The following is a 57,011-nucleotide window of genomic DNA, read 5'->3' as shown; positions in this document are numbered from 1 at the left end:
AAAACGATTGACAGCGTTTGTGTTAATCGGAATCATCTACGGTCTTTAAATTAATTGACAAACCAATAAGAATGGCATCGGCTCACGCAATACCGTCCTTAGACGAAGAATTTGAATTTACTGCGGACTCCAAACGTCGGTTAATGATCGGTATTGGAGCCGGAGTCGCGTTAGTAGCAATTGGCGCATACCTGTTGGCATCGGGTGTTGGTTCACATGAAACCCATGTGGCCGTACATGATGCTGGCGCTGGCGCTCATGAAGGCGGTGGTCACCACGCATACAAATGGACTAACCGTTTGTGGGCTAACGTGTGGCTCAACGCTGTTTATTTCGCAGGTGCCTCCGTTATTGGTATGTTCTTCATATCCTATAACTACTTAGCACAGGCTGGTTGGTCATCTGCTTTCAAGCGTATTCCCGAGGCTCTTCCGGCATTTTTGCCGTTTACAGGGATTGCCATTTTAGCCGTATTCTTTATTGCCGGACATGATTTGTTCCATTGGCTGAATCCGGCACTGTTTGACCCCTCAAGCGCTGAATTCGATCCAATTATCAATGGTAAGAAAGGCTTTTTGAACATGCCTTTTTACCTGACACGTATCGTTCTCTATTTTGCTTTGTGGTACATGATGTGGCGTGTTATTCGTAACTATTCCTTACAGGAAGACCTCGAAGGTGGTACGGAGTATTATGACAAGAGCATCAAACTTGGTACGGCGTTTCTTTTAGTGTTTGGTGTTACTTCATCAACATCGGCTTGGGACTTTGTGATGTCAATCGATACACACTGGTTCAGTACTATGTTTGGCTGGTATACACTGGCTAGCTGGCACGTTACAGGCCTAGCTATTATTACGCTAGCCGTCGTAAGCTTGAAAGAGAAAGGCTATCTGAAAATCGTGAATGACAGCCACTTACATGACCTGGGTAAATTCATGTTTGCCTTCAGTATCTTTTGGACGTACGTGTGGTTTGCGCAGTTTATGCTTATTTACTATGCTAACCTTCCAGAGGAAACTATTTACTATCGCGAACGCTTTAGTGGTTATGGGGGCATTTACAAAGCTCCGTTTTTCATAAACTTGTTCTTGAATTTTGTGTGTCCATTCTTGATCTTAATGACAAGGGATGCAAAGCGGACTTACATTATTCTGAAGCTGGCAGCTTGGTGTATCATTATCGGTCACTACTTTGATTTCTACGTTAATATTATGCCGGGAACAGTAGGTGAACACGGCGGTTTTGGTCCGATTGAATTCGGTATGATTCTTATTTTCGCGTGTGGTTTTATCTGGAGTGTTTCTTCTCAGTTAACGAAAGCTAACCTGATTCCAAAGAATCACCCTATGCTCGTAGAGACGTTACACCACGATATTTAATTTATAACCTGTAAAAAAATGGTCTATATAGTCGCATTATTAGCAGTAGTCTTTTTAGGGTTGGCCGCAATGGTCGTTTCCAAAATGGCTGCTGTTGTTAAGAACGCAGGTGGCCCTAAAGAAGAAGGGCAGATTGGTTTAAGCAACAAGATCAACGGTGCATTGTTTGTTGTCTTTTTTGTTGTTGGTCTGATAGGTGCTGTTTGGTCGTTCATGTATGCCCGACAATTCTTCTTACCTGAAGCATCGTCTCCTCATGGTCGGCGTACTGATAACCTGTTCTGGATTTCAATGGCAATGATCACTGCTGCGTTTGTTTTAACAAATGCTCTGTTGTTTATCTTCGCCTGGATGTATCAACACAAAGAAGGATACAAAGCCGCTTACTACCCGGAAAACCATAAGCTGGAGTTGATCTGGACAATTGTTCCTGCTGTCATCATGGCAGTAATGGTATTCACTGGTTGGAGAGCCTGGCGGGATATAATGGCGGAAGCACCAGCCAATGCGCAGGTGTTCGAAATTGTAGGAAAGCAGTTCAACTGGATTGCCCGCTATCCGGGTGTCGACAATAATAAGCTTGGTAGCTTCAACTACAAGTTGATCGACAATAACAACGAAACTGGAATCGACTATACAGACGAAGCTTCTTTCGATGATTTTGTATCAACTTCGGAGTTGCACATCCCTGCCAACAAGCCAGTTTTGCTGAAAATCCGGGCTCGTGACGTATTGCATAGCGTATTTATTCCTCACCTACGTGTGAAAATGGACGCTGTTCCAGGTATGCCAACCCGCTTCTGGTTCATTGCGGATAAAACAACGGATGAAATGCGTAATATCACTGGTAATCCTGATTTTACGTATGAAATTGCTTGTACAGAAGTATGTGGACAAGGGCACTTTTCGATGCGTATTCGCCTTGTTGTAGAAGATGAAGCAACGTGGGAAGCCTGGTGTAAGCAGCAAAAACCATTGCTGACCTCAACCCCTGAACTAGCAACTCGCATACCGGCAAGTTTAAAAGCAAAAGCAGCCAAATATTTGCCTGCTGATGCAACCGCTGCCCCAGCTGATAGTTCTACTGCGTCTGTACCACAACAAGGTGGAGTTTCTGTAGCTACAACTACACTCCGTTAATTTCTAACCTACAACAAACCAAATACGATGGCGACTGTATCAGCTAACCCGGCAATTGTGGCACATGCAACAGAGCATGACCATCACGAGCCGCAAAGTTTTTGGCGCAAGTATATTTTCTCCGAAGACCACAAGACGATTGCAAAGCAATACCTGATTTCTGGTATTCTATGGTCAATCATTGGTATTAGTTTATCCGTTATGTTCAGACTTCAGCTGGGATTCCCAAACCTGAAGTTAGGATTTCTACGCCCTGTATTGGGTAGCTGGATTAACGAAACGGATAAGTTGGATCCCGATTTTTACCTGGCCTTGGTTACCATGCATGGTACTATCATGGTATTTTTCGTTTTGACGGCTGGCTTGAGCGGAACGTTCTCAAACTTTCTGATTCCACTACAAGTAGGTGCCCGGGATATGGCATCTGGCTTTTTGAACATGCTATCATACTGGTTCTTCTTCATTGCCAGTGTTGTCATGTTCTCTTCGATGTTTATTGAAACAGGTCCAGCGGCTGGTGGCTGGGTTATATACCCACCATTGAGCGCGTTGCCGCAAGCGCATAAAGGATCTGAATTAGGTATGACATTGTGGTTGATAAGCATGGCGTTATTTATCGTCTCGCAATTGCTGGGTGGTATTAACTACATTACTACGGTAATCAACCTGCGAACACGGGGCATGTCGTTTAGCAAACTACCGCTGACCATCTGGGCATTCCTGCTGACGGCCATTCTGGGTCTGATTTCTTTCCCTGTATTGCTGTCGGCTGCTCTGTTGCTTATCTTCGACCGTAGCTTTGGTACCAGCTTCTATCTGTCAGAGATTTACATCAAAGGTGAAGCACTGCCGAACGTTGGTGGTAGCCCAATTTTGTTCCAGCACTTATTCTGGTTTCTGGGCCACCCTGAGGTATACATCGTTATCCTGCCAGCGCTGGGTATGACCTCAGAAATTATTGCAACGAACGCTCGTAAGCCGATTTTTGGCTATCGTGCCATGATTGCCTCTATGATGGGTATTGCCTTCCTGGCGTTTATTGTATGGGCTCACCACATGTTCGTGACAGGTATGAATCCATTCTTGGGCTCTATCTTCATGTTCCTGACGTTGATCATTGCGGTACCCTCAGCTGTGAAAGCGTTTAACTACATTACAACCTTATGGCGTGGTAACATTCGCTTTACACCAGCGATGTTGTTCTCGATTGGTCTGGTATCTTTCTTTATTTCGGGTGGTATTACTGGTCTGATTTTGGGTAACTCTGCACTGGATATCCAACTGCACGATACCTACTTCGTAGTAGCTCACTTCCACCTTGTAATGGGTGCTGCTTCTGCCTTCGGTCTATTAGCTGGAGTTTATCACTGGTTCCCCAAAATGTTTGGTCGGATGCTGGATGAGAAACTGGGCTATGTACACTTCTGGTTGACCTTTATTGGTATCTATCTTGTATTCTTCCCAATGCACTATGTAGGTATTGCTGGTTTCCCACGTCGTTACTATGCGTTCACAAGCTATGATTTCACGAAGAATATCTTCGCTGACATGAATGCGTTCATTAGCCTTGCGGCCATCTTTACATTCGCGGCTCAGTGGGTATTTATCTATAATTTTGTTAATAGCTTAATTAGAGGTAAAAGAGCAACGCAGAACCCATGGAAGTCGAACACGCTCGAATGGACTACGCCTATTATTCCAGGCCATGGTAACTGGGTAGGGGAAATACCAGCAGTTTACCGCTGGCCGTATGACTATAGCAAACCAGGTGCAAAGGATGACTTCATCCCACAAAACGTACCTTACTCTCAAACGCCCGAATCAAATCTTCCGCATGAGAACGAATTGATTAGTTTGGAAAGTGAGATCGAGGCACAAAACCTGAATGACCAGTTCAAACAGCCTCATTAATAAAAAAGAACAGCGCTTCCAGAGTCTGGCTTTTCTAACGGTAATTGTTATCTATCTGCTTATTCTTGCAGGTGGTATCGTTAGAGGCACAGGCTCTGGAATGGGCTGTCCTGATTGGCCAAAATGCTTTGGTCAATGGATTCCCCCAACGGAGATTTCGCAACTTCCTGCTAATTATCAGGAAATCTACGGAGCGAAACTCAAAGGAGAGATTGAGTTTAATGCCGTGAAAACATGGATTGAGTATATCAATCGCTTGTTAGGCGTTCTCTCTGGCTTTCTTGTGTTTGCTACCCTTATTACTTCTTTCACTTATTTACGGAAAGATAAAGCAATCGTTGTCGGAAGCCTTGTAGCTTTTCTGATGATTGGTGTCAATGGCTGGTTAGGCTCGCGTGTAGTGGCTACTGAATTAGCTCAATACATGATCACGCTACACCTTTTATTGGCAATTGTTGTTGTCTTCGCTCTACTCTTTGTGCTAATTCGCGCGAATGTAAGTAAACTCCAGCAACAGCGTAATGCAAGAAATACGGAAGGAGTGAAGGTGTTACTCATTGTCGTGATGATACTAACGTTAGGGCAAATCATATTGGGTGCCCAGGTTAGAGACGCACTCGATTCTGTTGTGAAGCAACTAGGATACGCACAACGGTCTGAGTGGGTTGAAGAACTGGATTGGCGTTTTTATATACATCGCTCCTTTTCATTAGTGCTATTCGGCTTACACGTACTTGTCTTGTATCGACTCAAAAAACAGAGTACATCGATAATCATCCGCAGATTGACCAACTATCTGATTGCGCTGGTTGTTGCAGAGATAGGCACGGGCATAATTATGGCTTATCTGGGCGTGCCGGCTGCAGCTCAACCAGTTCACCTCCTATTAGCCATCTTGATCGTAGGGTTGCAGTTTTCTGTTAGCATCCTGCTAACACCCAAACTTCTAACAGCAGGAGACAGGCACCAAATGTCTCAACTAGTACAAGCTTAGTATGGAAAAAATACTGGCAATAGCCACTCTTAACGGGAAAGCAAAAGCGTATATTGAGTTAATCAAATTAAAGCTTACATTGGCGGTCGTTTTTTCGGGCGTCTTTGGATATTGCCTGGCATCAGATAATGTAATTTGGTGGAAGATTGTAGTGTTAACAATTGCCTCTATTTGCATTACCGGAGCCGCAAACATTATCAACCAGATCATAGAGAAAGAGTCTGACAAGGTAATGAAACGCACTGCTGTGCGCCCATTACCAACTGAGCGTCTATCTGTGAATGAAGCGGCTGTTTTTGCCTTTTTATTGTTTAGTGTAGGATGTTATCTGTTCGTCGAAGTATTTAATATCAGAGCAGCTGCACTGGCCGTACTGTCACTTTTACTGTACGGGTTTGTCTATACTCCACTTAAGCAGAAAGGACAGATCGCAGTGTTTGTTGGCGCACTACCAGGAGCATTTCCTCCGATGATCGGTTGGGTAGCGGCTACAAATCATTTTGGCTGGGCCCCTGGAATCTTATTCGCCATTCAATTCTTCTGGCAATTTCCGCACTTCTGGGCTATTGGCTGGCTGGCTTTTGATGAATACAAAAAAGCAGGTATTCAGATGATGCCAGGTGACGGTAAAACAGCTGAAACAGCTTACAAGATAATGATTTACACGCTGTTTCTCGTACCGGTAGGCTGGTTGCCTTATATGCTCGGCGTGACAGGTATCAGTTCAGCGCTAATAGCCACGGTTGGCGGAATCTTGTTCCTGGCACAAACGTTCCACTTAATGAGAACCTGTACTGACAAAGCAGCTTTGCAAATGATGTTTGGTTCATTGCTGTATTTGCCCATTGTGCAGATTGTTTACCTACTGGATAAAGTATAACAATAAATCATGAGTGAGTTAGTCAACGATATTTCCATTGTAGAAGAGCCGCAGGAGACGCTCTCAATGAACCCCCGCAAGTTTATTATGTGGTTGTTTGTTGTGAGCATCATCATGCTCTTTGCTGCTATGACGAGTGCTTATCTCGTACGCAGAGCGGAAGGTAACTGGCTGGAATATGATATTCCCAGTATCTTCTCATACAGTACAATAGTGTTAGTTGTTAGTAGTCTTACAATGCACTGGGCTTATCTGGCTGCAAAAAAAGACAACTTTACAGGGCTGAGAATAGCGATAACTATTACTTTTGTACTCGGAGCGGTCTTTTTGTATATGCAGTTCCAGGGTTGGGTTAATTTAGTGAACGAAAATGTGTTTTTCGTTGGTAACCCGGCCGGTTCGTTCATGTACATTTTTACCGGTCTACACGGCTTTCATCTTATTTCCGGTTTAGTCGTTTTAATATTTGCGCTGGTCGCTTCGTTTCGGTTCCGTATTCATGCCAAAAGCCTGAATCAGTTAGAGATCGCAGCAACTTACTGGCATTTTTTAGACATTTTGTGGTTGTATTTGTTTTTCTTTTTAGTCTATTTTCATTGATAATCTTTTAGACGCATGGCGGCTACTGTAACGCACGATACCCTGACGACCGATTCGGAGCAAGTGTTCGATAAGAAGACCTGGATGGGTGGAGTTGAACCTATGAAAGTGAGCTACGGCAAGCTAATGATGTGGTTCTTCCTGATCTCGGATACCTTCACCTTTTCGGCTCTATTAGTAACGTATGGCCTGATTCGGTACAGCTACCCAGCTTGGGATCCAGCAGTATTCGGTGAAGTGTTCAAATTCTCGAATCTTTATTGGCCAACCCCGGAAAAGGTATACAACTCAGTTCCATTTCTACATGGCGTTGACTTACCTCTCATTTTCGTGGGTATCATGACGTTCATTCTTATCTTCAGTAGCGTAACCATGGTGCTAGCCGTTGAAGCGGGTCATCGGATGGACCGCAAAGATGTTGAGAAGTATATGTTATGGACCATTCTGGGCGGTTTTACCTTTTTGGGTAGTCAGGCCTGGGAATGGAGTCACTTTATTCACGGCACAGAAACCGGCACGACTATTACCGAACTGATAAATGGTCAGGCCATTCAACGCACCATCTTCGGGGCTAACCTCGTCGAAAACCAATATGGCCCACCTGCCTTCGCTGACTTGTTCTTCTTCATCACGGGTTTCCACGGAACACACGTGTTCAGCGGAGTAGTTTTGAACATCCTGATTTTCTATCGGGCGTCAACTGGCCTTTATGAGCGTCGTGGCCATTATGAAATGGTTGAGAAAGTTGGTTTGTACTGGCACTTTGTTGATCTGGTTTGGGTATTTGTCTTTACATTTTTCTATCTGGTTTAATTACCCTGAGTCATGTCTGATCATTCACACGGAACACACGAGGTTGGTGAAATTCCACCAGCAAATACAGGCCTTATCTGGCGCACCTTTTTTATTCTGTCGGCCATAACTGCCGTTGAATTTACCCTGGCTTACTTTATGAAGGCAGGAGGTTTGAGAACGTCGATCTTCGTGATCATGACATTGATAAAAGCCTTCTACATTGTTGGTGAGTTTATGCACTTGAAGCATGAGGTTAAAAGCCTTATCTGGGCAATTGTTATCCCGATTGTCTTTATCATCTGGTTGCTGGTAGCACTGTTAACTGAAGGCGGTTCTATTTTTCAATTACGATAACTAATGACGGTTACTCGAAAAGCCGGGATCCTGCTCACTACGTTGCTGGTCCCGGCTTTGCTGTATGTATTCCTTAGGTTTGGAACACAGAATCACTACGTATTGCCCCGCTATTTACCCAAGATCGACTCGACTAACGGCGAGCCCCTAATGGGTAAAGTTACCTTACCTGATGGTAGTCAGGGAACAGATACCATTTTTAACCAGATACCGCCGTTCAAACTGATTGATCAGGATGGAAAAACGGTAGATCAGTCGATCGTAAAGAACAAAATTTACGTTGCCGATTTCTTCTTTACGCGTTGCGGAACCATATGTCCTCGGATTTCATCTCAGCTGACCCGTGTGCAGGACATTTTTCGCAATAATCCAGATATCGTTTTTCTGTCGCACACAGTTGATCCGGAACACGACCGGCCCGCGCAACTAAAGGCATATGCAACCAAATACGAAGCTATACCGGGAAAGTGGTATTTTCTAACCGGCGATAAAGCGGATATTTACGATCTGGCCATGCATGGCTATTATTTGCCTACCGTAGATGCAGGGGTAAAAGAGGGTAAGCCAGACGAAACTTTTATTCATAGCGAGAAGTTGGTATTGGTAGATAAACAGGGGATTGTCAGAGGGTTCTACGACGGAACAGACAAGGAAGACGTTGATCGTCTGGTTCTGGAAATCCGAATATTACTGGACATTTACAGCAAAGAATAAGTAAGAACTTATGGAAGCGTTGAAGCCCGTTCAGGAACAAAAAGCTAATCGGGTTATTAATGTGCTCTCGATAGCGATTCCAGTTGCCGTTGCCATTTTGCTTGGTATCCGGCAAAAAATCGATTTAGGTAGCTGGACTACTATTTTGCCCCACTTAAATGCAGTAATTAATTCGCTAACAGCAATACTGCTGCTAATTGGCTTTTACTTTATACGTCAGGGAAATATTGTGGCTCATAAACGAACCATGTTAATGGCGTTTACATTGGGCTCTGTATTTCTGGTAAGTTACGTGCTCTATCATTTAACAAACCAGTCGACGCCGTTTGGCGGTAGCGGTTGGATAAGACCAGTATATTACTTTTTACTGGTATCTCATATCGTTCTCTCGATTGTTGTTGTTTGGTTTGTACTACGAGCCGTTTATTATGCATTAAGTGGTCAAATTGACAAACACAAACAAACTGTAAAGTACGCCTTCCCAATTTGGCTGTACGTGAGCATAACGGGTGTGATCGTCTATTTTTTGATTGAACCTTATTACATTTATTAACACGGAAAAAATCATGAGAACCTGGAAAGTGTGGCTCGTAATTGTTGTGCTGTTAGCGGTTTCGCCTGAGTTAATGGCCCAGTGTGCAATGTGCCGGGGAACCGTTGAAAGTACCGTCAGTAATGGTCGTAGCGTTGTTGCTTCCAACCTGAACCTGGGTATTGTTTATTTATTAATGATTCCATACCTGATAGTAGCATCAATTACTTATTTGTGGTATCGGAACAGTAAACGTGAGTATGGAAGACGTCTCGAAATCGCAGGCCGCGTTAAAAGGGCTTTGTCCTAGGTGTAGACAAGGTAAAATATTTAAAAAGCCTTTCTATTCGCCCACTGGCTTTGATGAGATGTACGAATTGTGCCCTCATTGCGGACTGCGTTATGAAATTGAACCCGGTTATTTTATCGGCGCCATGTACGTAAGTTATGCCATATCGGGTGGAGTTGCGCTAGTCCTGGGCTTTCTGATATTTTACTTGGGGGGCGATCCGGATGGATGGGTGTATGCCAGTATCATAGCACCAGTCATGGTTGTGATTGCGCCGGTTAACTTCCGAATATCACGAGTCATCTGGCTTCATTATGTTGCCGGAATTAAATACATAAAAGGGCTGTAAGAGCCCTTTTTTTATTGTCCGAAAAATAATAATGGCCAGAAAACTATTTTTTTATCCTCATGCAACCAGCCTCCCCTAACTTGCATCTACTCAATGAACCTGAACGAATATGCTTCGACTTATACCGTTTTTTACAACAGAAGCTAAGCTGATTGGAGCGCTGAAACGGGGCGAAAGCCGTGCGCATAAGGTCATCTATGAACGGTATGCCGGTAAAATGCTGGCTGTTTGTACGCGTTATTGTGCAAACAGAGCTGATGCTGAAGAGGTGATGCTGGACGGCTTTATGAAAGTTTTTGAGAAAATAGAGCAATTCAGAGAGGATGGTAGCTTTGAGGGTTGGATCAGGCGTATTATGGTGACAGAATCGTTAATGTTCCTGCGGAAAGCAAAACAATGGCGACAGGAAATATCCCTTGATGAAGTAACCGTTGAGCCAGATTACGAATGGGCCGATACCGCTGTGAATGAAAACGATTTGTTACGGATGGTAAATCAAATGCCCGATGGGTATCGTACAGTGTTTAACCTTTATGCGATTGAAGGGTACTCACATATTGAAATAGCAGAAATGCTTGGCATTTCGGAAGGGACGTCAAAGTCTCAACTAAGTCGTGCGCGGGTGTTACTGCAAACGAATTTAAAGAAATTGGAACAGGAAACTCGGTCTGAATCCTATGAAAAAGCATACAGAAAAACCGCCAGTTGATGATTTGTTTGCCCGTAAGCTGGGTAACATGTCGCTGCCGCCCAGTGCCGATGGCTTTGCGCGGTTACAGGCGCGTATGAATCAGCAGAAACCGGAAACCAGACTGGTCTTTTGGCGGAACCCGGTTATACAGCCCTATATGGCAGCAGCGGCCTGCCTGGCACTGGTTTGTCTGTTTGGCTGGCTCTATTGGCCATCTGGGTCCGGTGGTAAGCCGGGGCAGAACGAGCTGGCGGTAAACAAGAAAAGTGCTGAACAAATAGATACAGAGGCTCAGCGCGCATCGGCCAATCAACCAAGAACCGAGAGGATCGTTGAAGCTCCGGCTGAATTAGAGTCTATCAACAACTCGCAACAGGTTGCAAGTGCGAATAAAGCAGTCAAAGGAAAAGGGAGAAATGCAGTTTGGAAAACCTCTCAGGAGTCCAACGCAATGGACACCGAACCGTCAGAAACAAAGCAAATAGAGAGCGAACCCGTTATTGTCCAGGCAAAGACTGTTGAAAACAGGGGAAACGCTACAAACACTGGTTCTACGAACGTGGCTCCTATGGAAACGGTAAAAACTGATCGTGTTGCAGAGGTTAAAGCTATGGCTAAACCTGCCCCATCTGTTGAACGTGTTCTGGAAGTAACCATTGCCGAGCCTCAGTCACTGGTTGCGGCCCGCCAGGAAGTAAAAGCCATTATTGAAGAGAAAGCAGTAATAGCTCAGAATGATAAGGCGGAGAAAGAAACAAAGGCAAGTCTGTGGCAGCAGGTGAAGCGCATTAAACAAGGTGAAATATTTGCCCGTCAGGACGATATGAGTAACGAAGAGCGTGGCCTGATCGGACGGGCATATAGTGGCTTAAAACATAGTTTAGATAAAGAGAAAGCAGCGAAGCAATGACCAAGCGAATACATATACTACTGTGCCTCATACTGGCAATTCCAATGTTTGCCAACGCTGAGAATCTGACTACTCATCCGGCCGATTCGCTGGTGATTCGGTTTGCCAACCGCACTCGCCTTGTTATCTATGCGCCCAACAAGGCTGCTATCCAGGCCCTGTCAAGCTACGACCTGAACAAAATTGTCCGGGAGATGGGTATGAAACTCGATTCGTTACCGGATGGGAAAACCGCTATTTCTCAAGATGGCGGACAATTTCTGAAAGACACTGTCCTTGTAGTGACAAAGAAGAAAGACGGTGTAACCATTGTGATAAACAATACGGAGGATACACTCAGAAACGGGTCAAAACAAATAGATAAGCAAGACCGGGACTACCAAAGTGCCAAACGCCGTAAGAATGATCGAAACAGAAGTAGCTTCGATTATGGTTTAAGTATTGGTCTCAATAACTTCATCCAACAGAGTTCAAGTCCCGCTTATCCAGAAGATAGCTATGACCTTCGGCCAATAGGGTCGAGGTATGTGGCGTTGTCGATGGGCGCCATGCCAACGATCATTCGTGGTAAATACGCGTCGCTGAAGCTCTATTACGGCGTTGAGGTAGCCTGGAATAACTTCATGTTCGAAGGGAACAACATCGCCGAAAAGACACCGACAGGAGTAGCCTTCCCGGATGCCGGTCGTGATCTGCGAAAAAGTAAATTGACGGTCGCCACTATTGGCGTGCCCGTAGTACCCCGGGTGACGTTTTACAACAGCGACGGCCGTAAAATTTGCCACCTTGGGGTAGGAGGCTACGTGAATTACCGGCTAGACAGCTACCGAAAAATAAAAGAAGCCGATGGCAGCAAAGACCGTCGTCACTCCGATTATTATCTGAACAATTACCGCTACGGTCTTATGGCGCACCTGGGTTTGCGAAGCCTCGACTTCTTCGTAAAATATGATTTAAATCCCCTTTTTCAGACCGACAAAGGCCCGGATGTTCGGACGCTTACTTTCGGAATCGGTTTTTAAGCTATGCCGGATAAAACAATTACCATTCTTGGCTGTGGCTGGCTTGGCTTACCACTCGGTGGCGCTATTGCAACGGAAGGTTTTCAGGTAAAAGGAAGTACCACAACACCAGAAAAGCTTACCAGACTTGAACAGGCGGCTATAGAAGGTTATCTGCTACGGTTAAATCCTGAACCGCAAGGTGATCTGAATACACTTCTGCAAGCTGATGTACTAGTAATCGATATCCCGCCCAAAGCCGGTAAGTACGGCGATGACTTCCATCCGGCACAGATTAACCATCTGATCAATGCCGTTCGACAATCTTCGATACAGCATGTTATTTATGTAAGCTCTACATCGGTTTATCCTGAATTGAACCGGGTAGTTGTTGAAGAGGATGTGCAAGTACCGGAACAATCGGCTTCTCCGGCTTTAGTACAGGCAGAGCAGTATGTGCAACGTTTAGCCCCCAACCGGTTAGTTACCATCGTTCGGTGCGGTGGATTGATGGGTTACGACCGTATACCCGGCAAATACGTTGCAGGACGCACTGTAGATAGTGGAGCGGTACCTGTTAACTATTTACACCAAAATGATGCTGTAGGCCTTTTAAAAGCGATTATAACGCAATCGTTGACTGGAGTTTATAATGCTGTATCTCCAGAGCACCCAACCCGAGAAGCTATTTACCGAAAAAGTTGTGCAGATTTTGGTTACGCACTGCCAACCTTCATTGAGCCGTTAAGCCTGGTGCCGTATAAAGTGATTTCGCCAGAAAAAATCATTTCCGACACAGGCTACCTGTTCCAGTATCCAAACCCGTTGAATTTTTTATACAGCTCAGGAACGTAATAGGTGCCGAACGCGCGGCCAGAAGAAACCGCCCGACGGTTTACTGGTAGGGGTTACCGCCCGATTCAGTGCGGCCAAAAACATGAAATAACCTCGGCCATGCCATGCCCGGAATCGCTCACTTAACTGGATGTCGTACTGAGGTAAAAAATCCGATAGTTTGTTCAAGTCGAACGTATCCGAGGCAACCCCAACGCCCGCTCGCTGTCCATCAATGGCATTACAGGCCTGCTCAAAATGATTTGGTTGCGGAATCATCAGAACGGGTTTGCCTAAATAAGCCGCTTCGCAAACCGATTCGAAACCAGCCGTGGTGACAATTGCCTTACATCGGGCCATAAACTCCAGAAATCGGTTGCCATCAATAGCATGATACGTCAGAGTGTTGTCAATAATCTGATTTGGCCCGGTTGCCTCTGCGTGAAAAGCGTCCATTTTTTGCGTAGGATGCTGCTGATGGGCTTTCTGTAGTTCGACTTTTAAGCCGGGCTGAGTTACATAAGCCAGCAGAAAATCGGTAGTGAACGACGGTTTTAGCTCAGTGACCTCACGACGAAGTAGGGGAGGCACTACCCGCAGACGCTCACGCGGTTCATTGGCCTGCTCATCAAATGAAAGCGCCAGCAGTTCCTTCGCGCCAAAGCAGGTTAACCGGGTGTTTATTTTAAACGCTTGCTCATAAAACCATTGACCTTTAGGGCGCTGAAAATTAGGATGAAAGGCCATGTACTGATGGGCAATACAAATCATCGGTACAGAAGGGCGCAAAAGGGCATAGGTCATTCCTCCCAACATTTCATAGAAGTTGACAACTACGTCGGGGCGTTCAGTCTCGATATGATCGCGCACTTGTTGTAAACTACGCCAGAATGGCTTCATCGTTTTGAGTGCCAACAAAGTAGTCTTGAACGGGTCTAGTGCATTGGTGCCTGCATTATAAACAAGGCCTGGACTGAATATGGGTAGGATAGGTGCCGTAAATTTGTCGGCAAAAAAAGTAGGAACGCTTCGCTCAGTTGTAACGCCAACAATGGCTCCAATCACCTCATGACCAGCCATCTGTAAAATTTGGGCCAGAGACAGGGCCTGCGTTAAGTGGCCCCGACCTTCACCTTGAACTAAAAATAAAACGCGCATGATAAGAGAATTAATTTACCTGAACAGATGTGCTGCTCTTCACGGGTTGACGCTCCCGATCAGCGGGAGAAGCCACTGAGTCATCATTACTCAAATCGCAGGTGTAGTACACGAGACTCCAGTTTCCGGCATGGTCTTCTACCAGTGCACTGAGGGATTCCACCCAGTCGCCGGAGTTCATGTAAATGATACCATCGAATTCACGGATGGCGGGCTGGTGGATATGGCCACAGATGACCCCGTCGCAATGACGGGCGCGGGCTAGTTCGGTTAGCTTTTGTTCGTAGTCGGAGATGTAGCTAACAGCTTTTTTGATGCGGGATTTTACTTGTTGGGAAAGTGAATAGTACGGTAAGCCCCGCCTGGTACGGTAATGATTATAGAATTTATTTACCCATAAAAGAAAAGTATAGCCAATGTCGCCCAGGTAGGCCACCCATTTCATTTGCGACGTAATGGAATCAAATACATCGCCGTGCGTAACATAGAACGTTTTGGTCCCGGAGGTCAGGGTGTAATCCTTCCGGATCGAAAAGTTTCTGCCTACCTTGAGCGGCATCACCTGATCAAGAAAGTCGTCGTGGTTACCACGCAGATAGATAACTTTGGTATCGTAATGAACGATTTGCTTTAAAACCGTTTTAAAAAAGGCGGTATGTTTCTTTTTCCAGGTACCATACTGCTTCAGCTGCCAACCGTCAATGATGTCGCCATTGAGAATAAGTTTTTGACAGGAGTAATTACGCAAAAACTCAGTAGCCTCTTTGGCCTTCGACCCGGCGGTGCCCAGGTGAATGTCCGACATAACAATGGTGCGGAAGTGCGTACTTGATTTCATGAACGAAACTACTGTTCATGAATGAAGTAGGATTTACCGAAATGTTACCAAATTGACAAGCTTATAGCGCTGTTAAACAGATGCTTAACATAGACTTAACACAATAAGAATAAATGGAAAATCCAGTGCTTATTTTTGGAGCCGGTAGCCTTGGGATGACGGCTTTAGATATATTTCAACGAAATACTGTAGTTGTCTATGGTCTGTTGGATGACAACAAAGAGCTGCACGGTAAAGAGTTCAGTGATGTTTCCGTACTTGGCGAAACGGACAATGATGGCTTTTTGAAATTAATTGGCCAGAAGTGCGAAGCGTTTGTGGCAATAAATGATGCTCGGGTTCGTAAGCGTCTGGTCAAGATGCTTAACGAACGGCGTAAGGTTCAGCCCGTAAATGCGATTCATGATACCGCAACGGTGTCGGGCATGGCAACAATCGGGCATGGGAATCTTATTGCAGCCCGCGTGGTCATCAGTCCCCTGGCCGAAGTTGGACAGCATTGCATCCTGCAATCAGGCGTGATTATCGAAAGCCAGGCTAAAGTAGGTGACTACGTTCAGATAGGTACCGGAAGCGTAATTAACAGCGGGGCCACTGTCGAAGAAGGAACGTTTATAGGCACTGGCGCTACAATTGTCAGCGGGGTGACAATTGGTAAAAATGCCCGCATTGGCGCAGGGTCTGTTGTAATCGAAAACGTAGAAGCCGGAACGACCGTATTCGGCAACCCGGCAAAGAAATTGTAATCTGGAGAGACGCAGGGCATTGCGTCTCTCCTATGCGTAAGCAATGTTTCGTATTCGTCAAAATCAATCGGTTTATTGATATGACGAATTGCTGGCGCATAGGAGACACAAGGTATTGCGTATCTACGCTTTATTCAACGTATAAAACTTCGTTGGTCAGGAAATCCTGATAAGTACGCTCAAGGCCGTCTTTCAACTCGGTGGTGTGTTTCCAGCCCATGTCGTGCAGTCTTGACACATCCATCAGCTTTCGGGGTGTACCATCGGGTTTGTCGGTGTTCCAGCGCAATTCGCCCGTAAAGCCAACGGTTTCTTTTATCAGTTCGGCTACTTCGCGAATGGTGACGTCTTCGCCGGTACCAATGTTGACGAACATAGCATCATTGTAATTCTCCATCAAAAAGAAACAGGCCGCAGCCAGATCGTCGGCATGAAGAAACTCACGCTTCGGCGAGCCCGTTCCCCATACTTCAACCGTTGGGTGGCCATTTACTTTAGCCTCGTGGAATTTCCGGATTAGTGCAGGCAATACGTGCGAACCCTGTAAGTCGTAATTGTCATTAGGGCCATACAGGTTCGTTGGCATGGCCGAAATGAAGTTACAGCCATATTGACTCCGGTACGATTCACAAAGCTTAATGCCCGTAATTTTAGCAATTGCGTAAGGCTCGTTTGTTTCTTCCAGAAAACCGCTCAGCAGATATTCCTCTTTTAAGGGCTGGGGTGCTAACTTTGGATAAATACAGGAGGAGCCTAGAAATAATAATTTTTTGACAGCTGTCTGATAGGCGCTATGAATGATGTTAGCCTCAATCATCAGGTTGTCGTAGAGGAATTCGGCACGATAGATGTTATTCGCCATAATGCCTCCTACTTTCGCAGCTGCCAAAAAGACGTATTCGGGCTGCTCCCGTTGGAAAAAATCATTCACAGCAGCCTGATTGCGCAGATCCAGTTCAGACGAAGTACGGGTGATAATGTTTGTAAAACCTTCGCTTTGAAGCTTACGAACAAGCGCCGAACCAACCATACCCCGGTGTCCGGCAACATAAATACGAGCGTGTTTTTCCACGTTAATTGAGGATGGACATAACCGCCTGACTAGTAGACGGACAGATTATAAAATAATATGACTTTAAATATCGTTGCAAAACTAACAAACTTCGGGCACCAATCGTTTGCCAAGGCTATGTTTGCTTCTGATTTGAAACGACGGATTTTACTCATATCATTTATTGGCCTGGTAATACTTACTGCACAGGCACAAACGGGCCCCACTTCGCTTACAACAGCGACTAAACCGGTTTTAGCGCCCTCCGGAGCGACACCTTCACTGTTAGATGGTTTTTCCTCGGTTCCTTCATCGCTCACGACGCTGGGTTTGCCAACCGGGGCTTCGCTAAAAGATCAGAAAGATGCTTATCTGGCTGGTATCATGCCTGATTTAGGGTTGAAAGTAAAGCAACTCAAAAAGCTGAAAGCCGATCGGAAGAGTAAGACCAAGCTGTCCAAGACAGAATATGAGGGTCTGTCGATGGTGAAAGCATATACCAAATTTGGAAGCGGTGAACGGACGGTTATTGAAGAGTTCTTTGTTCTGCGGGACAATGATGCTGCTAAACCACTGCCTTACATTCGCGAAATCTACCGGTTTTATCAAAAATCTGCCCGGGTAACAAGTTCGATCGTTCGAGACGAAGGCACCGGATTGCTGCTTCACGGGCCTTACAAACGCTACCAAAACGGTGATCTGGTTGAAGAAGGCTACTATTATGCCGGAATGAAAGATGGCCGCTGGGAAAAGTACGACAGTAAATTTACGCTCGTCGATAAAGCCCGCTGGTATCGGGGTGTTCCGGCCGAGTCGCGCTTGGTTTACTACGACTCCACTCACCGTAAGATAAAGGAAATTGTTCCAATGGAATATGGAAAAGTGAAAGGAACGTACATGGCCTTTTACGAGAACGGGTTACTGGCCGAAGAAGGAAAGTACGAAAACGGGGTTAAAATTGGCCGATGGACAGAATACTATCCCGTTAACCCGAACGGTCGCCGAATGCGTCGTAAGTTATCACAATACGCCAAAGACCAGTGGGATACCGAGTTTGAGCCGTATACCCTTACGGAATGGGATGAAAAAGGCAAAGTGACCTTCGAACGCGCAAAGGAAAAAGTAATCCAGGAAGAAGAAACGGAAAATTAATTTGAGGGCAGGGGATGCCACTCACTTACCCCACCCAATTCATTACTTGAATACGCGCTTAGGGTCGGGATACTTGGCTAATAACTCATTCAGATAGCTCAGGTCAAGCACCGATAAATCCAGATTACGCGCCTGGTGGAAATAGTCCCATGCTTTAGGGTAATCAGTTTTCAAAAAATACACAACCGATAGTTTCTGAATCGCTCCTGCATTATCCGGGCTCAAGGCGACGGCATGGTTCAAGAACCCTTCTGCTTCTGCTAGCAGCTCTGGAGTTGGTTTTTCCTGATAATGTTTAATCTCAACGGTTGCTAAGTCGGTTATCAGAGCGACGTTGCTATCGGCAACAGCCAGCCCTTTTTTGAGCATTCGAATAGCGTTCGGGAGTTGATTCTTCTGGTAGCACACAACTCCTAACCCCCAGTACGCATCGGCGTTATGATCATTCAACAGCCAGGATAAATTGAACCGGTGTGCAGCGGTATCTAACTGACCGCTTGATACATAATCCCAGCCGCGGGCGGCAAAAAAATCACTGGCTTCTGGACGACTGGCAAAATTACGGTCACAGTCATTCAGGAAGTGAATTTCAGCGTCGATCTGTTCGGCGGTTTTAGCCCGCTCGCCAAAAAGAGGGAGGATATTTACCGAAACACCAGCCGTCTCTGTTGCGTCTGCCGAAACCGATTCGGGAGCCTGATGAGCAATCGTTTCAACCGGTTTTTCTGCGGGCGGGTTTCGCCGAATAGAATCGCCCGAGCGCGCCGATATAATAAGTTGCTTAGGTTGAGCTGCCGACAAAAACGGTAACGCAACTAAAGTCCACTGTATCAGATTCATCCGGACGTTCATAGAAAGTACTATACCAGGGGGTTTTGTCTCGATAGAACGAAATGGGAATCCAAATTAGTACATTTTGAACGGATTACCGACGCCCCCCCCGAGAGCCTGACCGCTTGCTACCTCCAGACTTTGCGCTTACCGATCCACCAGATTTGCGGCTAAAGCTTCCAGGACGAGTTCCTGGGCCCGATGGTGAGGGTTTCTTAGCACCAGAAAGCTTTGCTTGTGCTTTGTCCCGCTCGCGTCCGGGGGCCATATTCGTGATTTTTTTCTCGTGAAAAGCCCCTAAAAACGTTGGATCTTCCTTGCGTCGCTGCTCGTCAATTTCGCGGAGCATAGCTTGCTCCTCCTCAAAAGGCGTTTCTGCTACCACTACGCCAGCCGGGAGCGGCTGGCGGGGAATAGTAGCCTTTATAATTCGTTCAATCTTCTGAACGTGGTACTCCTCAGCTTTTGTCAAAAACGTAATGGCTTCTCCGGTGTGATTAGCCCGTCCCGTACGCCCGATCCGGTGAACATAATCTTCGTAAATCAGAGGCAGATCGAAATTAATCACATGACTTACCTCGGCCACATCGATACCCCGGGCGGCTACATCCGTCGAGACCAGTACCTGTATGTTTCCCTCCTTGAAGGCATCCATCGCATTGATCCGGGTATTCTGTCCTTTATTGGCATGAATAACCCGGATTTTTTCCGGCTCGATCACTTTTCGGGACAAAAACTTATAGATATTATCAGCGGTCCCCTTTGTCCGCGCAAAAATGATAACCCGCTGAAAGTTCTCCTGACGCATGAGGTAATCCAGCATATTAATTTTGGTGCGGAAATTAGGCGCTTCGTAAATCACCTGACTTACCATGTCGGCAGTGGAGGCCTGTGGCGTTACTTCCACTTTTATAGGTGCTTCCAGAAATTCGGATGAAAGACGTTCTACCCGCCCGCCAAACGTCGCCGAGAACAGTAGGTTCTGGCGTTTGGTGGGGATGATTTCCAGAATAGACCGGATTTGGGGCATAAAACCCATATCCATCATTTTATCCGCTTCATCGAGCACCATAGTGCGGATCTCCTTCGTCACGATTTCGCCGGATCGATACAAATCCATAAATCGGCCGGGTGTAGCAACGATTATATCGACGCCGTTTCGGAGGGTTTCAATCTGTGTTTTAGGGCCCAGCCCGCCGTACAAAGCCAGGTGGCGCAGGTCAGTGTATTTTCCTAACTCACTAACGGCCTGATTGATCTGCATGACCAGCTCACGCGTGGGAGCCAGAATTAACGCACGCGGATTTTTACCCTGTGCGTATTTCACTTTCATCAGAATTGGCAGCAGATAAGCCGCCGTTTTGCCGGTTCCTGTCTGCGCAATACCTAATACGTCATGGTTGCCCAAGCTCAGTGGAATGGTTTTCTGCTGAATAGGGGTGGGTTCTGTATAACCAAGGTCGGCCACGGCATTAAGCAACTGCCGGTTCAACTCGAACTGTTCGAAGGAGGTAATTTCCATAGGTAAGTAAGTCGGTAAGTCAGTAAGTGGCTACGCCTAAGTCGGTAAGTGGCTGACGCCAGAAGCAGCTGCATATATCACCCACTTACTGACTTAATGACTTGGGCGTAGCCGCTTACCGACTAAAAAGACTAAAACTGTTTCAAAATTCTTTCTACGCCACTAACGTAACCAGAGCCAAACAGATTCACATGAACGAGTAGGGGATACAAATTATAAATGGCGACGCGCTCGTCAAAACCGTTTTGCAGCGGAAACGTTTCGTGGTAAGCCTCGTAAAACCGGTCGTCGAAACCAGCGAACAATTTCGTAAAGGCTAACTCGGCCTCCCGGAAACCATAATAAACGGCGGGGTCTACCAACGCTGGCTGGCCCGCTTCGTTTACCAGCACATTGCCCGACCACAAATCGCCGTGCAGTAACGCAGGCCGCTCGTTCGGGAGCAGATTCGGTAACTGTTGCCGGAGTCGAAGCAGCGCATCGTAGGTTGATCTGGGCAGCAACCCTTTGTACAAAGCTAAACCGGCCTGTGGTAATAGGCGATGGTCAAAGAAAAAGTCGTAGCCATTAGGGGTAGGTGTATTGGTTTGTGGTAACGAGCCAATGTAATTTTCGAAATTCAGGCCGAACGTGGGTTGTGTATGGGAGTGCAGTACCGCCAGCGACTGCCCGAGGGTTTCCCAATACTGCTTATCCGGTGTGCCCGGATCAATGTATTCCAGAATCAAATACGATTTGTCGAGGAGACGACCATACCCAATAACCTGCGGAATATGCAGCGCATCGGTCTGCCGGAGTAAATCAAGCCCGCGAGCTTCGGATGCAAACATATCCGGCTGCTCGGCGGTCGACTCCTCCAGTTGATTCCACTTGACGAAAAAAACACCTTCCGATGAAAACACCTGAGCCGATGTGTTGATATTTCCACCTGATACAAACTGCATTTCAATAACTTGGACCGGATGGCCCAGCGCCGAAAACAGAATGCTTTCAAAAAAAGAAAATTGCTCGTCGCCCCAAAAATCCATGCGTTATTTGCGTAGCGGCTGGTCTGTACCGGTGGCTACCGACCAGTCAACATCAATTGACAGTTTATGAATCGTCAAATTCAGCACCTTTATAACATCGCTCAACAGCCAGTCCGCCGAATTATTGGCCTGATGTCCGGAACATCGCTCGATGGTCTTGATGTAGCTCTTTGTCATATTTCTGGTAGTGGACCTGATACGGATGTTGTCCTACATCGTTTTACTACGGTACCCTACGATGAAGAACTGAAAGCTGAGATTCGGACCATCTTTGCTAAAGACAAAATCGAATTCGAGAAGCTTTGTTTGTTAAATCCATACATCGGTCGGCTGCATGGTCGACTCATTCTCGATTGCCTGAAAAAATGGGGTATTACTACTAATGAGGTAGATATAATTGCCAGTCATGGGCAAACCGTCTATCACGCTCCAAAAAGTCAGCACCAGCACGATAAGTTCCCGAACGCTACTCTCCAGATTGGCGATGGCGATCACATTGCGGCCGTCACCGGAGTTATTACGCTGAGCGATTTCCGGCAGAAGCACGTAGCACACGGGGGTGAGGGAGCACCACTGGCTGTTTACGGAGACTATTTCATGTTCTCGAAAGCGGGCGAGAATCGTCTTTTGCTGAATATGGGCGGTATTGCCAACTTCACGTACCTGCCCGCCGATGAAGATGCCAGTAACGTTTTTACAACCGATACGGGGCCGGGAAACACACTGCTGGATGCTTACGCCCGCAAATTTCTGAACAAGTCCTACGACGAAGATGGCAAACTGGCCGCTCAGGGAACGATTAATGATGATCTTCTCCATGCTTTAAAAATCAATCCCTTCTTCGACGCAGCTTTTCCCAAAACAACAGGCCCTGAAGTCTTCAAGATTGCTTACGTGGAAGAGGCACAGGCACGAAGTCAAACAACCGGCCTATCGGCCAAAGATTTGATGGCTACGCTTGTGCAATTCAGTGCCGATACGATTGTGGATGCCATCCGGCGGGTTGTGCACGAAGGCGAAACCTACCGGATCTACATGAGCGGGGGCGGGGCACACAACCCCATGCTGACAATGGCCCTTAAGAAAGGGCTGCCCAATTGTTCGTTTGGGCTGACCGGTGAACTTAATATCAACGGTGATGCGAAAGAAGCGGTTTTATTTGCCGTGTTGGCCAACGAATGTCTGGCGGGTGGTGATACGTCGTTTGGCAATCGGCAGGGCGTACCGACGGTTACGATGGGGAAGGTTAGTTTTCCGAAGTAGTTTCCTTAAATCTATAAGGTTTTAGAAACCTTATAGATTTGGGATTGGGTTGATGCTAGTTTTTAGGTCGGAACACCTGCATTTTATCCTCGTGAGTCGTCAAAAAGGCCCCCCCAATCAAGTCAATACAATATGGAATTGCCGGAAATACTACAGACAGACACTGACCGATGGCTTTAGGTTTACCCGGTAGGTTCAGGATGAGTGTCTGGTTGCGAATACCGGCCGTTTGCCGCGACAAAATGGCTGTGGGTACGTATTTTAAGCTTTCCTGACGCATCAGTTCCCCAAAGCCGGGCATCATTTTCTGACAAACGGCTTCGGTCGCTTCGGGGGTTACGTCGCGCAGGGCGGGGCCTGTGCCGCCGGTGGTGACCACCAGGCAGCAGCCTTCGGCATCCGCCAGTTCAATCATGGTTGCTTCGAGCTGGTCCTGTTCATCGGGAATGATCCGATAGACGGGTTCCCATTCGCAGCTTAGCCATTCGGTTAAAAAGCCAACGACCGCTTTACCCGGAATGTCTTCATAAATACCGGCGCTGGCCCGGTCCGAAACGTTGATAATACCGATTTTGGTCATATAGGATGTATGATATAAGATGTATGGTATAGGCTCTGACTCCAATATACTATACCATACATCTTGTATCTCTTTACGGTTTCTTCCGCTTCAATGCCAGATCGTGTGCGGTGTCGTAATACGACCGCAAGCTGCTCCAGTCGAAGACATCGGCAATGCTCTCAACGCGGTTCCGTTGCTGAATCCGGTCGCGCTGGGCCATCCGAACGAAACGATAGAGCACATCGGCCAATTGGTCGGCGGCTTCGTCGAAGGACTGCGTCCGGCGGTTAATCACATAGATACCCCGGTTTTCGTAGTCGCGCATGATCTGCATAATGAAATCACCGAAACCCGACTGATCGCTGGTAACGGTTGGAATACCGCGCACAACGCACTCTAGTGGTGTATAACCCCAAGGCTCATAATAGCTCGGGAAAACGCCCAGGTGGCACCCGCGAACGAACTGGCTGTAGTCTAGCCCGAAAAGCGGGTTAGTTGAGGCAATGAAGTCCGGATGGTAGACGATCTTTACCCGGTCATACTCGTTATTAACCAGATTAGCCTGACGAATGAATCGCGTCATGTCGTCCTCCTGCACCAGATTGTGAGTCACGAAAGGCGGTAAATGCTTCGTTTTCCAACTTTGTACCGTTCGCCGAAGCCGGAGTCGCCAGTATTCATCGACAAAGTTATTGAGATCGGGCAGCGATGTACCGTTTGGATCGGATGCTGCGGCCTGGAATAGCCGTTCGCCAACCTGCTTTTCAATACTCTCGCAGGTTTCCTGAATTTCATCCAGCAACGCCCGCGAATGCAGTACATCCGGATTAATAGAGGTATAAGGCTGCTTGGTGACCATAAACATAACAACGGTCATGTCCATGCCAGCCTCGCGCATCCGGTAATTCAGCCGGGCGAGGGCTTCGAGGGTCAGGTCATACCCTTTGTTGGAGAACTCAAATCGGCCCGAGGTAAAAAAGTACAGAGTTTTTTCCAGATCAAACGAATAACTCTGGAAAAAGTGACCCATGACAAACTCATGAATTTTCTGTTTATAGCGAACGTGCAGGTTCTGAAACTCGTGAACGGCGGCAAATCGTGTGACGTTCAAACCGTTGGGAAGAACCAGGTCCGGGTTCCGACCCAGGAATACTTCACACTCGCGGGCCGTAACATCGCTGACCGTGGTAAACACATGCGCCTGCATAGCCGCGAGTCGCTCAATGGTTGCCTGAGTGTCGATGCCGTAATGCAGCGCTTCCCGTTTCCAGTCGAAAAACGGTAGTTTACCATAAAAGCCGGGCTCGTTCTGGGCCAGATAGCGCCCCAGCATGGTAGCGTGCGTGGTGAAAACGGTAGCTACTTTAACATTGTCGCGACGTAGGTCGGGCAGACCGGTACTGGCCATCCACTCGTGAAAATGCGCTACAAAGTCAACCCGGCGGGCATGGTCCTCGGCCAGCAGCGTAATAAACAGGCGGACCATTTCGCCAAACGCAATCGTCTGGTTAACAAGATCTTCAATATTCAGCGTTGAGAGCTGGTAGTTGAGCCAAAGCCGCGTTTTGATTTCGTTGAGCTGTTCGACGGTAATGCTGTTAATGTCGAACAGTACCACCCTGGGGCGGCCCGTAACGAGCCAGTAGCCGTACTCGACACGATAGCCCAACTGCCGCATCTTCCGAACCGTCTGGCCAATCTCCGTTTCGTCGGAGTCGGTAATAGGTTCAAACTCGGCTGCCGAACGCTGCGGAAAATAGGGGCCAAGAGCTACGTAGTTATCGTCCCACTTTTCCACCATTGCCGGCACTTTCGACCGAATCACTGTATAAATTCCACCTACTTGATTACACACCTCCCAGGCGATTTCCAGTAGTAATTTTCGCTTCGATGTTGAAAATACCGCTTCCAAATTAGTTAGTAGTTTTGGCGCAATGGTTGATCATAACGACTTATAGCGCCTTTGCCGTGCAAATAAACGATATAAACAATAAGAGATAAATTTGTTTATTTTAAATATGACTTGGCGTCTGTCACTTCTGTTCGGTTATTCTTCGATAAGGTGATGTTAAAGCCGGGTTGAATGCTAAACGCACCGTGTTCCCCTTGTTTATTTATTGCCAGAAAACCGACTTGTATATCCTTGAACTCCTGTTTGTTGACGATCCGGAGGGCGGCTTCTTCACAAGCTTGCTGGGGTGTTCGGCCCTGCCGCATTAGCTCCACCACTAAAAATGAGCCACAGGTTCGCATAACCAGTTCGCCAAGGCCGGTAGCACAAGCTCCGCCAATTTCGTTATCGACAAACAAACCCGCCCCGATAATGGGCGAATCGCCAACGCGGCCCCGCATTTTATACGCTAAACCGCTGGTGGTGCAGGCACCTGAAATGTTTCCCTTTGCGTCGATGGCCAGCATACCAATGGTATCGTGCCGTTCAATGTTGGCAATGGGTTTGTATTTGGCTGTTTTGAGCCATTCTTTCCATTCCTTCTCGGCTTTTGCCGTGAGCATCTTTTCTTTCTTGAAACCTTGGGCAAGAGCAAATTGAAGGGCACCTTCGCCACTGAGCATAACGTGGGGAGTTTTCTCCATCACGGCTCTGGCTACTGATATGGGGTGCATAATATGCTCCAGAAACGTAACCGAGCCGGCATTTCCTTTCTCATCCATAATGCAGGCATCGAGTGTAACATGACCGTCGCGGTCGGGGCGGCCACCGTAGCCAACACTCATGTCGTCGGGATCGGCTTCGGGAATTCGAACGCCCGCTTCAACAGCATCCAGGGCACTGCCGCCTTTATCAAGTACGGCCTGAGCCGCTGCATTGGCTTTGGGCTGTTTCCAGGTCGAAATAACCAGCGGACCTGATGGTGGCGGGCCAATGGGTAAAGGGTTTTGATTGAGTGCCTGGGGTACCGGAGGGCTGTCTATATTGCCGGTAAAGTTTGATCTTGAGCGGCTAAACGATAAAGAGGGGAGAAGCCCGGCCAGTGAGCCAAGCGTTAGAAAACGACGTCTATTTACCATACATATAAGGCTTACGGCTCAAATTAAAGGAATAAACGCTTGGCATTTACTACTTTTGGCCGATTTATTCGAAACGCTTTATGACGGCTCCTGATAAACATATATTGCTCATGGATGGCCCCGATAGTAAGGGGCTGATCTATCACGTGACGGGCGTATTGTTCCGGCACAATCTGAACATCATTCATAATGACGAGTACGTGAGCCCATCGGGGCGGTTTTTCATGCGCACGGAGTTTGAGGCTACCGGGGGGGCGGATACTTTCGACAGTGCGGCTTTGTTAGACGAGTTGACCTCTACAATACCCGGCTCGGAAGCGACTGAAAATGCCCGCTCGGTAGGGCATTCCACGCTGCCAAACATAGCTTATCAATCCGGAATCACCTTTCGGCTGAATCCTAAGCGTAAGAAGAATATTGTGGTAATGGTAACAAAGGAACATCATTGCTTGGGCGAACTGCTTATTCGCTATGCGTTCGATGAACTGGATGCGGATATTCTGGCAGTGGTGAGCAACTACAACAGTCTACAGCCATTGGTCAGCAAGTTTGGTATTCCCTTTCATTATATATCGCACGAAGGGAAGAGCCGGGAGGAACATGAGGAAGCTATTTTACGGACGATGGCTATTTATGAACCAGAATATCTTGTGTTGGCCAAGTACATGCGTGTGCTGACGCCCGGCTTCGTCAATCGTTTTCCAAACCGGATCGTCAATATCCATCACTCCTTTCTGCCCGCCTTTGTTGGTGCTAATCCATACCGGCAAGCTTACGAACGGGGGGTGAAGATTATTGGAGCCACGGCTCACTTCGTCAATAACGACCTGGACGAAGGGCCAATTATTGCGCAGAATGTTAAAGAAGTCGACCATCGCCATACCGCAGCCGATATGGCCACGGAAGGAAAGGACGTTGAAAAAATTGTGCTGTCGCAGGCGTTGAAACTGGTCTTTAACGACCGGGTGTTTATTTCAGGGAACCGGGCGATTGTTTTGTAAGTGCGACTAGTGCCCTTACTTTATCCTCGTTTGCTTCGATGTATTCGTATTCATCGGGTACGGCTGAGGCCATGGAAACGGCGGGCTGACGAAATTCCATCCGGCTGTCTTCCGTGTGACTACCGCTGGAATGAAGCGCGTCTGCGCCTGCGTCAATAAATAAAGGCGCGTTTAGAGCATTCACCCCAGCACCCGCCATAATTTCAATGCGTCCGGCCGCTTGCTGTGCCAGTTGCCGAATAACGGATAAGCCCGCTTCTGCGGTTTGGTGCTGGCCGGAGGTAAGAATCCGAACGGCACCAGTACGAATAACGGCTTCGAGGGCTTCAATCGGATCGCGGGTCATGTCGAAAGCCCGATGAAACGTAACGGGTAACGGCTGTGCCAGTTCTACCAGCGTACGGGTAGTCGCTTCATCGATGGTGCCGTTGGCCTGCAAAAGACCCAGAACCAGTCCATCCGCGCCCAGTGCTTTGGCCAGACTTATATCCGCCCGCATCACCGCCAGTTCAGTGTCAGAGTACAGAAAGTCGCCCCCACGTGGCCTGATCATTACGTAAATGGGTATGTGGATGTGCTGTCGGACGAGCTGGATTAAGCCGGCACTCGGTGTGGTTCCTCCTTCGGCCATACCACCACACAATTCTATTCGTCCGGCACCTGCCCGTTGGGCTGTAAGGCATGAATCGAGGGAGTAAGCGCATACTTCAAGTAGCATAGTCGTACCGTTGATGGGGATATATAAAAATTTACGCGTCATTAGAGCGACTTACTGGGAATTGGCAAGTCACAAGTGTGGTAAAATAAGGGTCTTTAAGCAATTAAAATAAACCGTTAAATATACATGTTTGGATGTTACACCTTAAATGACATCTTTATCCCACAGAAGAGAAACAATACTCAATTTTACACGTTAATGGCCTAAATCCTGTTAAAAGAACGGTTGCGAACATTTTTGCTGAAAAGAGCTTGGATATTAACGGTTTTTTTACTTTTGCACCCTTGTTAAAAGCAGTCATTAAAATATCGAACACACTATGTACTGGACACTCGAACTAGCATCCTATTTGGAAGATGCGCCTTGGCCTGCCACCAAAGACGAATTGATTGATTATTCCATTCGGTCAGGAGCCCCTCTCGAAGTTGTTGAGAATCTTCAGGAACTTGAAGATGATGGGCAGCCTTATGAGAGCATTGAAGAAATCTGGCCGGATTATCCAACTAAGGATGATTTCTTCTTCAACGAAGACGAGTATTGATCCATTCAGGCATCCTCATTAAAAAAGGCGTATCCAGTTAGATGAATACGCCTTTTTTAATGCTGTTATTGTACCTACCCACTTTAGTCCGTATTCAGCGAACTCAACAGGTTACCTGTTTACTGGCTTTAGCCCATAGGTACGTTTTAACCTGCCTTTACTTCCGTCTTTGCCGTTTTCACAGGACGGTCGTACTTCTTGGGGGCATACAGAAAGCCGAATGCTTCGGCACCTTCTTTCGAGTGTACTTTATGGTGGATGTAATGCGCCCGCATGATGCGTTGCATGTAGCGGCCACTCGTATCGATCTTCATCTTCACCCGGCGATGAACAATGATGTCGTGGAAGATGAAGTAGAACAAGCCATAAAGGGTTACACCCGCCCCAATCCATGTCAGGAAGCTGAGTTCCGGAATGGCTACTCCGGCCAGAAACATACCAATAGCCGTTAGGCTAAAGACAACGGCAAACAGATCGTTTATTTCGAAAAAACCGTTGTGATGGTTGTGGTGATCGCGGTGCCAGCTCCATAAAAAGCCGTGCATAACGTACTTGTGCGTAAACCAAGCCACGCCTTCCATAAACAGGAAAGTCCCTAGTACCAAAGCAACATTTACCAGCATTTTTGTGTTTCTTTAATAGTGCAGATTACCAATAAACAAGCCATTAAAGGTCTTGTGCTGAACCTGCACTAAAGGTCAGATGATATGCTCTACTAACGGTTTGTGTGGTTGAAAAGTTGACCCATATACCAGTAGTTTTCAACGCAAAGTAGAGATACGAGACGATTACTTGCAAATTTGTGGAAAATTCGTATCTTTATACCAAGTCAGTGCTCAACCAGATGAACCCATCGGTTATGGACTATCAGGCACTCAAAAACCTGGTCAGGCGGGGAGAGGGTAGCAATTTAGAGTTCAAGCTGAAAACGAATCATCCCGAGAAAATTATTCGGGGCGTCGTCGCTTTCGCTAATACAAACGGTGGAGTCATGCTCATTGGCGTCGGTGACGACAAGAAGATTCCCGGACTCAAATACGCCGATGAGGACGAGTACCTGCTCGTTCGGGCCATTAACAAGTTTTGTTTCCCCCGAATTTCCTACACCATTGAACGCGTACAGCTCTACGACGAGCGCGAAGTTCTCGTGATCCGGGTGCCCCGAAGTCCAACACGTCCGCATTATGTTATTCCTGACCCGGCCGAACCCGATAATAAAAAGGCTTATGTGCGTGTTGGCGATAAATCCGTTCAAGCCAGCCGCGAAGTGCGTGAAATCTTGAAGGGTGAACAGGCCGAACGGGACATTCGCTTTACGTATGGCGAAAAAGAGAAAAAGCTCATGCAGCATCTGGGCGAACACAACAGCATAACGGTCGACCTGTTTGCCTCGATTGCGGGTATCTCCCGCCGGATTGCGTCCCGAACATTGGTATTACTAGTATTGGCCCACGTACTGGAAATCCATCCCAGCGACGTGATGGATAAGTATACACCCCGTATGGTTCAATAATGTTAGGGCCGACTTTCGGTATGTTCCGATAATGTCTTACTTTGTTATGCTCAGGATTGACGCATTACAAACCCTTAGACAATGGCCTTACCCCCACCCGCCCATAAACCCTTTGTTCCCGCAGCGGAATCTCCCGCCGAGTTCACCGCTAAAGCCGTTATTACGGGCGCCGTATTTGGCATATTATTTGGCGCAGCAACGGTTTACCTTTCGCTCAAAGCGGGCCTATCGGTGTCAGCCTCTATTCCAATTGCAGTGCTGGCCATTTCTCTCGGTCGTCGATTCCTGAACACGACCATTCTCGAAAACAACATCATTCAAACAACCGGTTCGGCGGGCGAGAGCATTGCGTCGGGGGTGGTGTTTACCATGCCCGGGTTTCTCTTCCTGACGAACGGCTCCGGTGCCGATTTCTTCAATTACTGGACAATTCTCACGCTGGCTATTCTGGGCGGATTGATTGGTACGCTGATGATGATTCCGCTGCGTCGGTCGCTCATAGTGCAGGAGCATGGAACGCTGCCTTATCCCGAAGGTACGGCCTGTGCATCGGTGCTGATTGCGGGTGAAAAAGGCGGTGATTTTGCTAAAACGGCCTACCAGGGTCTGGGAGCAGCACTTATCTATGCCTTCCTTCAGAAAGTGCTGCATATCATTGCCGAAGTGCCGGTATGGGCTACGAAGCAGGCGAATCGGTATTTCCCATCGGCGCAGGTAGCGGGCGAAATAACACCGGAGTATTTGGGTGTGGGCTACATTATCGGTTTTCGCATTTCGGCGGTGCTGGTTGGTGGAGGTATTCTGGCCTGGCTCGGTCTTATTCCCCTGCTGGCGTCGGTCGTACCGGGCGATACCATTGCCCTTCAATTACAGAAGCTGGGCTATCTGGACAATTTGCAAACTGCCGGTGGACCGGGGGGCTGGAATCCGGCTACGCATACGTTCTCGGATACGGCAGCGGCTATCTATCGGGCATATATCCGGCAGATTGGTGCCGGGGCTGTAACAGCCGGTGGATTCATGACCCTCATCAAAACCATTCCAACCATTGTCTCTTCGTTTAAGCAAAGTTTCAGCAAAAGCTCGATCAACGCCATCGAAGCCGAAAATGCGATGAGCGGACACAACAGCATTCCCCGAACAGAACAGGACTTGAGCGTGCGGATTGTTATTATCGGTAGCATCGTGCTGGCGGCCCTGATGGTTGTATTGCCTCAAATTCCGGGCGATTCTATAGTAACCAAGTTATTGATTGCCGTGCTGGTCATTGTGTTCGGTTTCTTCTTCGTTACCGTTGCCAGTCGTATCGTGGGCCTCATTGGGTCGAGTTCGTCACCGGTTTCTGGAATGACCATTGCCACCATTATGGGTACCTCACTGGTCTTCATTGGCTTCGGTCTGACAGGCAAATTGTATGAACCGGCTGTGCTGGTGGTGGGGAGCATGATTTGCGTGGCGGCTGCCAATGCGGGTGCCACCTCGCAGGACCTCAAAACCGGCTACATCGTTGGCGCAACGCCGAAGTACCAGCAAATGGCCCTGTTTGTTGGCGTTATCGTCTCGTCGCTGGTAGTGGGTGCTACGGTGAAGATTCTGGATACCCCCACGCCCGATCTGCTGGCCCAGGGCATTACGCATGCCATTGGCTCCGATAAGTTTCCAGCTCCGCAGGGAACACTCATGGCTACGCTCATAAAAGGGCTTTTATCCTTTAACCTCGACTGGCAGTTTGTGCTCGTAGGTGCCTTCATTGCCTTTGTGTTCGAACTGGTTGGGGTAAGTGCACTGGCCTTTGCGGTGGGCTTATATCTACCGCTGTCGACCACGCTGCCTATTTTTGCCGGTGGCCTGGTGAAAGCCATTGTCGATGCCAGTAAAAAGCGGAAAGGCATCGTTGAAGAAGATGCCGATCTGGGCAAAGGAAATCTGTTCGCAACGGGTCTGGTTGCCGGAGGTGCTTTAGCGGGGGTGGCGGTCGCGTTGTTATCGGTTAACGCATCCATCTACAATGGGCTGGCCTCACTAACACTGGAGCCTGCATTGGGCAGTGCATTAGGAGAGGGCGGCTACATGCTGCTGGGTGCGCTGTCGTTTGTTGGTCTGGCAATTGTACTGTGGCGCGTAGGTGAACAGAAACAGGAAGGATAAAACCTATGCCGGTAGGTAAATTGGCTGGAGCCAAGGGCTTAATGCTGGTAGTTATCGGTTAATTAAATCTTTGTATTCCAACTCTTTAACCTGTTCTCATACACATGCTTTCGGCTCTGTCAACTTTCTTTTATCGGATATCATCCTGGAAAACATTACTGCTGGGAATCGTTCTTTATGTGCCTTTCCCAGCGTACGTTCTCAAGAACCTCGAAGCCCGCATAAATACGCTGGCGGGACATGCCGTTGGGCCTATCGACTTGCTGGTTGGCTATGACCCGTTCCGAATTCAACAAATGGTTGAAGCGTACGGACCCGAAGGCCGGGCGGTTTATGCACAGGGTGAAAAGACCGCCGATATTGCTTATCCGTTCATCTACACGTTTCTGTTTTGTGTTATCCTCACGTTACTATTCAGACACAGAAAATACAATTCGTTTCGGCTGGTAAATGTATTGCCCGTGGGTATACTTGTTTCTGATCTGCTGGAAAACAGTTGTATTGTCTATCTACTCAATGCTTTTCCCGATTCGTCGTACGTTATCGCGTCCCTTTGTTCCGTGCTGACCAATCTTAAATGGATCGTCACGATGATTGTGCTGGGTTTAGTTGTTTATGGCCTGGTAAAGCTCGCCATACGAAGTGGCCAGTCCAGTGCCAAGCACGGCCAAATGACCCATTAGAGGTTTTTTACCGCGCCTGTCCGGCTTTCTTCAGTAAGTCCACCACCTTATCGACGGGTAACTGCTCTACTGTATTACCCTGATCGCCCGTACTCGTTTTGGCGGCAAACAGCGAATTGATAATGGCTTCTTCGGTGGCTTCGATGGCGGCCATGAACAAAGGCGACACGTTGTCGTTTCGGAGGAGTTTCAGGTCATCGAACGAACTGGCGGTTTCGTGCGGGATACGGTACGCGGTAGATACGGCAATGACGTAATCTCCGCTGCCGTTAGAAGCAATGCCTCCTGTTTGGGCCAGTCCCATAAACGCCCGTTTGGCCAGCCGTTTGAGGTTGCGGGCGTCCAGTGGCGCATCGGTCAGAATGACCATCATGCAGGAGCCGTCGAGTTTCTCCTTAAATGAGTACTTGCCCAGGGCTACGCCAATCGGTACGCCCGCAATTTGCAGAACCCCGCCAAAATTGGTCTGGACCAGTGCGCCAACCGTGTAGCCGCCCAGCGAGGCCGGTAGCTTGCGGGAGGCCGTACCGATGCCGCCTTTGAAACCAAAGCAAACGGTTCCGGTTCCGGCACCTACGTTGCCTTCGTCAACGGTTCCGGTTTTGGCTTGCTGGATGGCGTCAAGTACATGCTGTTTTATAACATGCCGCCCCCGAATGTCATTTAATGAACCATCGTTAGTTTCCCCCACAACTGTGTTCACCGACCGAACCTGCTCATTACCCTTTTGTGCCAGCGTGTAATCAATAACCGCATCGGCAGCGGTGGGGACGCTCAGCGTGTTGGTCAGCACGATAGGGGTTTCGATAGTGCCGAGTTCGTCAACCTGGCTATAACCCGTCAGCTTGCCAAAGCCATTGCCGATATAAATAGCGGCCGGACTTTTCTGCTGGAACAGGTTGCCGTCGTGCGGGAGAATGGCCGTAACGCCGGTACGGATGTTCTGGCCCTTGTTAAGGGTCACCTGCCCCACCCGAACGCCCGGCACATCGGTAATGGCATTGAGCGGCCCAGTTGGCAGCACCCCGAACCTGATGCCATAGTCACGGGGGCGTTTGGTGGATTGAGCCATGGCAGTAGTCGTTACAAGTAATGCGGTGAGCAATACAATCAGTCCGTAGGGGCGTAACATAAGTAGAGAAGTTCTTCTCCGGCTAATTTACGGTAATTGATTAAGTACAAAAGCCATTAAGTTCCTGTGGGTCCAAATCGCTCGGTGCGAATGCTCGTTGGGGGCAAACCAACGTCGGCTAGTGTATTGGCGACTTGTTCGACCAGTGGGGTAGGGCCACAAACATACGAAAGCGGTGGGGAGGAAAACCGGCTCAAGACTTCCGACAGCATAGGCCCGTCGATGCGCCCTTGGTAGCCCGTCCAGTCCGATGGGGGCCGACGGGTGAACGTGATGAGCAGGCTGAACTGAGAATCCTGACAGGCTAATGTCTTCAGCTCATTCCAATAAATAACGTCCTCATCGGTACGAACACTAAACAGCAATACCGTCGGATTAGTGGCTTTTATGTTGGCCCGATGACGCAGCATTGCCATCAGCGGCACAATGCCAGAGCCACCGGCCACCAGCAGCAGGGGGTCATTGGCCATCGTGTCCTTCCAGACGAAATAACCACCAATAGGTCCCCTCACTTCCAGCGGGTCGCCAATGCCGATGCCGTCAAAGAGATAAGAAGACACTTCGCCATCGGCAATGAACTCGATAGTCAGGTCGATCTCGCCGGTCTTCTCCGGTGGCGACGCGATGGAGTAACTACGCTCGGCCTGGTACCCATCTTCGGCCGTCAGGCGAAGGTCGTAATGCTGGCCGGGGAGATGTGGTATCCACTCTGGAAGGCGCAGCGTTAGGGTTTTCACGCGCGGTGTTTCCTGAACGATAGCCGTTACTTCGGCCATCAGCCATTGAATTTTGTTCATTGATACGGGGATTAGTCGTCGCTGCGATAGCGTTGTTCTTTCCAGGGATCGCCGTACATGCTGTAGCCGCCCCGTTCCCAGAAACCAGCTTTGTCGGCATCCATGAACCGCAGGCCCTTAATCCATTTGGCACTCTTCCAGAAGTATAGGTGCGGAACCACCAGCCGGGCGGGGCCGCCGTGTTCAGGTGTCAGCGGCTGACCTTCAAAACGTAACCCAACAAAGGCTTTGCCATGGCGGAGGTCTTCGAGCGGAATGTTGGTGGTGTAATCGCCGTAGGAATAGGCCATCACGTGCGTAGCTTCGGGTTTTACGTTGGCATGCTCCAGCAGGGTTTCGATGGAAACGCCTTCCCAGTGCGTATCGAGCTTAGTCCACTTCGTGACACAGTGAATGTCATTGGTGAACGACTGGTGCGGCAGGGCGTTGAACTCCTCCCAGGTCCATTGAACGGGTGTGTCGACCAGCCCTTCGAGCGAAAACGTCCAGTTGGTCAATGGAATGCGGGGTGTAGGACCAGCCGTCAGTACGGGGAAATCGTGGGTTTCGTATTGGCCGGGAGGAATTCGTCCACTCGTGTCGGAGTCCCGTTTCCGGCCAAACCCTTTGTTAAAGAAAGAAGCCATAGTCTATAACGTTAGTCGTTTGGCAAGATAGTCAGTCTCTTACAAGCGTACAACGGCACCGTGATCGGCTGCCAACAAAAAAGTGCGTATTGGGCGAGTTTTATAAATCAATGAGTACTATGCCATGGCCGCTTCTGTCATCCCGACGCCAGGACTGGGCCGCCGTAGCGGGGATCTTCAATAGTGGGTTTCTTAGTATCTAGACAGCGCGGCTGCCGCAAAGAATTACTCTAAGCGTTAGGGACAAAGATTAATCTCACAAGCTCAGGTGTACCGCTGAAAAAAAGACCTTGATTGTTGAGATGACAATCGCACCGGCGACCCGGTTGAGATTGAACGAGGATAAAACTGACGCTACTGTCAACTACTCGTTAACCATCGCTTAAATGGGGCGTTATTTGAAACACCGTTTCCTTGAACTACTAGTGTCTTTACCCTCTGTCTTACAAGTGTAAGACAGTACTTGTTTTTGTCTTACAGAATGTAGTACTTAACATAATTGCACTTATAAAACATCTTATGAAGAAGTTAGTCATCACTTTTATTTTCATCGTTGTTGGCTTAACAATGAGTTGTCACAACCAATCAGCGGAGCCTTGCCTGAATGGAGAATGTTGCTGGCCAGGCTATAAGAATACCGTGATACGACAAGTCGAAGGAAGTCGAGCAGGATTCTTGGGTAACGCTTTTATCTTCGAAGATCAAGTATTTGGGCCTGAGTTTAAAACAGCGACGACTTGCCCTGCTCAAACAAGATATCTCCAAGCTATGAACTTAGAGAATAATTTAAGTATTGATTCTCGTACCGGCAACATCCGCTTGGTCGATTCCACTCGGGCGTATCCCTACAAGGTGTGGGGCACAGTTTATTTGATTGATATTCCTAATACGATCATGGCTACTCGCGGATTTCGAGTTGACCGAGTCGAAAAGGTTCAATAAGTCTTTGGACTGTATCTTAGAAAAGTTTCTTTACATAAGATTAGTTATACAACAGGGCTATAATTTGTTCAATTTAATTGTTGACAAGGTTGATATTGACAGTTGCATTAATCCGGTAATTCATCAGGCAATGGAGTACGGGTATTACTTCTAAAATCAGGCTCCATCGCCCCATATTTTTTATAGTTATCACGAGCTTCTAATAGGCTTACTCGGTTAGCTCCTCCCTCATACGTTGGATCGTGTAGTTGGATGCCATCGTCTTCCCAATAGCACACAGGACAGATATCAAAGTGATTATCAACTGGCTCTTGGAAAGTATAGTAGCCACAACAGGGACATTGGTATTTTCCAAATTTGTTAGGTGCCTGTTCCATTCAGAAAATTAGACTTTATTCAGACCTGTTGTATAACTATTTTTATGTAAAGGAAATAAATTTAGAATAATCAGTATACTTAAGAAAACACCGCCCTTTCTTTAGTACAAAAAAGATGGCTACAGTTTGCTAATATTTAATCCATCTGGTATTACTGCCGATTCGAACTAATTCACTATCCGTTATAATACTGAAAACGACTTCGTTCTGTAGACTAACCGAGGGTTGAACCGTAATCTTTTGTCCTTGTCGTTGGTAATTACCTTGCACTATTACATCTCCTCCATTCAATAAAAGGTAAACTGTACCATCAGGGTTGAATTGAACTGTTTCTGAGCAATTAAACTCTGCATTTGACTGGCTAATACGCGCGCACTCATCAGGGCTATACAATTCGTGTTTGTAGCGTTGTTCAGTCTCAAAAGCAGGTTCGACCGAAGGGTTACATGCACTTTGTAGAGCGGTCAAACTAATGCATAAGCCGAGCAATAGACGGGATATATTCATAGCTATCTTTTCCATAAAGACCCCATTGATTCGGTAAAGGTTGTAGTTGTATAAGTGGTAATTATGTTAAGCTAAGATATGCATGTCTACTAATCTATCAACAGGCCAACACCCAGCCCTCCCCAAGGTACTACTTGCCCAGATACAACAGGGGTGAGTTGAACTTTCCAAAATCCGGTTGCTAATGGATTGTACTTGAAGTAATGTCGCACGCCTACTATTGGACTCCATCGATACTTGATTTCTTCCGTAGCGCCTACTAAATAGACACCGCCAACGCCGATCTCAGCAAAGAACGAATTTCGTGCACTTCTAGGTGGACAGCCCTTCGTTCTACCGTTCAGGACCAAATTCCAAGTTAACGCGTGTGGCAGGGTTAGAGGACTGTAACTCGTAAAAAGCTGACCTGCTCCACCCCTAATCACAAAGAAGCTCTTGGGTAATTGGATCGGTGTGTACTCCACATTTAGGGAAAGAACAGGACTGATTCCAGCTAGTTCAGCGGTAGTTGCCCAACGGACTGGTTTTCCGTAAGGCTTTCGCAGTTGCGCTGATGTAGCCAGGGGGAGACACACCAAAAGAAAGTATTGGGCAGCACGTGCAATAGCCAAGCTAATTGAAGATTTATCCCTTGAACGCTAAAAGCGTCAAAACTGTGTAAATCAACATAAGTTCTTGTTGTATAATCAAACATTATGTTGACCCTAAGGCCATTTTCATCGGTCCTTTACTCGTAGTGGGCGAGTTCAATCTACCAATTTTTCATTAACATAATACGGGCTTTTCGCCTTCCCTTTTCAAACAACAATCCGCACTCTTATCACGACCTCTATAGGGTGGTTGATCTTAGAAGAATGGATCATCGTAAAAACTCACATGTTGTCAATCTTCGTATTTCACAAATACGAAGCCATGTAGTTTACGAATTGACAGTATCAAATGATGAATATTATATGAAAAGGCTAATGCACGCTTATTCTCAATAAACGCTCGTTTGTGTAAATTCTTGATAATCAATAGAAATGGATATCAAGTTTCCTTATAATTGTTCTTCGCAGCAGCCGCGCTGTCCAGTTACTAAAAGAAGCCCAATAGAGACTATTTTTTGAGTTAACCGGAGATCCCCAAGGCCCGGTCCTGGCGTCGGGATGACAGAAACTACGCTTGGTTTAATCGGTGACAACCCATAGTCAATGTTGAATGACTGATCAGTCAGCCCGACGTTGATAAAACATCAACTGGTTCTGGAGCTGGCTGATCTCTCCCTGTAGGCCCTCCAGCCGCTCCAGCAAGTTGCTCACCACGTCGAGGTCGTCGGGATGAATAGCCAGATCCTGGTGTAGCCGGACGAGTTTCTCCAGCCGAGGCAACTGCTCTGGCTGTACATAAACTGATTGCTCTACACAGATCGTTTCGACAAGGCCCTGCTGCTCCAGCGAGTTAACAAACGCGATTTCTACATGGTGATGGATGCAGAACTCGCTGACGGGGATAAGGGGATTAGGCTGCATATTACATCGCGGCTAGTTTTCGGAATAGGTCTTTCTGTTCGTCGGTTAGCTTGGTGGGTAGCTTGATTTGCCACTGAATGTACAAGTCGCCAAACGAGCCATCCTGTTTGTAAACGGGAAATCCTTTGCCTTTCAGACGCACTTTGGCGCCGTTCTGTGTTTCGGGCGGAACGGTTAGCTTTACTTTGCCGTCCAGCGTTTCGATGATCTTCTCTCCACCGAGCAGCGCCGTATAGAGGTCGATCTCCTCATCGACATACAGGTCGTCGCCTTTGCGTTTGTAGCGGCTGTCGTCGGCTATGACGAAGGTGATGTACAAATCGCCGTTGGGACCACCGTTCACGCCGGGAGCACCGTAACCAGCCAGCTTTATCTTCTGGCCGTTCTCAATACCCGCCGGAACCGTAATGCGGATATTCTTTCCATCGACCGTCAGTGTTTGTTTATGCGTAGTATAAGCCTCGCGCAGATTCAGATTCAATTCGGCCTGGTAATCTTGCCCCCGGAACTGCGCCCGCTGCCTCCCCCCACGCGAACCCGCGTCCTGCCCGAACATGGACGAGAAGAAGTCCGAAAAATCAGAGCCGCCGAAGCCGCCCGAGAAGTCATGGTCGCCCGTATCGCTACCGGCATACTGACGCCTTGACTGTTGTTGACGTTTAGCGTTTCCACGCCGGGCTTCTTCGAACTGGTCGGCGTGTTGCCAGTCTTTACCGTACTGGTCGTATTTCTTGCGTTTTTCGGGGTCGCTCAGGACCTCGTTCGCTTCGTTGATCTGCTGAAATTTCTTGCTGGCCTCCGCATCGTTCGGGTTCAGATCGGGGTGATGTTTACGGGCCAGTTTACGATATGCTTTCTTGATGTCTTCGTCCGAAGCCGTTTTCGGTATGCCCAGGACGCTATAATAATCGATAAAGTCCATTTTATAAGTGGCGGGTATATATAGGTGAATGATATCTACTAACTACCCTGTAAACACATTTTCGGGCGGGAAGGTTGTTTTTTAGATCAGGAAATGAATACCACTCTGGCAGGTAGATAAATTGTCTGTCTGGTCTTTTCTGTAAGGCGAATGACGGAACGTTTGGAGGTCAAAATTGAAGGATGGCCCGTTATCACCCATGTTGCCTATTGTCCCGTTCCTAAAAGATAACTCCTTAAATCACATGAAAAAAACGTTTTTATCGCTTCTGTTCATCCTCGCCCTTTTCGCATCCATCACAACACAAGCTCAAACCGGTTCCCTTTCCGATGTTGCCTTTATGGAAGGCCGTTGGCGGGGTACGTTCAACGGTGGCCCTATCGAAGCGGCATGGATTGCACCCGTTGGCGATAACCTCACCGGATTCATGCGGATGATGAAAGACAACAAAGTGACTATGTACGAAATGCTGATTTTCGAGCAGACCGAACAGGGGCCTATCGTGCTGGTCAAACACTTCAAACCCGGTCTGGTGGGGCAGGAGGAGAAGGACAAATCCGACCGCTATAAATTTATTGAAGCGGGTAAAGAGAAGGCACTGTTCGAGAAAGAAGACGGCTCCATTCGAATCATCTACGAAAAGCGCGGCAAAGACCAGCTGGCCATCCAGCGGGGTAATCAAAAAGATGGCAAGTGGACCTTTGCCGATTTGTTCGTGTTTAATCGGGTGAAGTAGGATCGTATTGATTGAAAAGTAAAAGCGGTGCCATAGGTCTAGATCTATGGCACCGCTTTTACTTTTCAATCAATACATATCCAGACTACTCCTTCCCGCTGCTCACTTTTGAGGTTTTGGCGTCATTCAGTTCCTTCAGCAACTCCGCTATAGCCGTATCTAACTGCACATTCTTATCCGTATAGCTTTCGCCAATGGGCCGCGATACGGCGATGTCGACCGGGCGAGGTGCCAGTTCCATATTCTTGCCCGTATTGTCGGTAATTTTGGAGAACGGCAACCGGAGATTCGAGCCGTCGATGAGCTGCGCGGCTGAAGTGAAAATAATCCAGCCTGCCGTTGGTTCACCCACGACTTTGCCCAGCTTCAGCGTCCGGTACCCTTCCGTGAAATCTTCCGCATCAGATAACGAATGCTGGTTCGTGACCAGAATGGTGGGCGTTTCCAGCGCCCGCTGACCCAGTTGCGTCCGGGCCGGAGCCGATGGCAGTCCGCGTGAAGTCATGGTGAGGTAGCCTTTACGGGTAAATACATCCAGCGCATAGGCATTGACGAAACCGCCGTTGTTATTCCGCACATCGACCACCACACCTTCTTTGGCATGGTTATCAGCGTCTAGGTCAAGGCTCAACTGCGCCAGTGACTCCGCCGACATGTCGTACATGTGCACATAGCCGAGCCGACCGCCACTGACCTTGTCGACGTACTGCCGTTGCTGCTGCACCCATTGCTTGTACAGCAATCCTTTTTCGGTGGTCAGATTAACCGGCCGGATGGTCACTTCGCGCGGGGTGCCGTCGGGTGTAGCAGCTAGCATGAGCGAGATGCGCCGGTTAATCTGGTTTTCCAGCAACTGGTCGAGGTTGGTGGTGGCGGTGATTTTCGTATCATCTACGCCAACCAGATAATCACCAACTTTGATGGTTCCCGACAACGCGGCCGGACTCAGCGGAATGATTTCGGTAATTTTAAGTTTCCCTTTTGTCTCGTATTCCTCCCGGTCGAAGCGCAGACCAATGCGGCCCGTCGTCGTTTGTACAGAACCCGCCGGGCCCGAAATGCCCGAGTGCGATGCGTTCAACTCGCCCAGCATCAGGCTAATGAGTCGGCGGAGTTCGTCGGGAGTGCGAGCACCGGCCGCGAGCGGTTCGTAAGTGGCTTTAATGGCTTTCCAGTCTACGCCGTGGAAGGTGGAATCGTAGAAGCCTTTATTCTGAATGTCCCACGCCTGCCGGAAAACCTGCATTTTTTCTTCGCCGAAATCAACGTCCATTTCGGCCGTTACCGCCAGCGGCTTGGGCTCGCGTTTGTCGAGCGAAATAGACTGGATACGGCCCTGTTCGAGGTAATAAATCTCTTTGCCATCGGGCGAGAACTGCGCGCCGTTTTTGTTGCCAGCGGTGGAGGTAAGTTGCCGGGCAACGCTCTGATCGCGGCCCAACTCATCGAGCGAATACGTGTATAGATTCTGCTGACCGGCCACGGTAGCAATCAGCAACAGCGTTTTGCCATCCTTACTGATCGAATGGGCATCGACATCGACACCCACCGGCAACAGGCTCAGCCGCTGGCGAATGTCTTCAAAAACGATCTTTGTCGGAGCACCACTTTTGCCCAGTTTGGCTGTGTCGCCAAGGGCAGATGTACTCGTGTCACGCGATGCGGTCTTGGCGACGGCGGGTGATGTTGGGGCGGGTTTCAGCGTTTTCGGCACCTCTTCGTTGAACAGATCCCGGAACTGGTCTTCCCGGAATTTGGGCGAACGGGGCACCAGGTCGATGCGGGCAATCTGTGCGGTTTCGGTGCGCTGGGTGGTGCTGAAGAGAATGTATTTTCCATCTGGGCTCCAAGTTACATTGCCACCAAACGTATTCGCCAGAAAACTAACGGGCTTGCTTTCGCCCCCAGCGGCTGGAATGACCGAGATATTTCGGAAGGTTTTCGCCCCGTACGATGCAAACGCAATCCATTTGCCATCTGGCGACCACACAACGGCTCCATTCGACCCAAAAGGCGGACGGCCTAGATACGCTTTCTTCAATAGACGATCTTTTTTGGTGGCGATGTCCAGCACACGCAACTCCTGTCCATTTCGGACATAAGCCAGCGACTTGCCATCGGGCGAGAATACGGGCGAACTGTCGTCCAGCGTGCCGTCGGTCAAGCGGGTTTCGTCGCGGGTGGCAAAGTCGTAGCGATAGAGGTGAGCGGCACCATCGCGCTGGGATACGTAGACAAGGCTGCGGCTGTTAGGTGTCCAGACGGGCTGCGATTCGTTGGCGGCACTAGTGCTGATTCGGGTCGCGTCGCCCCCGTCTTTCGTAGATGCGGCAAAGACTTCGCCATGGGCTACAAACGCCACTTTCTTGCTATCCGGTGAGAGCGCCAGTTCGCGGAACTGGTTCGTCAGCTTCAGCCGGTCAACTGCCGGGCTGGCGGCAACGCCCCGCAGCTTAACCGACATGGGAGCGGCCTGCTTGCTGGCAACTTCGTATTTCCAGAGTTGAAAATCACGCTCGAAAACGATGCTTTTGCCGTCGTAGCTGATGGATGGCCACAGCACCCGCCCGTTGGTAAACGCGGTCAGCATGATTGGTTTGCCGCCCAGCGGGAGCGTCCACAAGTTTTGTCCCTGCGTACGGTCGGATACGTAAAAGAGGGTCTTTCCGTCGGCGCTCCACATCGGCCAGAGGTCTTTGGCTCCACCTTCGGTAAGGCGTTCGTAGGCCGTTCCTGCTTTTTTAACATCGGCATGGAGCAGCCAGATTTCGGATTCGTCGAGGTGGCTATGGCCTTTACGCCACCACTGATTAGAGGCAATGCCCCGCGCCGAGAAAGCCAGCGTCCTGCCATCGGGCGATGGAGCGCCGTAAAATTCATTGGCATAGCGATCGGCGGTAATTGCCATCGGTGTACCACCATTTATCGACACCCGGTAGATGTCGTTCATACCCGAAATATCTTTGGCCGTCGACTGGAAATAGATCATCTTGCCATCCCGCGACCAGGCGTTGAGCACTTCGGCTCCGTCGTCGTAGGTCAGACGTTTGGTAGCACCTGTTTCCAGTGTAAGCAGATACACATCGCCGTTGCCGGTGCGCGACGACACAAACGCCAGATACTTGCCATCGGGCGAATAGAGCGGGCGGGACTCATTATCGGGATGCGAAACCAGCAGCCGGGCTTCACCACCTGCAGCGGGCACCGTCCAGATGTCGCCACCCGAAACGAAAGCTACTTCGGCCCCATCGGGCGAAAGGTTCGGTTCAGCATAGGCGAATTTTGGGGTTGGCGTGACCGGTGGTGTTTGCGCTCTAGCGGGTGCCGCAAGTGTAAGCAATAGGACAGATCGAAGAAGAAAGGAAGTTGTAGAGGTGTACATTGATAGGTATCTGCTTATTGATGAAATCTGTAGTCGATACAATAAATTCGGCGAACCGTATATCATCTTATAAAAATACGGCTGTCTGTTTGGGTTGGCAAATTAAATATGGAACTTGGGTTAATTGGGCAACGGTTGGTTCTGATTCTATACTGCTGGGTACTATACAACTACTACAGGTAGAAAATATTTGTGGCCTTGCTTGATTATCAATAAACTACCTACCTTTCGCAACTATGAACAGACAAACCATTTTGGGCGCTGGCGGGATAATCGCTACGGAATTGGCGCGCCAGCTTCCCGCTTATACCGATACCATTCGGCTGGTGAGTCGTAATCCAAAAACCGTCAATCCCACCGATGAGTTGGTTCAGGCCGACCTGACCGATGCTCAACAAACGGAACAGGCGGTGGCCGGTTCAGCCGTCGTTTATCTGGTGGCGGGGCTGCCATATAAAACGTCCATCTGGCAGGAAAAATGGCCTATAGTCCTGCAAAACACGATAGATGCCTGCGAACGGCATGGGGCGAAACTGGTCTTTTTCGACAATGTGTACATGTATGGTCGCGTCAGCGGCTGGATGACGGAAGAAACGCCGTTCAATCCCATCAGCAAGAAAGGGGAGGTTCGCGCCCACATTGCCCGAATGCTGCTCGATGCCATGCAGACCGGTCGGGTAACGGCACTTATTGCCCGCTCGGCCGATTTCTACGGGCCAAATGTGCCCAACTCTGTCACCGAAGCACTCGTATTTAGTAAACTAAGAGCCGGTAAAACAGCAAACTGGCTGGTAAACGCGCAAGTAAAACACTCCATGACGCTGGTGGCCGATGCAGGCAGGGGTACGGCTACTCTCGGAAATGCACCCGACGCCTACGGACAAACCTGGCACCTCCCCACCGACCGCAAGGCACTGACGGGTCATGAATTCATCGGCCAGGCTGCGGCAGCGTATGGTGTAAAACCTAATTATTCAGTGTTGTCGAACTGGATGGTTTGGCTGGGGGGATTGTTTAACCCGGTTGTCGGCGAAACACGGGAAATGCTGTATCAAAGCGATTCCGATTATCTGTTCGACAGCAGCAAATTTGAGAATCGGTTTTTTGCGGCCACAAACTATAGCGAGGGAATAAAACAGTCGGCAGTATAGTATCAAACCTATAAGGTCTCTAAAACCTCTAAGGTTTTAGAGACCTTGACTTATTCGGTTGAACCAGTCGTATTCAGATAGCTTTATTAAAAACGAAATAACAAAAATTCGTGTTGCTACATCAATTGAGACTAATCCCTCTTGCTATGTCTGACTACACAATTCCTGCTCAAACGCGCATTGGTCATATTCACCTGAAAGTTGCCGATCTCGACCGGGCACTGGCGTTCTACCGCGACCTGCTCGGCTTCTCACTCGTCACAATGTATGGCAAAGAGGCCGCGTTTATCTCGGCTGGCGGCTACCACCATCACATCGGCTTAAATACGTGGTACAGCAAAGACGCTCCACCAGCACCCACACGGTCGGCCGGTCTGTTTCATACGGCCATAGTGTATCCAACGCGCCGTGATCTGGCCGTGGCCTTGAAGCGCCTTATCGACGCGAAGTACCCAATAACGGGCGCATCAGATCATGGCGTCTCGGAAGCTATCTACCTCAACGACCCTGACCGCAACGGCGTTGAACTCTACTGGGACCGCCCGCGCGAAGAGTGGCCACTGAAACCCGATGGCTCCATCGAGATGTTCACACACCCGCTGGATCTGGAAGGGCTGCTTGGGGAGATTTGAGTTTTCGTGTAACGTGGAATACCATTCCACTCTACACAAAAACTTCCTACTTCACCAACTCCGCCGGTAACTGCTTAATACCCCGAATCTCAATATTCCGGTAGAAGACTTCGGCCCCTTCGGATTGAATCTGAATTTTACCCTTCGTCAGCGGTTCCACCTGACCGTTCACGATGTGGCGGGTTTTGGTCAGTACCAGATTGACCTTGCCATTCATAACGTGTACACAGGTATCGCCGAAACAATACAATTCTAGCACATTCCACTGACCTGATGGTTTCTCCGCATCCGGGTTCTTGAGGCACGACCGCCCGACCGGCGTTTTATCCTGGAAGGTTATGAGTGGGGCTGCCGGGTCATAAACATAACCTTTCTCATTTTTACGGGCGGTTATATCGGCCAGCACGTTCATGACGCCCCAGTAGTCGCCACAATCGCCTTCCTGCACCTGCAACTCAAACGATTCCATCCACAGCATCGGCGTGCCGTGCGGACCAACGCTATGATACAGCAGGCCACTGTCGCGGGGGCGGTCGAGTTTGGGCGGCCACTTCTGGGTGCCCCACTTAAACTCCATGCGGAGGTGGTAGTTGCCGTAGTCGGCCAGGGTGTTGATCCCGCCGAAGGTCTCGCCCGATACGCGCAAGGCTGGTTTACCATCGACGGTAACGACCGAAAACACATGGTTCGGGTCCTTGTTCAGACCAATGGGCGGTGTTTTGTCGTTCTCGCCGTCTTTGGCATACGGTTTATCCAGGTAGGTTTCCCATCCGGTCAGGTTTTTGCCGTTGAAGAGCGACTGCCACCTGGCCGATGATTGAGCCGTGACCGACGAAGTAATAAGCAGGCCGATACCGGCTGCTAGCAAGCGTAATTTCATAACAGAAGGGTATATAAGTACTGAGGCTAACGTAGTTGAAGAAATTAGGTTACCGTCGATGTCGTTTAAAGGTCGCAAAGTCAGTCAGATATTCACTCGTTCACTCGGGGAATACAACTTTTAAGAGAACACTCGGTTTATGTCGGGATGTGTTTACGTACTCAACATAAAACCATGAAACAGTTTATTATTCCGGTTCTACTCGGACTGGGTTTAGCCGCTGGCTGCCAGAAGAAAGAAAATGCAAAAGGCGTCGATACCGGTGATCTCGACAGCGCAAAAGAGACCGTCTCGACCATTGGCGATCCGAAATTGCTCTATACCCTACCCGCTAAATACAACACGCCCGACGGCATGGCGCTGGCTCCCGATGGCACGGTCTATCTTTCCGTCCCCAACCTGGCCGACAACAGTTACCCCGGTGTGCTGGTCACGTTTGCCGCCGACTCGGTGAAGTTCTTCACCAGCCTGCCCGTCCACCCCGACACCAAACACGCCTGCCCGATGGATCTGGCGTTCGGCCCCGACGGCAATTTATACTATGCCGACAACCAGTACGAGAATGACAAAAACTACAAATCCCGGCTGATGCGCGTTAAGATGAGTGGGGGAAAAGCCGTAAGCGTGGAGCCGGTCGTGACGGGTTTCGGGCTGTCGAATGCCGTGGTCTGGAAAGGCAACACCATTTACGTGACGGACAGCCAGTGGGACATGCCCGACAACGACAAAGGCAGCGCCGTGTTCCACTTTACCCTCGATGAGCTGAATAAGGGCGTGGTGGCCCTGAAGCCGAAAACGATGGACCCGCACGTGCTGGCGACTTTCACCACGACGGTAAACGAAACGGGCGTAGACAACGGCGCCGATGGGCTGGATTACGACAGCAAGGGAAATTTCTACACCGGCTCGTTCGGTGATGGTACGCTTTACAAAATGACCCTCAAACCTGATGGCTCGTTGGCCTCGAAAGAAGTGGTGAAGGTAAGCGAACCGATTGCCTGCGTAGACGGCCTGATCGTGGACCGCAAAACGGACAAAATCTACCTCTGCAACTCGCGTATGAACTCGATACAGACCGTAACTCCCGATGGTAAGGTGAGTACACTCGTGCAGAATGGCGACACCGACGGCAAAGACGGCCGCATCGACCAGCCCGCCGAAGTCCTGCTAAAAGGCAACCGGCTCTTCATCACCGATTTCGACAAACCCGAAAAGAAGTTCGTCAACACCAAAGCCGACGATGTGCATACGATGTCGTATGTTGATCTGGTGAATCAGTAAATGTGTGGCGGTGCTGGCAAAGCTGGTAGGATTCGGCTTTGTCAGCACCGCCAAATAGTTTGGTCTTCTGTTATCCGGACGCCTTTTTGTGCCGGGCGTTATCTGTCTCCAATCAGCACTTTCTTTAAGTCGCCATTCTCTCTTGTCAACAAATACAGGACATAAGGAGCAAATGCCAGTATGCCTATAATCATGGCCGCTAGTGCCAGTATGATAGCCGCAGGAGCCAACTTATTCCGCCACATGATCCACAATCCCGAGAGTGTCAGGTAACAGCTGAAATCCAGATTGAACTGACCATTCCAGGTGAGTGAAGCCATGTTTGCGAAGAAGACTTGAAGGAGGTTTGCGCCTTCGTTCTGAAAAGCCAGGTAGGTATAGACCAATAGCGCAATGGTCTGGACAAGGAGCAAAAACCGGAGTAGAGGCTGTCTGTTCATTGGGCGATGGGATTCACGTTGATTGGTTTCCAAAGCGGCCCGGCTGCCAGCAACAGGAAGAAGATGTTAAAGAAAACATTCGATGTATTGCCTGAAGCCAGGGAGCCCGCACTATCCAGCACACACCAGGCTACAAGGCTTGTCAGTACTGATTTTCGTACCCCTTCCGGAGCGGCATCGTATACCCATTTTTGTAAGCACCAGATGCAAACACCCCAGCCAAATAAAAAACCGCCGGTAAGCGCCGAAAGAAACCGTGTAGTAGGGGCAGCATAATCCTGTGCGCCATCAACCGGAAAGCTCAGAAAATCGAGTGCCCACCGGGCCGGTTCCGACGTGGCAAGCATACTCCCTAAAAAGAAAACGGGGCCAAATGAACCGACAACAAAAGCGGTAAATTTCAAATACGATTTATAAAACGCTGGAGCCATAGCCGTACTTACTTTGTCTTTTGGCAAAGCTACCGGCGTGAACAGCTGTATTTTAGACGCTTCCGTACAATGCACCGGGGCTACCCGAGGTTTTGGGCAATCCGTTTTAAATTTTTAAAGTAATCGGATAGCCATTCATGCGTGAGCGTTTCGGCATTGATTTGCAGAAAGAAGTTTTCCAGGGCCAACTCAAACAAACCCTCCGCCTGACTCTGACTCAATGGTAATTGCTGGTCTTTCACCCAAATAGATACAAATTCGGAACCGATAATCTGGTTAGACCTGAGTAGCGTTTCTTTATACGCTTTGTGCTGCTGATTAATGCGCAACTGCCTGTTAAACAGCAAGTCTGTTTTATGGGCTACCAGAATTTGGATGAGTTCGGGGTCTATGTTGGCGGCTTTCTTTTCTTTATCGGCAATAACCTGCGACTGTACCAAATGAAAGGCCAGCAGGAGTTCTATAAAAACCTCCAGATCGGCGAAGTGATGGTAAAATGACGATTTACTGATGCCTACTTTTCGGGCGAGGGTTTCCACCTTCAGTCCACTTTCGCCGGATAAAGCGAAAATTTCGTACCCCACCTTAATCCAGCTGTCTTTGTTTTCGATCATGAGCCGAGTTTTCTCATGCAAATAAAGATAAATAGGGTCGATTACTTAAAACCGACCTATCCCTATATACGCTTCATCACCGACTACAACAAACCCGAAAAGAAGCTCGTCAGCACCAAAGCCGACGATGTTCGTACGATGTCGTATGTTGATTTGGGGAATCAGTAAAGGAGGGGCGGTGCTGGCGAAGTTGGTGAAAGTTGGCTTTGTCAGTACTGTTGGAAGACGTTGTGAAGTGATGACAATACCAGTAAAAACAAATTGGGAGGACTAGATGTGAGCAGATTTTTCGCTCAAGTTCATTTAAAATACAATTGTTGCTGAACGGCTTTAACAAAGTCTACTGTAGTATCTAACGAAGCAGCTATTTGGTCTATCGATAACAGATTCAAAGCCAAAAGATTAGTCACTGATTTTCGAAGTTTTCTTCTTTCTTCATTCACTGCTTCTGCATTACGAGCAATCAACATTTCTAATGTCGCCTTTTCGTCAGGTGTCATTTTGCGGCTGTCCAGTTCGTCGATGGCTACTTTAAGCCATTCCTCATCCTAGATTTTGGGAATTGAGTTGGCTTGGTCAACTGTATGGATCGTTTTCATTGTATAAATCAAATTTTCTAAACCATCCCGACTACATATAAAAGCTATATTTTAATTGCATTTGGTCTTCTGGGCCAAGGTATTTAAGAATTTCTCCAACGTTTCGAGCACACTCTATTGTAATGGGCATTTGTGTGTCGAACTGTGTATTATTCCAATTCATTTTTGTCAATGCCAAAATTTCATCACAAATTACATTTGGAGATTCATCATAGGTAGTCAATTTAACTTCAATAGCTCTCGGAATATATCTTCCCGGATATGTTTCGTAGTATGGAACCGAACCTCGGGTATATAATAAATGATGTTTATCACTCAAAGAAAAGTGAGTGCCTCGCATTGGAGGGTAGTTTCCTCGTCTATATAATCGAAGGTCTGAGGTCTGAATAGATACTAAGTCAATTTGGTTAATGTATAATTTTTTGGCAGCTTCAGTAAAACCGTATACTTCATCATCATTAAAGTTGGATGTTTTGTGCAAAATGATTCTTTTTGGGAATATTTTTACTGCATCATAGTATTCAGTCAATGATTGAGTAAGTAAGTTGAATGCTTGCTGGCCCTCTAAATGTGGTACCCTGTCATACTTTTTTAACTTAATTTCCTCTCCCCTTAGAATAACCCCTTTACCAAGTTCGTTAAATATTTGAGCTATACTTGTTTGTGTTGATTTTTTATCCCTGCTCTGAAAAAAACTTATACCAGCGTAGCAAGTTGTTTCTGCCGAGTCTTTACGGATTAAAGCCCAAGGTGTTCCAGATGCTTTATAATAAAGCGCAGTGAAAAAATTCCATGCAATAGTTGCCGGGTCTTGCATTTCTGCGGTTTGCTTAGCAATTCTATCCCTAATAATTTGAATTGGAACATTATATTGCATGGCTTGCGCTTTCAGATTCCTTCTAAAATTTTGCTCCTTTTTTGATAGTTTTTCTGCGTCAAAATCCTTCTCAATTATTTCTTTATCCTCTTCTTCCTCATTGTTTTTAGGTTTTGCTTCCATGATGTGCTTCATGAGGTTTTCAGATAATGCACAAAGAACTACGTCAGGCTTTTTGTTTTTTGAAAGGAATTTAATTTCATTGAGGTAAAGATTTGTAACTTCATTTATTATCTCCTCAAGTGAACCATTACCTGTTACAATTTTGTCAAAGTCAGAGTTGTTTAATTTACGCAAGTATGTCTCATCATAAGCTATTTCACACTTAAAGCCAATGTTTTTATTAAACCCACAAAAATTCATAAATAAATTCGGGTGTGGATTTTTACTTTGTTTGCCAGAAATATGATTTTTACAACTTTCAATCCATTCTATGATTTTATCCACACTTTCTCCCTTACCCACAATTCCAATAGTTATTTTTTCAGGTCTAACTTGAGCAATGTCAAAAGGATTAAATGAATATATACCGCTTTTAGGGCAAATATGTTGATCAGTACCGAATTGGAGGGAAGGTTCCTCTATATATCTTAATTTCATTCTTCAAAAAGTTTAATATTCTCAAGTTCGGTATCAATATGCAAGTCAGTTGGCGGTGCATCGATATCTTTTTCGTTTACTTTTACTGGATTCCACTTTGCCTCTTTCAAACTTGGGGACATGCTTATTGGTTCAGGTATGTGAATTTTGAGATGTGGAAATTCAGGCGTAAACAAATCTGTATATGCTAAATAATAAGAGAAAAATCTAAAGTAATTGTATATAGAATTGTTATTTTCAAGTCTTTTTATTCCAGACATATAAGCGGATTCAAAACGACTTTCATGATATCCACCTGGATTTGTAAAACTCCAAGTTGGATTAATTACTAAGTACCAGTCAATTTCAAAATTCAGGAACGATGCCTTGAAGGCAAGGCTTCGATAACATATAACGTGGCCTTCCTTCTTGTTTATCATTTCAAATATTACAGTTTTTGTTGATTCTTTTCTTCCTTTCCAACGTACTTGTTTAAGTTTAGGTGGTCTACTGTTTGCAAATCGAAAAGTTTCTCTCGGTCCATACCATTCTATCCCTTTGCGGTAACACAATTGTATCAATGTATTACGCAATAAATTTTTAAATACTCTGTTGGTTGCTTCATTTTGTTCGTAAAAATCTGAACATTCTATAGATACAATTGTGCCAATATCAATTATTTTTCTGAAGGGTTCATTTCCTTGGTTTAAATTTCTAAAAGTGTAAAGACAATTTTCGTATAGTATCCAATCGGATGACATTGCCTTATACCCTTTTAATGCACGTTGTACTAGCTTTGCTGGTTTTAGGTTTTTGACCTTCTTTTTTCCTATTGAGATCAAATATTCGTTAAGATTTTCAGTAATCGCTTCTTCATCTAAGTTTAAATCTGCCTTATAAACATGAGAAGGAAAAGAGATTTTTACCATGTTTGGGCATATATTTTCAGGGTCACTGTTTAAATATCCACTTTCGAATTTTTTCTTTCTTTCCTCTATTTGAATATCAGAAAATTCATGTTCGTATAATTTTGCAATGGTCAATAATTTTGGTGTAGATGAAATTGCATTTATTTTTTGTAGAATTGAATCCTTGTCTATAACGTTTTCACTGGAATTGAATAAAAAACCATCTGGAAGTACTTCCGCAATTTTAGCTTCATTATACTGCACGCGTTTTTCGGTAATGATATATATATACAAGACATCAAATTGTTGATGTAAATTATGTCGACCAAAAGTTTCAATAGTATTTTTTATCTTTTCTAATCCGCTAGTAGATGTTACTTGTATTGCCACTCTATTTTTGAAATCTGCTAGATCTATTGCAGGGAAGTTTTTACGTTGAGTAGCATTCAGATTTTCAAGTTCTAATCCTAGAATCTCATTGAGAACAGGAACTAAAAAACTTTCAGCATGGATATTGATGTGGTAGTTTCCTATAGCATTAAAACCGTCAACTTCTACAACAAATCTTGCTGCATATTTGGCTATATTATTAATGTAGTCTATTCTATTCAAAATATATATTGATTAAGTAGGAATATGGTAGCTATCAGCATAGATTATATGCCTTTAAATATAAGAAAAATCTGTAACAAACTTTGTCTTTATTTTATACTTTGTTATCAGTTAAGAATATTATTAATGAAGCTTAATTAGCCAACTATTCTGGTCGACTTTAGGGCTTTGACTTAAGTAGTTAAATTAACAGATGGATAGTTGTCATTAGAAAAATATCCCTGCCAATCAAAATACGCCCACAAGCACGTTTCGATTGACAGGGATTAGGAACACAAGTGGGGGCATCTTCGCAGGCTAAAACCCGCGCTACGTATTACAACTCTTTCAGCTTCATGTTCCGCCAGCGGACTTTGATGCCGCCACCGTCGTGGATTTGCAGGGCTACCGAGCCTTCGCCTTTGCCGATTTTCTCGTCGGTCAGGTCCACCATCTGGGTGCCGTTCAGGAAGGTTTGTACATGGTCGCCTTCTACCCGGATGCGGAGCTTGTTCCAGTCGGTGGGTTTCAGGATGTTCTCCTTCTCGTCGGGAATCTGGATCAGCCAGCCCCGGCCGTACGATTCGTAGATACCGCCCGTGTCGTGGTTAGGTGGCGCCACTTCAACCTGCCAGCCATTCACTTTGGTGCCCTCTACCGTCGAGCGGAAGAACACACCGCTGTTGCCGTTCGCTTCTTCTTTAAATTCCAGCGTCAGGTCGAAGTTTTTGTAGTGCTTCTCCGTAGCCAGATAGCCGTATTGTTTGTCGGGGCCGCTCTCGCAGATGAGTTCACCATCCTGGACGTACCATTTTTCGGTGCCGTAGATTTTCCAGCCCGACAGGTCTTTTCCGTTAAAGAGCTTGACAGTTTTAGTGGGGGCCGTAAAGGCCATTGCTATAAACAGCAGGCCAATTGCAAGGCATTGTTTCATCGAGTATCAGGTTTTAAGGGTTAATAAAATTTTTAAAGAATTGAGATTTCCGGCTAAAATACGGCTTGTCGCCTTATTTCTTTCGTAACCGAATTAAAAATCCACCGCCCGGCGCCAGATGTACCGGTAACGATTCTGTTCGCGTTACAGTTTTGGTATTAAACTGATAATCGACCGGATTTCGGTCAGCGTTGGGGCCATCTACGCAGCTAACAGCCTCGAAGGTTCCATCGCCCAGAAAATCCAGTGATAGCGTAAGATCGTGGGCTGCCCAGTTGCCCAAACCGCCAATGTACCAGTCGGTACCTTTCTGGCGGGCCGTCACGATATATTGCCCCAGTTGAGCGTCCAGCACTTTGGTTTCGTCAAAGGCGGACGGCACGCTCCCCAGAAATTCCATAAAGCGGGGCTCTAGCATCGCCTGCGACGGATTGCCCGAGAAAATGGAAATGGGGCTGTCGTACACCACGAACATCGCCAGTTGGTGGCAGCGCGTTCCCTGCGACATCACCTGCCCGCTAATGGGCCTGAACTGTTCTTTGGTGGCATTACTGAGAATACCCGGCTCGTAGTCCATCGGGCCGGAAACCATTCGAATGAAGGGTAACAGCACATCATGGTCTGGGGTAGCTTTGGTACTCCAGATGTTGTATTCCGAACCCAAAACGCTTTCGCGGGTGATGGCGTTGGGATAGGTCCGCTCGAAACCTGCCGGTTTATAGGCCCCGTGGTACATGATCATGATCTTCGCTTTGGCGCAGGCTTCGGCCACGCGGGTGTAGAAATTGACCATCTTCTGGTCGTCGCGGTCCATGAAGTCGGTCATGATGAAATCCACGCCCCAGGCTTGAAACTGCTTCAGAGCCGGTTCCAGCTGCCGGTCCAGCGTAGCGGCCAGTGTCCACATACTGAGCCGGACGCCCTGCGAATGCGCGTAAGCCACCAGCTCGGGGATATTCATGCCGGGGGTGATCTTGAACAGATCGTTATTGTCCGACCAGCCCGCATCGAGCAGAATCCGGTCGAAGCCGAACCGTTTGGCAAAGTCCACGTAATACTTGTACGTCTCCGTATTGACCCCCGCCCGGAACGGCACGTTGTAGAGATTGATGTTGGTAATCCACTCATCGGTGCATTTGCCCGGCTTTACCCACGAGGCATCACCAATGCGACTCGGCGTTGCCAGCCGATAGACCATATCCGAAGCCGGTAAATCGCGGTCGGTACCGATGACCATCACCCGCCACGGAAAGGTTCGTTTCCCGGTTGTGCGGGCAATAAAATCGGCCCGTTTGCTAACGACGTACTGCGAATATTCAGCCGCTACAAGCTTTTCGGTCAGTGGGTAGGGGGCAAAAACGCCGGTAAGACCGTTGCCTTGCCGGGCGAGAAACATACCGGGATAATCCAGCAGATCGGACTCCGTCAGCACCATGCGCGGGCCAGTGGCCGGAGCCAACAGTACCGGCGAAAAGCAGAGCGCCGAATCCGGCATCTGGTTCAACGGCCGAATCTGGTACGGCTCTTCGAAGGATGTATGAAACCGGTCGACCTCGGCGCGGGGCTGCACGGCGGGGTAATATACCGTTGGGTTATCAGCAAACGAAAAGCGGGCCGTTTCACTCAGAATCGTAATAGAATCGGCAAAGGCCGTTCGAAAACGGTAGGCCACTCCATCGTCATACACCCGAAATTCCAGCGCCGATTTATCCCGAAACTCCAGCACTAGTTCGGTGTAGTGATCCCGAATGACCCGCCGTTTGGTCACCACGGGCGGCAGGATGGAGTCGCGCACGGTACGGAGTCGGCTTTGTTTTGGAATGCCGTTGCCCACTGTCTGGCCATTGACCAGCGTCAGGGCGATAGCCGACGGGTTTATCAATGATTGCCCGGCTGAACTCACTGCAAAGCGAACGCTGTCTGTAACCGAAACCGTTAAGGCCAGTTGCCCGTTGGGCGATGGAATGGTCCGCTGAAACGGTCGTGGGGCCGCCAGCATCGACAGGCTGTAGCTCACAAACAGAATAAGCAGCGGGAGACGCATGGCGGGTAGGGCGTGTTGTTTAGCGGGTAGCCATCAAAATGCAGACGGCCGCCGGGACCTTTACCGATTGCCCCGTGTAGGTCAGCAGCCCCGTTTTTTTGTCCCGCTTAAATATGGTGATGTTGTCCGTATCCTGATGTGCTACAAAGACAAAATCGCCTTTGGGGTCGATCAGGAAGTTACGAGGTGTTTTACCTTCGGTGGATTGGTCCCCCACTTTAGTAAGCCGTCCGTCGTTGCCGATGGAAAATATCGCCAGCGTATTGGCACCCCGGTTAGAGAAATACAGGAACTTGCCCGACGGATCGACGTGGATATCGGCACTGGTATTCTGCCCCGAGAAGTCATCGGGCAGGGTTTTGATGTTATCGTCGAGCAGTGTCAACGCCCCGGTTTTGGGGTTTCGGGAAAACACAGCTACCGTAGAGGTCAGCTCTTCGACCAGGTAAGCGTACTTGCCATTCGGGTGAAACGTAAAATGGCGCGGCCCTGAGCCCGGTTTCACACTGGCGTAGGGCGTAGCGGCCGGTTTAACCGTACTCGACTTCGTATCGACATCGAAGATATTGACTTTATCGGTGGTCAGGTCTGCTACATATACAAACCGATTGTCGGGAGCCAGTGTGGCCGAGTGCACATGTGCTTTATCCTGCCGTGCCTTGTTTGGGCCGGTGCCTGCATCCTGAACGCTATCGGAAGGAGCGGCCAGTGACCCGTCGGCGTTGATCGGGAGCACGGCCAGACTGCCGCCACCATAGTTGGAGACAAAGGCCGTTTTGCCCGTCTGGTCTACGCTAACATGGCAGGGACCGGCGCCGAGCGTCGATTGTGCGTTCATATACGTTAGTTTGCCCGTTGCCTTGTCAATAGTATACGCGCTGACGCCCCCGAGTTTATCGGCCCCTTCATTGACCGAGTAAAGGTATTTTCCGGAGGGGTGAATGGCCAGAAAAGACG

General features: G+C 48.0%; 58 protein-coding genes (1 of these 58 running past the window's edge). 30 read left to right on the top strand and 28 right to left on the bottom strand.

Annotated elements, in window-relative coordinates:
* Positions 1–71 precede the first annotated feature (71 nt).
* From NT073_RS03370 to NT073_RS03295, 16 genes are all read left to right on the top strand, one after another.
* A complete protein-coding gene (locus NT073_RS03370; RefSeq protein WP_297368774.1) occupies positions 72–1,382 on the top strand; it encodes a quinol:cytochrome C oxidoreductase in 1,311 nt (436 codons plus the stop codon).
* Between the two features lie 18 nt (positions 1,383–1,400).
* Positions 1,401–2,522, top strand: coding sequence for a cytochrome c oxidase subunit II (locus NT073_RS03365; protein WP_297368771.1), 1,122 nt, complete (start codon positions 1,401–1,403; stop codon positions 2,520–2,522).
* Positions 2,523–2,549: 27 nt separating this feature from the next.
* Positions 2,550–4,433: a cbb3-type cytochrome c oxidase subunit I gene (locus NT073_RS03360; protein WP_297368768.1), complete on the top strand. Its 1,884-nt coding sequence runs from the start codon at positions 2,550–2,552 to the stop codon at positions 4,431–4,433.
* Positions 4,408–5,427 carry a COX15/CtaA family protein gene (locus NT073_RS03355; RefSeq protein ID WP_297368765.1) on the top strand — a complete coding sequence of 340 codons (1,020 nt, stop codon included), beginning with the start codon at positions 4,408–4,410 and terminating at the stop codon, positions 5,425–5,427. The genes NT073_RS03360 and NT073_RS03355 overlap by 26 nt, the downstream gene beginning before the upstream one ends.
* Before the next feature lies 1 nt (position 5,428).
* Positions 5,429–6,307: a heme o synthase gene (gene cyoE, locus NT073_RS03350; protein WP_297368762.1), complete on the top strand. Its 879-nt coding sequence runs from the start codon at positions 5,429–5,431 to the stop codon at positions 6,305–6,307.
* Positions 6,308–6,316: 9 nt separating this feature from the next.
* Positions 6,317–6,907, top strand: a complete 591-nt coding sequence (locus NT073_RS03345; RefSeq protein ID WP_297368759.1) for a cytochrome c oxidase subunit 3 — start codon at positions 6,317–6,319, stop codon at positions 6,905–6,907.
* 15 nt (positions 6,908–6,922) lie between these two features.
* Positions 6,923–7,720, top strand: coding sequence for a cytochrome c oxidase subunit 3 (locus NT073_RS03340; RefSeq protein ID WP_012930133.1), 798 nt, complete (start codon positions 6,923–6,925; stop codon positions 7,718–7,720).
* A 12-nt stretch (positions 7,721–7,732) separates the two neighbouring features.
* Complete coding sequence (locus NT073_RS03335) at positions 7,733–8,056, top strand: cytochrome C oxidase subunit IV family protein (protein WP_012930134.1); 324 nt, start codon at positions 7,733–7,735, stop codon at positions 8,054–8,056.
* A 3-nt stretch (positions 8,057–8,059) separates the two neighbouring features.
* Positions 8,060–8,770: an SCO family protein gene (locus tag NT073_RS03330; RefSeq protein WP_297368752.1), complete on the top strand. Its 711-nt coding sequence runs from the start codon at positions 8,060–8,062 to the stop codon at positions 8,768–8,770.
* A 10-nt stretch (positions 8,771–8,780) separates the two neighbouring features.
* Complete coding sequence (locus NT073_RS03325; RefSeq protein WP_297368750.1) at positions 8,781–9,323, top strand: DUF420 domain-containing protein; 543 nt, start codon at positions 8,781–8,783, stop codon at positions 9,321–9,323.
* A 13-nt stretch (positions 9,324–9,336) separates the two neighbouring features.
* Positions 9,337–9,612 carry a hypothetical protein gene (locus tag NT073_RS03320; protein ID WP_297368746.1) on the top strand — a complete coding sequence of 92 codons (276 nt, stop codon included), beginning with the start codon at positions 9,337–9,339 and terminating at the stop codon, positions 9,610–9,612.
* A gap of 58 nt (positions 9,613–9,670) precedes the next feature.
* Complete coding sequence (locus NT073_RS03315; protein WP_297368743.1) at positions 9,671–9,940, top strand: DUF983 domain-containing protein; 270 nt, start codon at positions 9,671–9,673, stop codon at positions 9,938–9,940.
* A gap of 109 nt (positions 9,941–10,049) precedes the next feature.
* Positions 10,050–10,649 carry a sigma-70 family RNA polymerase sigma factor gene (locus NT073_RS03310; RefSeq protein ID WP_297368740.1) on the top strand — a complete coding sequence of 200 codons (600 nt, stop codon included), beginning with the start codon at positions 10,050–10,052 and terminating at the stop codon, positions 10,647–10,649.
* Positions 10,618–11,541: a hypothetical protein gene (locus NT073_RS03305; RefSeq protein WP_297368737.1), complete on the top strand. Its 924-nt coding sequence runs from the start codon at positions 10,618–10,620 to the stop codon at positions 11,539–11,541. Before NT073_RS03310 ends, NT073_RS03305 begins: the two co-directional genes overlap by 32 nt.
* Positions 11,542–11,585: 44 nt before the next feature.
* On the top strand, positions 11,586–12,563 hold the full coding sequence (locus NT073_RS03300; RefSeq protein WP_297368734.1) for a hypothetical protein: 978 nt from the start codon (positions 11,586–11,588) through the stop codon (positions 12,561–12,563).
* 3 nt (positions 12,564–12,566) lie between these two features.
* The gene (locus NT073_RS03295) at positions 12,567–13,397 is read left to right on the top strand and encodes an SDR family NAD(P)-dependent oxidoreductase (protein ID WP_297368731.1); all 831 of its coding nucleotides are present in this window, start codon (positions 12,567–12,569) and stop codon (positions 13,395–13,397) included.
* Here the strand turns inward: NT073_RS03295 and NT073_RS03290 are convergent.
* Positions 13,386–14,534: a glycosyltransferase family protein gene (locus NT073_RS03290; RefSeq protein WP_297368727.1), complete on the bottom strand. Its 1,149-nt coding sequence runs from the start codon at positions 14,532–14,534 to the stop codon at positions 13,386–13,388. The two genes, NT073_RS03295 and NT073_RS03290, sit on opposite strands and share 12 nt — an antisense overlap.
* A gap of 10 nt (positions 14,535–14,544) precedes the next feature.
* On the bottom strand, positions 14,545–15,372 hold the full coding sequence (locus NT073_RS03285; protein WP_297368724.1) for a UDP-2,3-diacylglucosamine diphosphatase: 828 nt from the start codon (positions 15,370–15,372) through the stop codon (positions 14,545–14,547).
* 113 nt (positions 15,373–15,485) lie between these two features.
* Between NT073_RS03285 and NT073_RS03280 the strand changes: the two genes are divergently transcribed.
* Positions 15,486–16,118, top strand: a complete 633-nt coding sequence (locus NT073_RS03280; RefSeq protein ID WP_297368721.1) for an acetyltransferase — start codon at positions 15,486–15,488, stop codon at positions 16,116–16,118.
* Positions 16,119–16,248: 130 nt separating this feature from the next.
* Here the strand turns inward: NT073_RS03280 and NT073_RS03275 are convergent, their stop codons facing one another.
* The gene (locus tag NT073_RS03275) at positions 16,249–17,190 is read right to left on the bottom strand and encodes a GDP-L-fucose synthase (protein WP_297368718.1); all 942 of its coding nucleotides are present in this window, start codon (positions 17,188–17,190) and stop codon (positions 16,249–16,251) included.
* 57 nt (positions 17,191–17,247) lie between these two features.
* Here NT073_RS03275 and NT073_RS03270 point away from each other — a divergent pair, with 57 nt between their 5' ends.
* Positions 17,248–18,321, top strand: coding sequence for a hypothetical protein (locus NT073_RS03270; RefSeq protein ID WP_297368715.1), 1,074 nt, complete (start codon positions 17,248–17,250; stop codon positions 18,319–18,321).
* A gap of 42 nt (positions 18,322–18,363) precedes the next feature.
* On the opposite strand, the gene NT073_RS03265 is transcribed toward NT073_RS03270, so the two are convergent.
* From NT073_RS03265 to NT073_RS03255, 3 genes are all read right to left on the bottom strand, one after another.
* A complete protein-coding gene (locus NT073_RS03265) occupies positions 18,364–19,173 on the bottom strand; it encodes a hypothetical protein (RefSeq protein ID WP_297368712.1) in 810 nt (269 codons plus the stop codon).
* Positions 19,174–19,246: 73 nt separating this feature from the next.
* Positions 19,247–20,674 (bottom strand): DEAD/DEAH box helicase, encoded by a 1,428-nt coding sequence (locus NT073_RS03260; protein WP_297368709.1) that lies wholly within the window; start codon positions 20,672–20,674, stop codon positions 19,247–19,249.
* Positions 20,675–20,805: 131 nt separating this feature from the next.
* Positions 20,806–21,702, bottom strand: coding sequence for a fructosamine kinase family protein (locus NT073_RS03255; protein ID WP_297368705.1), 897 nt, complete (start codon positions 21,700–21,702; stop codon positions 20,806–20,808).
* Between the two features lie 66 nt (positions 21,703–21,768).
* Here NT073_RS03255 and NT073_RS03250 point away from each other — a divergent pair, with 66 nt between their 5' ends.
* A complete protein-coding gene (locus NT073_RS03250; RefSeq protein ID WP_297368702.1) occupies positions 21,769–22,965 on the top strand; it encodes an anhydro-N-acetylmuramic acid kinase in 1,197 nt (398 codons plus the stop codon).
* A 55-nt stretch (positions 22,966–23,020) separates the two neighbouring features.
* Here the strand turns inward: NT073_RS03250 and mog are convergent, their stop codons facing one another.
* From mog to NT073_RS03235, 3 genes are all read right to left on the bottom strand, one after another.
* Entirely contained in the window at positions 23,021–23,545 is a 525-nt protein-coding gene (mog, locus tag NT073_RS03245) for a molybdopterin adenylyltransferase (RefSeq protein ID WP_297368699.1), read from the bottom strand.
* Between the two features lie 73 nt (positions 23,546–23,618).
* Entirely contained in the window at positions 23,619–25,439 is a 1,821-nt protein-coding gene (locus NT073_RS03240; protein WP_297368696.1) for a glycosyltransferase, read from the bottom strand.
* 95 nt (positions 25,440–25,534) lie between these two features.
* On the bottom strand, positions 25,535–26,557 hold the full coding sequence (locus NT073_RS03235) for a N(4)-(beta-N-acetylglucosaminyl)-L-asparaginase (RefSeq protein WP_297368693.1): 1,023 nt from the start codon (positions 26,555–26,557) through the stop codon (positions 25,535–25,537).
* Positions 26,558–26,637: 80 nt separating this feature from the next.
* On the opposite strand from NT073_RS03235, the gene purU reads away from it, so the two are divergent.
* Complete coding sequence (gene purU, locus NT073_RS03230) at positions 26,638–27,558, top strand: formyltetrahydrofolate deformylase (protein WP_297368690.1); 921 nt, start codon at positions 26,638–26,640, stop codon at positions 27,556–27,558.
* Here the strand turns inward: purU and NT073_RS03225 are convergent.
* Positions 27,527–28,276 carry a copper homeostasis protein CutC gene (locus NT073_RS03225; RefSeq protein ID WP_297368686.1) on the bottom strand — a complete coding sequence of 250 codons (750 nt, stop codon included), beginning with the start codon at positions 28,274–28,276 and terminating at the stop codon, positions 27,527–27,529. The genes purU and NT073_RS03225 overlap by 32 nt on opposite strands.
* A 319-nt stretch (positions 28,277–28,595) precedes the next feature.
* Here NT073_RS03225 and NT073_RS03220 point away from each other — a divergent pair, with 319 nt between their 5' ends.
* Positions 28,596–28,817, top strand: coding sequence for a DUF2795 domain-containing protein (locus NT073_RS03220; RefSeq protein WP_009284883.1), 222 nt, complete (start codon positions 28,596–28,598; stop codon positions 28,815–28,817).
* 146 nt (positions 28,818–28,963) lie between these two features.
* On the opposite strand, the gene NT073_RS03215 is transcribed toward NT073_RS03220, so the two are convergent.
* Positions 28,964–29,440: a sterol desaturase family protein gene (locus tag NT073_RS03215; protein ID WP_297368677.1), complete on the bottom strand. Its 477-nt coding sequence runs from the start codon at positions 29,438–29,440 to the stop codon at positions 28,964–28,966.
* Between the two features lie 221 nt (positions 29,441–29,661).
* Here NT073_RS03215 and NT073_RS03210 point away from each other — a divergent pair, with 221 nt between their 5' ends.
* The 3 genes from NT073_RS03210 (at position 29,662) to NT073_RS03200 (ending at position 33,161) form a co-directional block, all read left to right on the top strand.
* Positions 29,662–30,330, top strand: a complete 669-nt coding sequence (locus NT073_RS03210; RefSeq protein ID WP_297369145.1) for an ATP-binding protein — start codon at positions 29,662–29,664, stop codon at positions 30,328–30,330.
* Between the two features lie 81 nt (positions 30,331–30,411).
* Positions 30,412–32,478 (top strand): OPT/YSL family transporter, encoded by a 2,067-nt coding sequence (locus NT073_RS03205; RefSeq protein WP_297368673.1) that lies wholly within the window; start codon positions 30,412–30,414, stop codon positions 32,476–32,478.
* 104 nt (positions 32,479–32,582) lie between these two features.
* Positions 32,583–33,161: a hypothetical protein gene (locus NT073_RS03200; RefSeq protein ID WP_297368670.1), complete on the top strand. Its 579-nt coding sequence runs from the start codon at positions 32,583–32,585 to the stop codon at positions 33,159–33,161.
* Between the two features lie 7 nt (positions 33,162–33,168).
* Here the strand turns inward: NT073_RS03200 and NT073_RS03195 are convergent, their stop codons facing one another.
* Genes NT073_RS03195 through NT073_RS03185 form a run of 3 tightly spaced genes read right to left on the bottom strand, consistent with a single transcriptional unit; the run spans position 33,169 to position 35,716 of the window.
* Positions 33,169–34,293 (bottom strand): P1 family peptidase, encoded by a 1,125-nt coding sequence (locus NT073_RS03195; protein ID WP_297368667.1) that lies wholly within the window; start codon positions 34,291–34,293, stop codon positions 33,169–33,171.
* Positions 34,294–34,349: 56 nt separating this feature from the next.
* Positions 34,350–35,090, bottom strand: coding sequence for a ferredoxin reductase (locus NT073_RS03190; protein WP_297368664.1), 741 nt, complete (start codon positions 35,088–35,090; stop codon positions 34,350–34,352).
* Positions 35,091–35,101: 11 nt separating this feature from the next.
* The gene (locus NT073_RS03185; RefSeq protein ID WP_297368661.1) at positions 35,102–35,716 is read right to left on the bottom strand and encodes a sulfite oxidase-like oxidoreductase; all 615 of its coding nucleotides are present in this window, start codon (positions 35,714–35,716) and stop codon (positions 35,102–35,104) included.
* Positions 35,717–36,235: 519 nt separating this feature from the next.
* On the opposite strand from NT073_RS03185, the gene NT073_RS03180 reads away from it, so the two are divergent.
* On the top strand, positions 36,236–36,658 hold the full coding sequence (locus NT073_RS03180) for a hypothetical protein (RefSeq protein WP_297368658.1): 423 nt from the start codon (positions 36,236–36,238) through the stop codon (positions 36,656–36,658).
* A gap of 107 nt (positions 36,659–36,765) precedes the next feature.
* On the opposite strand, the gene NT073_RS03175 is transcribed toward NT073_RS03180, so the two are convergent.
* The 3 genes from NT073_RS03175 to NT073_RS03165 form a co-directional block, all read right to left on the bottom strand.
* A complete protein-coding gene (locus NT073_RS03175) occupies positions 36,766–37,035 on the bottom strand; it encodes a CPCC family cysteine-rich protein (RefSeq protein ID WP_297368656.1) in 270 nt (89 codons plus the stop codon).
* A gap of 1,715 nt (positions 37,036–38,750) precedes the next feature.
* The gene (locus NT073_RS03170) at positions 38,751–39,053 is read right to left on the bottom strand and encodes a chaperone modulator CbpM (protein WP_297368653.1); all 303 of its coding nucleotides are present in this window, start codon (positions 39,051–39,053) and stop codon (positions 38,751–38,753) included.
* Between the two features lies 1 nt (position 39,054).
* A complete protein-coding gene (locus tag NT073_RS03165) occupies positions 39,055–39,975 on the bottom strand; it encodes a J domain-containing protein (RefSeq protein ID WP_297368650.1) in 921 nt (306 codons plus the stop codon).
* Positions 39,976–40,219: 244 nt separating this feature from the next.
* Here NT073_RS03165 and NT073_RS03160 point away from each other — a divergent pair, with 244 nt between their 5' ends.
* Positions 40,220–40,711: a DUF6265 family protein gene (locus NT073_RS03160; protein WP_297368647.1), complete on the top strand. Its 492-nt coding sequence runs from the start codon at positions 40,220–40,222 to the stop codon at positions 40,709–40,711.
* A gap of 85 nt (positions 40,712–40,796) precedes the next feature.
* On the opposite strand, the gene NT073_RS03155 is transcribed toward NT073_RS03160, so the two are convergent.
* Positions 40,797–44,051 carry a S41 family peptidase gene (locus tag NT073_RS03155; RefSeq protein ID WP_297368644.1) on the bottom strand — a complete coding sequence of 1,085 codons (3,255 nt, stop codon included), beginning with the start codon at positions 44,049–44,051 and terminating at the stop codon, positions 40,797–40,799.
* Between the two features lie 278 nt (positions 44,052–44,329).
* Here NT073_RS03155 and NT073_RS03150 point away from each other — a divergent pair, with 278 nt between their 5' ends.
* Together NT073_RS03150 and NT073_RS03145 are read left to right on the top strand one after the other, a co-directional pair.
* A complete protein-coding gene (locus tag NT073_RS03150; protein ID WP_297368641.1) occupies positions 44,330–45,244 on the top strand; it encodes an NAD-dependent epimerase/dehydratase family protein in 915 nt (304 codons plus the stop codon).
* 146 nt (positions 45,245–45,390) lie between these two features.
* Entirely contained in the window at positions 45,391–45,876 is a 486-nt protein-coding gene (locus NT073_RS03145; RefSeq protein WP_297368637.1) for a VOC family protein, read from the top strand.
* A gap of 46 nt (positions 45,877–45,922) precedes the next feature.
* On the opposite strand, the gene NT073_RS03140 is transcribed toward NT073_RS03145, so the two are convergent.
* Positions 45,923–46,756, bottom strand: a complete 834-nt coding sequence (locus NT073_RS03140; RefSeq protein ID WP_297368634.1) for a DUF1080 domain-containing protein — start codon at positions 46,754–46,756, stop codon at positions 45,923–45,925.
* 174 nt (positions 46,757–46,930) lie between these two features.
* Between NT073_RS03140 and NT073_RS03135 the strand changes: the two genes are divergently transcribed.
* Complete coding sequence (locus NT073_RS03135) at positions 46,931–48,037, top strand: SMP-30/gluconolactonase/LRE family protein (protein WP_297368631.1); 1,107 nt, start codon at positions 46,931–46,933, stop codon at positions 48,035–48,037.
* Positions 48,038–48,135: 98 nt separating this feature from the next.
* On the opposite strand, the gene NT073_RS03130 is transcribed toward NT073_RS03135, so the two are convergent.
* The 3 genes from NT073_RS03130 to NT073_RS03120 form a co-directional block, all read right to left on the bottom strand.
* Positions 48,136–48,477 carry a hypothetical protein gene (locus NT073_RS03130; RefSeq protein WP_297368627.1) on the bottom strand — a complete coding sequence of 114 codons (342 nt, stop codon included), beginning with the start codon at positions 48,475–48,477 and terminating at the stop codon, positions 48,136–48,138.
* Complete coding sequence (locus NT073_RS03125) at positions 48,474–48,908, bottom strand: hypothetical protein (protein WP_297368625.1); 435 nt, start codon at positions 48,906–48,908, stop codon at positions 48,474–48,476. Before NT073_RS03125 ends, NT073_RS03130 begins: the two co-directional genes overlap by 4 nt.
* 80 nt (positions 48,909–48,988) lie before the next feature.
* Positions 48,989–49,522, bottom strand: a complete 534-nt coding sequence (locus NT073_RS03120) for a TetR/AcrR family transcriptional regulator (protein ID WP_297368622.1) — start codon at positions 49,520–49,522, stop codon at positions 48,989–48,991.
* Between the two features lie 15 nt (positions 49,523–49,537).
* On the opposite strand from NT073_RS03120, the gene NT073_RS03115 reads away from it, so the two are divergent.
* On the top strand, positions 49,538–49,690 hold the full coding sequence (locus NT073_RS03115) for a hypothetical protein (protein ID WP_297368619.1): 153 nt from the start codon (positions 49,538–49,540) through the stop codon (positions 49,688–49,690).
* A 131-nt stretch (positions 49,691–49,821) separates the two neighbouring features.
* Here NT073_RS03115 and NT073_RS03110 read toward each other — a convergent pair whose 3' ends face one another.
* The 6 genes from NT073_RS03110 to NT073_RS03085 all read right to left on the bottom strand — a co-directional run.
* Positions 49,822–50,022, bottom strand: coding sequence for a hypothetical protein (locus NT073_RS03110; RefSeq protein WP_297368616.1), 201 nt, complete (start codon positions 50,020–50,022; stop codon positions 49,822–49,824).
* 130 nt (positions 50,023–50,152) lie between these two features.
* Positions 50,153–51,598 (bottom strand): hypothetical protein, encoded by a 1,446-nt coding sequence (locus NT073_RS03105; protein WP_297368614.1) that lies wholly within the window; start codon positions 51,596–51,598, stop codon positions 50,153–50,155.
* Complete coding sequence (locus NT073_RS03100; RefSeq protein WP_297368611.1) at positions 51,595–53,097, bottom strand: SMEK domain-containing protein; 1,503 nt, start codon at positions 53,095–53,097, stop codon at positions 51,595–51,597. The genes NT073_RS03105 and NT073_RS03100 overlap by 4 nt, the downstream gene beginning before the upstream one ends.
* A gap of 316 nt (positions 53,098–53,413) precedes the next feature.
* Complete coding sequence (locus NT073_RS03095; RefSeq protein ID WP_297368608.1) at positions 53,414–54,010, bottom strand: DUF1080 domain-containing protein; 597 nt, start codon at positions 54,008–54,010, stop codon at positions 53,414–53,416.
* Positions 54,011–54,083: 73 nt separating this feature from the next.
* Positions 54,084–56,054, bottom strand: coding sequence for a glycoside hydrolase family 97 protein (locus NT073_RS03090; RefSeq protein WP_297368605.1), 1,971 nt, complete (start codon positions 56,052–56,054; stop codon positions 54,084–54,086).
* Between the two features lie 19 nt (positions 56,055–56,073).
* Positions 56,074–57,011 carry the 3' portion of a lactonase family protein gene (locus tag NT073_RS03085; protein ID WP_297368603.1) on the bottom strand. 184 nt of this gene lie beyond the right edge of the window, so the window shows 938 of its 1,122 coding nt (coding positions 185–1,122); its start codon lies beyond the right edge, outside the window; the stop codon is at positions 56,074–56,076.

This window comes from Spirosoma sp. (assembly GCF_026391055.1).
GTDB lineage: Bacteria > Bacteroidota > Bacteroidia > Cytophagales > Spirosomataceae > Spirosoma.
This window is presented reverse-complemented; position numbering and strand designations above follow the sequence as displayed.

Coding starts and splice junctions, on each gene's coding strand:
- NT073_RS03370 (WP_297368774.1), top strand. CDS start 72: ATGGCATCGGCTCACGCAATACCGTCCTTAGACGAAGAATTTGAATTT.
- NT073_RS03365 (WP_297368771.1), top strand. CDS start 1,401: ATGGTCTATATAGTCGCATTATTAGCAGTAGTCTTTTTAGGGTTGGCC.
- NT073_RS03360 (WP_297368768.1), top strand. CDS start 2,550: ATGGCGACTGTATCAGCTAACCCGGCAATTGTGGCACATGCAACAGAG.
- NT073_RS03355 (WP_297368765.1), top strand. CDS start 4,408: ATGACCAGTTCAAACAGCCTCATTAATAAAAAAGAACAGCGCTTCCAG.
- cyoE (WP_297368762.1), top strand. CDS start 5,429: ATGGAAAAAATACTGGCAATAGCCACTCTTAACGGGAAAGCAAAAGCG.
- NT073_RS03345 (WP_297368759.1), top strand. CDS start 6,317: ATGAGTGAGTTAGTCAACGATATTTCCATTGTAGAAGAGCCGCAGGAG.
- NT073_RS03340 (WP_012930133.1), top strand. CDS start 6,923: ATGGCGGCTACTGTAACGCACGATACCCTGACGACCGATTCGGAGCAA.
- NT073_RS03335 (WP_012930134.1), top strand. CDS start 7,733: ATGTCTGATCATTCACACGGAACACACGAGGTTGGTGAAATTCCACCA.
- NT073_RS03330 (WP_297368752.1), top strand. CDS start 8,060: ATGACGGTTACTCGAAAAGCCGGGATCCTGCTCACTACGTTGCTGGTC.
- NT073_RS03325 (WP_297368750.1), top strand. CDS start 8,781: ATGGAAGCGTTGAAGCCCGTTCAGGAACAAAAAGCTAATCGGGTTATT.
- NT073_RS03320 (WP_297368746.1), top strand. CDS start 9,337: ATGAGAACCTGGAAAGTGTGGCTCGTAATTGTTGTGCTGTTAGCGGTT.
- NT073_RS03315 (WP_297368743.1), top strand. CDS start 9,671: ATGTACGAATTGTGCCCTCATTGCGGACTGCGTTATGAAATTGAACCC.
- NT073_RS03310 (WP_297368740.1), top strand. CDS start 10,050: ATGCTTCGACTTATACCGTTTTTTACAACAGAAGCTAAGCTGATTGGA.
- NT073_RS03305 (WP_297368737.1), top strand. CDS start 10,618: ATGAAAAAGCATACAGAAAAACCGCCAGTTGATGATTTGTTTGCCCGT.
- NT073_RS03300 (WP_297368734.1), top strand. CDS start 11,586: ATGTTTGCCAACGCTGAGAATCTGACTACTCATCCGGCCGATTCGCTG.
- NT073_RS03295 (WP_297368731.1), top strand. CDS start 12,567: ATGCCGGATAAAACAATTACCATTCTTGGCTGTGGCTGGCTTGGCTTA.
- NT073_RS03290 (WP_297368727.1), bottom strand. CDS start 14,534: ATGCGCGTTTTATTTTTAGTTCAAGGTGAAGGTCGGGGCCACTTAACG.
- NT073_RS03285 (WP_297368724.1), bottom strand. CDS start 15,372: ATGAAATCAAGTACGCACTTCCGCACCATTGTTATGTCGGACATTCAC.
- NT073_RS03280 (WP_297368721.1), top strand. CDS start 15,486: ATGGAAAATCCAGTGCTTATTTTTGGAGCCGGTAGCCTTGGGATGACG.
- NT073_RS03270 (WP_297368715.1), top strand. CDS start 17,248: ATGACTTTAAATATCGTTGCAAAACTAACAAACTTCGGGCACCAATCG.
- NT073_RS03265 (WP_297368712.1), bottom strand. CDS start 19,173: ATGAACGTCCGGATGAATCTGATACAGTGGACTTTAGTTGCGTTACCG.
- NT073_RS03260 (WP_297368709.1), bottom strand. CDS start 20,674: ATGGAAATTACCTCCTTCGAACAGTTCGAGTTGAACCGGCAGTTGCTT.
- NT073_RS03255 (WP_297368705.1), bottom strand. CDS start 21,702: ATGGATTTTTGGGGCGACGAGCAATTTTCTTTTTTTGAAAGCATTCTG.
- NT073_RS03250 (WP_297368702.1), top strand. CDS start 21,769: ATGAATCGTCAAATTCAGCACCTTTATAACATCGCTCAACAGCCAGTC.
- mog (WP_297368699.1), bottom strand. CDS start 23,545: ATGACCAAAATCGGTATTATCAACGTTTCGGACCGGGCCAGCGCCGGT.
- NT073_RS03235 (WP_297368693.1), bottom strand. CDS start 26,557: ATGGTAAATAGACGTCGTTTTCTAACGCTTGGCTCACTGGCCGGGCTT.
- purU (WP_297368690.1), top strand. CDS start 26,638: ATGACGGCTCCTGATAAACATATATTGCTCATGGATGGCCCCGATAGT.
- NT073_RS03225 (WP_297368686.1), bottom strand. CDS start 28,276: ATGCTACTTGAAGTATGCGCTTACTCCCTCGATTCATGCCTTACAGCC.
- NT073_RS03220 (WP_009284883.1), top strand. CDS start 28,596: ATGTACTGGACACTCGAACTAGCATCCTATTTGGAAGATGCGCCTTGG.
- NT073_RS03215 (WP_297368677.1), bottom strand. CDS start 29,440: ATGCTGGTAAATGTTGCTTTGGTACTAGGGACTTTCCTGTTTATGGAA.
- NT073_RS03210 (WP_297369145.1), top strand. CDS start 29,662: ATGAACCCATCGGTTATGGACTATCAGGCACTCAAAAACCTGGTCAGG.
- NT073_RS03205 (WP_297368673.1), top strand. CDS start 30,412: ATGGCCTTACCCCCACCCGCCCATAAACCCTTTGTTCCCGCAGCGGAA.
- NT073_RS03200 (WP_297368670.1), top strand. CDS start 32,583: ATGCTTTCGGCTCTGTCAACTTTCTTTTATCGGATATCATCCTGGAAA.
- NT073_RS03195 (WP_297368667.1), bottom strand. CDS start 34,293: ATGTTACGCCCCTACGGACTGATTGTATTGCTCACCGCATTACTTGTA.
- NT073_RS03190 (WP_297368664.1), bottom strand. CDS start 35,090: ATGAACAAAATTCAATGGCTGATGGCCGAAGTAACGGCTATCGTTCAG.
- NT073_RS03185 (WP_297368661.1), bottom strand. CDS start 35,716: ATGGCTTCTTTCTTTAACAAAGGGTTTGGCCGGAAACGGGACTCCGAC.
- NT073_RS03180 (WP_297368658.1), top strand. CDS start 36,236: ATGAAGAAGTTAGTCATCACTTTTATTTTCATCGTTGTTGGCTTAACA.
- NT073_RS03175 (WP_297368656.1), bottom strand. CDS start 37,035: ATGGAACAGGCACCTAACAAATTTGGAAAATACCAATGTCCCTGTTGT.
- NT073_RS03170 (WP_297368653.1), bottom strand. CDS start 39,053: ATGCAGCCTAATCCCCTTATCCCCGTCAGCGAGTTCTGCATCCATCAC.
- NT073_RS03165 (WP_297368650.1), bottom strand. CDS start 39,975: ATGGACTTTATCGATTATTATAGCGTCCTGGGCATACCGAAAACGGCT.
- NT073_RS03160 (WP_297368647.1), top strand. CDS start 40,220: ATGAAAAAAACGTTTTTATCGCTTCTGTTCATCCTCGCCCTTTTCGCA.
- NT073_RS03150 (WP_297368641.1), top strand. CDS start 44,330: ATGAACAGACAAACCATTTTGGGCGCTGGCGGGATAATCGCTACGGAA.
- NT073_RS03145 (WP_297368637.1), top strand. CDS start 45,391: ATGTCTGACTACACAATTCCTGCTCAAACGCGCATTGGTCATATTCAC.
- NT073_RS03140 (WP_297368634.1), bottom strand. CDS start 46,756: ATGAAATTACGCTTGCTAGCAGCCGGTATCGGCCTGCTTATTACTTCG.
- NT073_RS03135 (WP_297368631.1), top strand. CDS start 46,931: ATGAAACAGTTTATTATTCCGGTTCTACTCGGACTGGGTTTAGCCGCT.
- NT073_RS03130 (WP_297368627.1), bottom strand. CDS start 48,477: ATGAACAGACAGCCTCTACTCCGGTTTTTGCTCCTTGTCCAGACCATT.
- NT073_RS03125 (WP_297368625.1), bottom strand. CDS start 48,908: ATGGCTCCAGCGTTTTATAAATCGTATTTGAAATTTACCGCTTTTGTT.
- NT073_RS03120 (WP_297368622.1), bottom strand. CDS start 49,522: ATGATCGAAAACAAAGACAGCTGGATTAAGGTGGGGTACGAAATTTTC.
- NT073_RS03115 (WP_297368619.1), top strand. CDS start 49,538: ATGCAAATAAAGATAAATAGGGTCGATTACTTAAAACCGACCTATCCC.
- NT073_RS03110 (WP_297368616.1), bottom strand. CDS start 50,022: ATGACACCTGACGAAAAGGCGACATTAGAAATGTTGATTGCTCGTAAT.
- NT073_RS03105 (WP_297368614.1), bottom strand. CDS start 51,598: ATGAAATTAAGATATATAGAGGAACCTTCCCTCCAATTCGGTACTGAT.
- NT073_RS03095 (WP_297368608.1), bottom strand. CDS start 54,010: ATGAAACAATGCCTTGCAATTGGCCTGCTGTTTATAGCAATGGCCTTT.
- NT073_RS03090 (WP_297368605.1), bottom strand. CDS start 56,054: ATGCGTCTCCCGCTGCTTATTCTGTTTGTGAGCTACAGCCTGTCGATG.